This is a genomic window from Blastomonas sp. SL216 (assembly GCA_026625625.1).
Classification (GTDB): Bacteria; Pseudomonadota; Alphaproteobacteria; order Sphingomonadales; family Sphingomonadaceae; genus Blastomonas.
The window spans coordinates 1,713,819-1,771,027 of sequence record CP113055.1; the positions used below are offsets into that span (position 1 = coordinate 1,713,819).

The 57,209-nt window shown below is 60.9% G+C and carries 58 protein-coding genes and 1 pseudogene (2 of these 59 cut by a window edge); 16 read left to right on the plus strand and 43 right to left on the minus strand.

What is annotated here, in order from left to right; translation table 11 throughout:
- From OU999_08120 to OU999_08130, 3 genes are all read right to left on the minus strand, one after another.
- Nucleotides 1-153 carry the 5' portion of a filamentous hemagglutinin N-terminal domain-containing protein gene (locus OU999_08120; GenBank protein WAC25135.1) on the minus strand. 3,216 nt of this gene lie to the left of the window's left edge, so only the first 153 of its 3,369 coding nucleotides appear in the window; it begins with the start codon at nt 151-153; its stop codon lies beyond the left edge, outside the window.
- A gap of 553 nt (nt 154-706) precedes the next feature.
- On the minus strand, nt 707-1,843 hold the full coding sequence (locus OU999_08125; protein ID WAC25136.1) for a serine hydrolase: 1,137 nt from the start codon (nt 1,841-1,843) through the stop codon (nt 707-709).
- 113 nt (nt 1,844-1,956) lie between these two features.
- Nucleotides 1,957-2,742 (minus strand): LytTR family DNA-binding domain-containing protein, encoded by a 786-nt coding sequence (locus OU999_08130; GenBank protein WAC25137.1) that lies wholly within the window; start codon nt 2,740-2,742, stop codon nt 1,957-1,959.
- Nucleotides 2,743-2,852: 110 nt separating this feature from the next.
- Between OU999_08130 and OU999_08135 the strand changes: the two genes are divergently transcribed.
- Nucleotides 2,853-3,059 carry a hypothetical protein gene (locus OU999_08135; GenBank protein WAC25138.1) on the plus strand — a complete coding sequence of 69 codons (207 nt, stop codon included), beginning with the start codon at nt 2,853-2,855 and terminating at the stop codon, nt 3,057-3,059.
- 209 nt (nt 3,060-3,268) lie between these two features.
- Here the strand turns inward: OU999_08135 and OU999_08140 are convergent, their stop codons facing one another.
- From OU999_08140 to OU999_08170, 7 genes are all read right to left on the minus strand, one after another.
- Entirely contained in the window at nt 3,269-4,717 is a 1,449-nt protein-coding gene (locus tag OU999_08140) for a hypothetical protein (protein WAC25139.1), read from the minus strand.
- A 681-nt stretch (nt 4,718-5,398) separates the two neighbouring features.
- A complete protein-coding gene (locus OU999_08145; GenBank protein WAC25140.1) occupies nt 5,399-5,788 on the minus strand; it encodes a hypothetical protein in 390 nt (129 codons plus the stop codon).
- 1,376 nt (nt 5,789-7,164) lie between these two features.
- Entirely contained in the window at nt 7,165-8,583 is a 1,419-nt protein-coding gene (locus tag OU999_08150) for a dihydrolipoyl dehydrogenase (GenBank protein WAC25141.1), read from the minus strand.
- Nucleotides 8,580-9,956: an NAD-dependent succinate-semialdehyde dehydrogenase gene (locus tag OU999_08155; protein WAC25142.1), complete on the minus strand. Its 1,377-nt coding sequence runs from the start codon at nt 9,954-9,956 to the stop codon at nt 8,580-8,582. The genes OU999_08150 and OU999_08155 overlap by 4 nt, the downstream gene beginning before the upstream one ends.
- A gap of 49 nt (nt 9,957-10,005) precedes the next feature.
- Nucleotides 10,006-10,689 (minus strand): hypothetical protein, encoded by a 684-nt coding sequence (locus OU999_08160; GenBank protein ID WAC25143.1) that lies wholly within the window; start codon nt 10,687-10,689, stop codon nt 10,006-10,008.
- A 522-nt stretch (nt 10,690-11,211) separates the two neighbouring features.
- Nucleotides 11,212-11,619, minus strand: coding sequence for a hypothetical protein (locus tag OU999_08165; GenBank protein ID WAC25144.1), 408 nt, complete (start codon nt 11,617-11,619; stop codon nt 11,212-11,214).
- Between the two features lie 176 nt (nt 11,620-11,795).
- Nucleotides 11,796-12,392 (minus strand): hypothetical protein, encoded by a 597-nt coding sequence (locus OU999_08170; protein ID WAC25145.1) that lies wholly within the window; start codon nt 12,390-12,392, stop codon nt 11,796-11,798.
- 126 nt (nt 12,393-12,518) lie between these two features.
- On the opposite strand from OU999_08170, the gene OU999_08175 reads away from it, so the two are divergent.
- On the plus strand, nt 12,519-13,553 hold the full coding sequence (locus tag OU999_08175; GenBank protein WAC25146.1) for an IS110 family transposase: 1,035 nt from the start codon (nt 12,519-12,521) through the stop codon (nt 13,551-13,553).
- 324 nt (nt 13,554-13,877) lie between these two features.
- Here the strand turns inward: OU999_08175 and OU999_08180 are convergent, their stop codons facing one another.
- Entirely contained in the window at nt 13,878-17,489 is a 3,612-nt protein-coding gene (locus tag OU999_08180) for a hypothetical protein (protein WAC25147.1), read from the minus strand.
- A gap of 569 nt (nt 17,490-18,058) precedes the next feature.
- Between OU999_08180 and OU999_08185 the strand changes: the two genes are divergently transcribed.
- Genes OU999_08185 through OU999_08200 form a run of 4 tightly spaced genes read left to right on the plus strand, consistent with a single transcriptional unit; the run spans nt 18,059 to nt 19,920 of the window.
- A complete protein-coding gene (locus tag OU999_08185; protein ID WAC25385.1) occupies nt 18,059-18,574 on the plus strand; it encodes a helix-turn-helix transcriptional regulator in 516 nt (171 codons plus the stop codon).
- Between the two features lie 46 nt (nt 18,575-18,620).
- Nucleotides 18,621-19,001, plus strand: a complete 381-nt coding sequence (locus OU999_08190) for a hypothetical protein (protein ID WAC25148.1) — start codon at nt 18,621-18,623, stop codon at nt 18,999-19,001.
- Between the two features lie 20 nt (nt 19,002-19,021).
- A complete protein-coding gene (locus OU999_08195) occupies nt 19,022-19,468 on the plus strand; it encodes a hypothetical protein (GenBank protein WAC25149.1) in 447 nt (148 codons plus the stop codon).
- Entirely contained in the window at nt 19,465-19,920 is a 456-nt protein-coding gene (locus OU999_08200) for a hypothetical protein (GenBank protein ID WAC25150.1), read from the plus strand. The genes OU999_08195 and OU999_08200 overlap by 4 nt, the downstream gene beginning before the upstream one ends.
- Before the next feature lie 89 nt (nt 19,921-20,009).
- Here the strand turns inward: OU999_08200 and OU999_08205 are convergent, their stop codons facing one another.
- The 10 genes from OU999_08205 to trbB all read right to left on the minus strand — a co-directional run bounded on the left by OU999_08205 (nt 20,010) and on the right by trbB (nt 29,428).
- Entirely contained in the window at nt 20,010-20,237 is a 228-nt protein-coding gene (locus tag OU999_08205; protein ID WAC25151.1) for a DUF2274 domain-containing protein, read from the minus strand.
- Complete coding sequence (locus tag OU999_08210; protein ID WAC25152.1) at nt 20,234-21,505, minus strand: conjugal transfer protein TraI; 1,272 nt, start codon at nt 21,503-21,505, stop codon at nt 20,234-20,236. Before OU999_08210 ends, OU999_08205 begins: the two co-directional genes overlap by 4 nt.
- Nucleotides 21,502-22,413, minus strand: a complete 912-nt coding sequence (gene trbG, locus OU999_08215; GenBank protein ID WAC25153.1) for a P-type conjugative transfer protein TrbG — start codon at nt 22,411-22,413, stop codon at nt 21,502-21,504. The genes OU999_08210 and trbG overlap by 4 nt, the downstream gene beginning before the upstream one ends.
- Nucleotides 22,410-23,093 (minus strand): conjugal transfer protein TrbF, encoded by a 684-nt coding sequence (gene trbF, locus OU999_08220; GenBank protein WAC25154.1) that lies wholly within the window; start codon nt 23,091-23,093, stop codon nt 22,410-22,412. The genes trbG and trbF overlap by 4 nt, the downstream gene beginning before the upstream one ends.
- Before the next feature lie 21 nt (nt 23,094-23,114).
- On the minus strand, nt 23,115-24,395 hold the full coding sequence (gene trbL / locus OU999_08225; GenBank protein ID WAC25155.1) for a P-type conjugative transfer protein TrbL: 1,281 nt from the start codon (nt 24,393-24,395) through the stop codon (nt 23,115-23,117).
- 252 nt (nt 24,396-24,647) lie between these two features.
- Entirely contained in the window at nt 24,648-25,367 is a 720-nt protein-coding gene (gene trbJ / locus OU999_08230; GenBank protein ID WAC25156.1) for a P-type conjugative transfer protein TrbJ, read from the minus strand.
- Nucleotides 25,364-27,817: a conjugal transfer protein TrbE gene (gene trbE / locus OU999_08235; GenBank protein WAC25157.1), complete on the minus strand. Its 2,454-nt coding sequence runs from the start codon at nt 27,815-27,817 to the stop codon at nt 25,364-25,366. The genes trbJ and trbE overlap by 4 nt, the downstream gene beginning before the upstream one ends.
- Nucleotides 27,814-28,098, minus strand: coding sequence for a VirB3 family type IV secretion system protein (locus OU999_08240; GenBank protein ID WAC25158.1), 285 nt, complete (start codon nt 28,096-28,098; stop codon nt 27,814-27,816). The genes trbE and OU999_08240 overlap by 4 nt, the downstream gene beginning before the upstream one ends.
- Complete coding sequence (locus OU999_08245; protein WAC25159.1) at nt 28,098-28,445, minus strand: TrbC/VirB2 family protein; 348 nt, start codon at nt 28,443-28,445, stop codon at nt 28,098-28,100. Before OU999_08245 ends, OU999_08240 begins: the two co-directional genes overlap by 1 nt.
- Nucleotides 28,442-29,428 carry a P-type conjugative transfer ATPase TrbB gene (trbB, locus tag OU999_08250; protein ID WAC25160.1) on the minus strand — a complete coding sequence of 329 codons (987 nt, stop codon included), beginning with the start codon at nt 29,426-29,428 and terminating at the stop codon, nt 28,442-28,444. The genes OU999_08245 and trbB overlap by 4 nt, the downstream gene beginning before the upstream one ends.
- Before the next feature lie 218 nt (nt 29,429-29,646).
- Between trbB and OU999_08255 the strand changes: the two genes are divergently transcribed.
- From OU999_08255 to OU999_08265, 3 genes are all read left to right on the plus strand, one after another.
- The gene (locus OU999_08255) at nt 29,647-30,150 is read left to right on the plus strand and encodes a helix-turn-helix transcriptional regulator (GenBank protein ID WAC25161.1); all 504 of its coding nucleotides are present in this window, start codon (nt 29,647-29,649) and stop codon (nt 30,148-30,150) included.
- 63 nt (nt 30,151-30,213) lie between these two features.
- On the plus strand, nt 30,214-30,543 hold the full coding sequence (locus tag OU999_08260) for a hypothetical protein (protein WAC25162.1): 330 nt from the start codon (nt 30,214-30,216) through the stop codon (nt 30,541-30,543).
- A gap of 41 nt (nt 30,544-30,584) precedes the next feature.
- Nucleotides 30,585-31,031, plus strand: a complete 447-nt coding sequence (locus tag OU999_08265; GenBank protein WAC25163.1) for a hypothetical protein — start codon at nt 30,585-30,587, stop codon at nt 31,029-31,031.
- Between the two features lie 124 nt (nt 31,032-31,155).
- Here OU999_08265 and OU999_08270 read toward each other — a convergent pair whose 3' ends face one another.
- The gene (locus OU999_08270; protein WAC25164.1) at nt 31,156-31,497 is read right to left on the minus strand and encodes a hypothetical protein; all 342 of its coding nucleotides are present in this window, start codon (nt 31,495-31,497) and stop codon (nt 31,156-31,158) included.
- Between the two features lie 3 nt (nt 31,498-31,500).
- Here OU999_08270 and OU999_08275 point away from each other — a divergent pair, with 3 nt between their 5' ends.
- A complete protein-coding gene (locus OU999_08275; GenBank protein WAC25165.1) occupies nt 31,501-31,935 on the plus strand; it encodes a MarR family transcriptional regulator in 435 nt (144 codons plus the stop codon).
- Between the two features lie 120 nt (nt 31,936-32,055).
- On the opposite strand, the gene OU999_08280 is transcribed toward OU999_08275, so the two are convergent.
- The 15 genes and pseudogenes from OU999_08280 to OU999_08350 all read right to left on the minus strand — a co-directional run bounded on the left by OU999_08280 (nt 32,056) and on the right by OU999_08350 (nt 48,093).
- Nucleotides 32,056-34,836 carry a relaxase domain-containing protein gene (locus OU999_08280; protein ID WAC25166.1) on the minus strand — a complete coding sequence of 927 codons (2,781 nt, stop codon included), beginning with the start codon at nt 34,834-34,836 and terminating at the stop codon, nt 32,056-32,058.
- Entirely contained in the window at nt 34,836-36,734 is a 1,899-nt protein-coding gene (locus OU999_08285; GenBank protein WAC25167.1) for a type IV secretion system DNA-binding domain-containing protein, read from the minus strand. Before OU999_08285 ends, OU999_08280 begins: the two co-directional genes overlap by 1 nt.
- Nucleotides 36,731-37,099, minus strand: a complete 369-nt coding sequence (locus tag OU999_08290; protein ID WAC25168.1) for a hypothetical protein — start codon at nt 37,097-37,099, stop codon at nt 36,731-36,733. Before OU999_08290 ends, OU999_08285 begins: the two co-directional genes overlap by 4 nt.
- A 466-nt stretch (nt 37,100-37,565) precedes the next feature.
- Nucleotides 37,566-38,342: a lytic transglycosylase domain-containing protein gene (locus OU999_08295; protein ID WAC25169.1), complete on the minus strand. Its 777-nt coding sequence runs from the start codon at nt 38,340-38,342 to the stop codon at nt 37,566-37,568.
- Nucleotides 38,343-38,345: 3 nt separating this feature from the next.
- Nucleotides 38,346-38,678 (minus strand): DUF736 domain-containing protein, encoded by a 333-nt coding sequence (locus tag OU999_08300; protein WAC25170.1) that lies wholly within the window; start codon nt 38,676-38,678, stop codon nt 38,346-38,348.
- A complete protein-coding gene (locus OU999_08305; GenBank protein ID WAC25171.1) occupies nt 38,675-39,265 on the minus strand; it encodes a S26 family signal peptidase in 591 nt (196 codons plus the stop codon). Before OU999_08305 ends, OU999_08300 begins: the two co-directional genes overlap by 4 nt.
- The gene (locus OU999_08310) at nt 39,262-39,765 is read right to left on the minus strand and encodes a DUF2840 domain-containing protein (GenBank protein ID WAC25172.1); all 504 of its coding nucleotides are present in this window, start codon (nt 39,763-39,765) and stop codon (nt 39,262-39,264) included. Before OU999_08310 ends, OU999_08305 begins: the two co-directional genes overlap by 4 nt.
- A 115-nt stretch (nt 39,766-39,880) precedes the next feature.
- The gene (locus OU999_08315) at nt 39,881-40,123 is read right to left on the minus strand and encodes a helix-turn-helix domain-containing protein (protein ID WAC25173.1); all 243 of its coding nucleotides are present in this window, start codon (nt 40,121-40,123) and stop codon (nt 39,881-39,883) included.
- Between the two features lie 94 nt (nt 40,124-40,217).
- On the minus strand, nt 40,218-40,772 hold the full coding sequence (locus tag OU999_08320; GenBank protein WAC25174.1) for a DUF2285 domain-containing protein: 555 nt from the start codon (nt 40,770-40,772) through the stop codon (nt 40,218-40,220).
- Between the two features lie 52 nt (nt 40,773-40,824).
- The gene (locus tag OU999_08325) at nt 40,825-41,010 is read right to left on the minus strand and encodes a DUF6499 domain-containing protein (GenBank protein ID WAC25175.1); all 186 of its coding nucleotides are present in this window, start codon (nt 41,008-41,010) and stop codon (nt 40,825-40,827) included.
- 125 nt (nt 41,011-41,135) lie between these two features.
- A complete protein-coding gene (locus tag OU999_08330; GenBank protein ID WAC25176.1) occupies nt 41,136-41,453 on the minus strand; it encodes a DUF736 domain-containing protein in 318 nt (105 codons plus the stop codon).
- Nucleotides 41,454-42,090: 637 nt separating this feature from the next.
- The gene (locus OU999_08335; protein WAC25177.1) at nt 42,091-42,477 is read right to left on the minus strand and encodes a cytochrome c family protein; all 387 of its coding nucleotides are present in this window, start codon (nt 42,475-42,477) and stop codon (nt 42,091-42,093) included.
- A 346-nt stretch (nt 42,478-42,823) separates the two neighbouring features.
- Nucleotides 42,824-44,047: a serine hydrolase gene (locus tag OU999_08340; GenBank protein WAC25178.1), complete on the minus strand. Its 1,224-nt coding sequence runs from the start codon at nt 44,045-44,047 to the stop codon at nt 42,824-42,826.
- A 52-nt stretch (nt 44,048-44,099) separates the two neighbouring features.
- Nucleotides 44,100-46,463, minus strand: a pseudogene (locus OU999_08345) (TonB-dependent receptor).
- A gap of 106 nt (nt 46,464-46,569) precedes the next feature.
- A complete protein-coding gene (locus OU999_08350) occupies nt 46,570-48,093 on the minus strand; it encodes an NAD(P)/FAD-dependent oxidoreductase (protein WAC25179.1) in 1,524 nt (507 codons plus the stop codon).
- A 331-nt stretch (nt 48,094-48,424) separates the two neighbouring features.
- Between OU999_08350 and OU999_08355 the strand changes: the two genes are divergently transcribed.
- The gene (locus tag OU999_08355) at nt 48,425-49,195 is read left to right on the plus strand and encodes a LytTR family DNA-binding domain-containing protein (GenBank protein WAC25180.1); all 771 of its coding nucleotides are present in this window, start codon (nt 48,425-48,427) and stop codon (nt 49,193-49,195) included.
- Between the two features lie 464 nt (nt 49,196-49,659).
- Here the strand turns inward: OU999_08355 and OU999_08360 are convergent, their stop codons facing one another.
- Nucleotides 49,660-50,346, minus strand: a complete 687-nt coding sequence (locus OU999_08360) for a nitroreductase (protein ID WAC25181.1) — start codon at nt 50,344-50,346, stop codon at nt 49,660-49,662.
- Between the two features lie 184 nt (nt 50,347-50,530).
- Here OU999_08360 and OU999_08365 point away from each other — a divergent pair, with 184 nt between their 5' ends.
- Complete coding sequence (locus OU999_08365; GenBank protein WAC25182.1) at nt 50,531-51,205, plus strand: diacylglycerol kinase family protein; 675 nt, start codon at nt 50,531-50,533, stop codon at nt 51,203-51,205.
- 544 nt (nt 51,206-51,749) lie between these two features.
- Here the strand turns inward: OU999_08365 and OU999_08370 are convergent.
- From OU999_08370 to OU999_08385, 4 genes are all read right to left on the minus strand, one after another.
- Complete coding sequence (locus OU999_08370; GenBank protein ID WAC25183.1) at nt 51,750-52,070, minus strand: DUF736 family protein; 321 nt, start codon at nt 52,068-52,070, stop codon at nt 51,750-51,752.
- 203 nt (nt 52,071-52,273) lie between these two features.
- Nucleotides 52,274-52,492 carry a hypothetical protein gene (locus OU999_08375; protein ID WAC25184.1) on the minus strand — a complete coding sequence of 73 codons (219 nt, stop codon included), beginning with the start codon at nt 52,490-52,492 and terminating at the stop codon, nt 52,274-52,276.
- A 77-nt stretch (nt 52,493-52,569) separates the two neighbouring features.
- Nucleotides 52,570-52,875: an excalibur calcium-binding domain-containing protein gene (locus OU999_08380; GenBank protein ID WAC25185.1), complete on the minus strand. Its 306-nt coding sequence runs from the start codon at nt 52,873-52,875 to the stop codon at nt 52,570-52,572.
- Between the two features lie 48 nt (nt 52,876-52,923).
- A complete protein-coding gene (locus OU999_08385) occupies nt 52,924-53,358 on the minus strand; it encodes a hypothetical protein (protein WAC25186.1) in 435 nt (144 codons plus the stop codon).
- A gap of 172 nt (nt 53,359-53,530) precedes the next feature.
- On the opposite strand from OU999_08385, the gene OU999_08390 reads away from it, so the two are divergent.
- The 4 genes from OU999_08390 to OU999_08405 all read left to right on the plus strand — a co-directional run bounded on the left by OU999_08390 (nt 53,531) and on the right by OU999_08405 (nt 56,496).
- A complete protein-coding gene (locus OU999_08390) occupies nt 53,531-53,725 on the plus strand; it encodes a hypothetical protein (GenBank protein ID WAC25187.1) in 195 nt (64 codons plus the stop codon).
- Between the two features lies 1 nt (nt 53,726).
- Nucleotides 53,727-54,056, plus strand: a complete 330-nt coding sequence (locus OU999_08395; GenBank protein ID WAC25188.1) for a hypothetical protein — start codon at nt 53,727-53,729, stop codon at nt 54,054-54,056.
- A 170-nt stretch (nt 54,057-54,226) separates the two neighbouring features.
- On the plus strand, nt 54,227-54,886 hold the full coding sequence (locus OU999_08400; protein WAC25189.1) for an SOS response-associated peptidase family protein: 660 nt from the start codon (nt 54,227-54,229) through the stop codon (nt 54,884-54,886).
- A 308-nt stretch (nt 54,887-55,194) separates the two neighbouring features.
- Complete coding sequence (locus OU999_08405; GenBank protein WAC25190.1) at nt 55,195-56,496, plus strand: Hsp70 family protein; 1,302 nt, start codon at nt 55,195-55,197, stop codon at nt 56,494-56,496.
- A 180-nt stretch (nt 56,497-56,676) separates the two neighbouring features.
- Here the strand turns inward: OU999_08405 and OU999_08410 are convergent, their stop codons facing one another.
- Nucleotides 56,677-57,209, minus strand: the end of a protein-coding gene (locus tag OU999_08410; GenBank protein ID WAC25191.1) for a hypothetical protein. 1,303 nt of this gene lie beyond the right edge of the window; 533 of the gene's 1,836 nt are visible here — the last part of the coding sequence; the start codon falls outside the window, past its right edge; the stop codon is at nt 56,677-56,679.

A 57,209-nucleotide genomic window follows, 5' to 3' on the forward strand; every position in this document is an offset into this window, starting at 1 on the left:
AATGTCCTCGGGCGCCAGGCGCGACTGGAACCGCACCTCTTCGGGCAGGCGCATCTCGGGAAGCCCCTGAAGCAGGGCCCGCCCGCCTGCCCCCTCTGGCGTGCCGACAGGCGCAGCGACGGTCTGCGCCGCCGCATGACCGGCAAAGCCCATTCCGAATAGCGCCGTCGCTGAAAGAAAAATCGCCTTGCGCCGGGAGTTTGCAGCCGATGCGTAACCCCTAACCTTCAACGACTGCATGCATTACCCCCAAATTTGGGGGTCAACTGTCGCAGTCTGTGACAAATTGCAATCGGTTGTATGCAAGCCTGCGCATTTTATAACTCTTGCAGGTAACGCGCATCGGTGGATGGTCAGGCAAAAAGTCCGATATCATCGACATTTTATGCCACTCTGTGCATCGCACCGATTTTCCGTTGCGATACAGGCCGTTGGCACGGTTGCCCCAAATCGGATCAATGTTCAATCCGCATTTACCATCGCGACTCGGTCGGGTTGACGGAGGAATTGAGGACCAGAGCAGGGGAATGCTGCAACCACGGCGCGCGCGGACGATTGCCTTTCCGTTTTTCACAGGTCTTGCCAGTTGCCATGTCGCAACAGAACCGATGCCAATGGTCTGAGCCTGATGATACGAGCGGGGTCGAACCTGACCTTAGAGCACTTTTCGACCAATTTGGGCCACCGTGATTGGTCGAAAAGTGCTCTAGCTCGCCTCGCTGGCCCACTTCTCGAAGCGCGAGGCATAAGGGGATGTCGGGTCGAGCAGGCGGACAAGATCACGCATTGGAGTTACGCCTTGAAGCATGGGAACATTCAGGAAAATCACGATGCCGTCACGCGACGGCAGGTGTGTGTAGGCCAGAGTGAGTTGGGACCAGTCGCCGCCTTCGTGCCCAATGGTGCGGCGTTGCCCCTGGTCGACAACCACGAACCCGAGCCCATAGCCTTCCGCCTCGGGGCAAATGGTGGGGTACAGGCTGCAATCGACCACCGCTTCATCGCCGCGATCGGTCACGATCCGGTCACGCTCCATGGCGAGTTGCGTACCATAGCCCGTGTGGTCGCCGATCGCAGACATTATCCTCGAATAGTCCCGTAGCGTGATCAGCATTCCGCCCGCGGCCGACCATTCACCGTCTTTCCAGCAGAAGCCCGGTCGGCAACCTGGGTCATAGCGCTTCCCCGTTTCGTCTATTCCGAGCGCCACATTCTGCTGATCGGCGTGATCGACTGTCAGTCTTGCATTCCTGATCCCCAGCGGTTTGAAAAGATATCGGTCGACCAGCGCCGGAAAGCTGGCACCCTGTTTGCGCTCGATGGCCCTCCAGAGATAATTGAAGCCTTCGCCCGAATAGCCATAGCCGCTGCCTGGATCGCGTTCGAACGCCAGCTTGCCGCCCGGACGCAGAAAACGCCAGTTGGGAAATCCGCTGCGATGCGTGAGGATCAAGCGCGGCGTCAGCAACCGATGTCGGGCGTCACCCGCGATGTCGGGGTCCACCCAGTATCGATACAACGGCTCGTCAAGATCGACCTTGCCGTCGGCCACCATCCGCAAAAGGGTCTCGGCAGCGACAGTCTTGGTGATGGAGGCAACATCAAAGCGGGTTTCCGCATTAGCTGGCACACCCCCGGCGTCGCCATGATAGTGCTCGAAAACCAGCTTTCCGTCCCTCAGGACGCCAATGGCGGCGGTGTGAACACGGTGCTCGGTCAAAACCGTATCGATCTGCCGACGCAATAGTGCGTCGCTCGCCTGGGAAGCGGCGTAAACGGGCCGTCGCTCGATCGAGGGGGCACAAGCGGATAGAATTGCCAAGCCGAAGACGGCGACGAGCATCTGGCGTATCATTGGAAACCTCAGGAATGGAGCAACTCGCTCATCCCTGGACACGGCATCGAACCTGATCCGAAAAATCCGGCGAACCGACACAGGTTGGCCGCCAACTTACATCAGCCGGAAAGACCCCGAATAATCCGGGCGCCATCGCGGCTGGTGATCACCGACTTTCCGTTGCACATGTGCAACGTCAGTCGGCCGTTTCCAGCGGGTTCTGCCCGAACGATCGCGCCACGCCTGACGATGTGAGAGCGATGCACGCGCAGGAACTCGCCGGGCAGCGCATGCGTCAGGCTCGACAGCGTCCGGCTCGAGAGAAATGTCCGCTGCATCGTCACGATCTCGACATAGCCGTCGGCGCCCGACAGCTGGACTATCTCATCCAGCGCTACCGAGATGATCTGATCGCCATCCCTCAAAAGGAGCGGCACCGAGGGATCGCCCGGCTCGGGCGATGCCTCCGATGTCGAAGCTGCTGGCGGACTCTGCACCAAAGGATGACGGTCAAGCCAAAGCACGAGTATCGCGTACAGCGTGACGCCCTGGAATATCTGCCAGACCATTGCATTCTCGCTGAATGCGCGCGTCGCCAGCCCGTTTCGTATCCAGCTTCCGGTCAGCGCGAACCCCGCCAGTACCAAAAGATACCAGAAAAAGGTGAATACGAGTGATCCCAGCACATGCGCGCCAAGGCGCACGGTGTTGTCTGGGCGCATTCCACCGGCGAGGTGAAGCATCCCGGAAGCCGCAAACCCAGCCACCCCGAGCGCCATGACATTGATAACTGCCGAGCTGAAAGCATCGAACAGAGCGGAACCCGACAGAAGGAAAGCGAGACAGTAAGCGCAAAACAGCGCTATCAGCGCTCTCATGGCCGTTGCCCTCTGCATGGTTTTCATGTGCAGCATCTCCGTCGTGGCGGCAAGGTCGGGAACAGACCGATGGTTGGCTCGCCATTCTCTTGCATCATCGTCTTGCGACCGCACTGTTCCTTGGCGATGCTATTCAGATGTTCCGCGAGCGCGGATGGCGGATCATCGATGCGGATTTGGCATTCCGGTCAGCCGAGTTCGAACTCGTGCCGCAAGCGCTACCTGCCGGGCAAAGCCTGTTATGGGCACTGGCGAAAACCAACCCGGCACTGGCGGCAGACCTTCGCTATCCCGGTGAGGACGGGAAATACGAAGCTCCAAAAATGGATGCCCTCGGCATTTGAAGTCGGTTGAACTGATCAGCGATCGGCTTGTTCTCCCGAAGACCGGACATTCAAGAAACCACCCTTATTGGCCATACAGCAGCGGCCTTCCGCTTCCTGGAACCTGACAGGCAGTTATCCGAGCATCTCCGAAAAAACTTGCAGGCACAAAGCGACCCACAATCGGTCGGGCGAAGGCCATTTGGGCTGCATCAAGGCCTGATGGTGGTTCAGGTGGTGACCGCCGATCCGGTTTTGCGCGCCAGTCTAATACCAATAGCGATTGCCAGCCAAGCCACTACGCATATCCACCCGAATACGTCGCCAATCAGAACGTAGAGTGGAGGGGAATTCAAAGCCGCGGGCAATTGACCGACAAGTTCGCCAACTTGCGCGCCGCTTCGGCGCTTGTCAATTATGCGCCCATAGGGGTCAGATAACGCGGCCATGCCATCGCGAGCCGTTCGCGCGACGGCGAAGCCGCCTTCAATACCGCGAATAGCCGCCACTCTCATCATCATGTCAGCATCTACGTCAAAGTCATAGGCGGGCACCAGCATTGCTTTCGCCCCTTCGAAAGCATAGCGCCGAGCAAGTGTCGGAAAGTGCATGTCCTTGCAGATGGCAATGCCCGTGCCTGGCGCAGGCGAACCGATCAAAAGATCTCGGCTTCCGGGGGTAAGCTCCGCTTCCAGGCCTGGAACCAGGTGCTGCTTCACATAATTGGAGGCTGTGCCGTCCGGCAGCAGTGCCAAAGCATTATTCGTGATTATTCGTCCGTCATCGACCTCAACACCTATCACGATCGTTGCGGAGCGTTCGCCGGCGAGCGCGGACAAGGCTCTACGCGCTTGTCTCATTCCCGTCTCGTCCACTCGAAGAATTTTCTCTGGTAGAACCACGGTAGCACCGGGTCTGGCTGCGCGGTCGAGTGCAGCACCGTAAGTCTCGATGAAATCTCGCCAATCTCGTCGCGCTGGGCTGTTCCCGTCCGCTGCGATCATGACCACGACATGGCCGGTCGGAAGCGGATCGGTGTTCAGGCGGACGAGCCCGAACATGATTGCGGCGATGCTCGTCACAACGGCCAGAGTGTTGGCTTGCGGCACCAAGCGGATGGATTTCTCGCCCGACAAATACGCGAGGGCTAGACCAGCGGCAGAGCCAGGCAGCAAAATGACAAAGGTGATCAGCGGCACCCCTCCCAAACTGGCAAGCTGCTGGACGGCAAGTATCCGGCCCTGCGAATAGGCAAGGCTTCCTATGCTGCCGTGCGGTGAAAATTGAATAAGCAACGTATCGATGGCGGCCCATGACACAGGTAAGATGAGCGCAGCCATAACCGCGTTCATGCGCACCGCCACCGTCGCTGCCAGTTTGAGCGTGCTGCTCCATGCTATTGCATAAGCAATGGCAATGAAGACGGCTGCTGAAACAGAGCCGGTTTCGATTCGATAGCTCAGCGAAAGAGCCCCCGCGAAAAGTCCGATAACTAGCCCGACCACAGTGCGCGTTCGCTGCGGCGAGATCAGAACCGCTGCCAAAGCTGGTGCGGGCGCGAGCCATGTTGTCCACCAGATGGGATGGTTGGAATATCCTATTGCGAGAAGGGCCCCGGCAAGCAGCGCTAGCGTGACGACACCGAAGGAAAGTGGAAATTTGGACCTTGAGAAACGCATCCTGCAAATGGTGCACGACGTTCGCGTTCACGTCCAGCGGGTGGGCAGACCAGTCGTGCAACGGCAGCTTGGGTGATCCGCTCCGCAAGAGCCACCATTCGCCTATCCACCCGGTTTCGGCCATACAGCAGCCGTTTGGCGCTTCCTGCAACCTGACGGGCAGCTATCCGAGCACCTCTGAAAAAAGCTGCCTTTCGGCAAACGACCCCATAGCAGTCATCACTTCATGTGATATGCTCGGCACACATCGGAGGCTTTGTTGTCGTTAGTCTATATCATCTTTACCGTAATCGCGGGATTGGCCCTAGACTGGGGACTAATCGAGCGATTGAAGGTTATTGTTGGCGCTTTCGGCGACAATGACGAGATCAGGTATCGTGACCTCCCCCGATGGCGTTTGTTTCTGATCGTTGTCGCATCATTCGTTGTAGGATGGAGCGTTGGCTACGATGAGCCATTTCCACTTTGGGCTGGAGGCCTTTTCGCATTAGCCAACGTGTATGGCGTTTGCACTGCCATACGGCACAGATCGTGATCAGGAAGGAAAGTCGAAGGGCAGCTTTCCACCCAATTTCAGCCGTGGGGCAAGCTCGCACCGTTTCTCGAAACCCGACGGGCAGCTATCCAAGCATTGCTGAAAAAAGCTGCCGTTCGGCAAACGACCCCATTGCGGACAAATTCTTAGGCTGGCTCAACGAACTCCCAAGCAACTGATGCAGCTACTACGTGGCAGCGCGAGGTGATAATTTCCTCAAGCGAGTTTGGCGCATCATGGAAATCGCCGAATTCCAGCCCGAACAACCCATCACAATAAACGATATAAAGGCCTGACGATAAAACTTCGTAGTCGATCTTGGTATTTTTTACAAACGCCACGCTCCTACAGTCAGCCATCATCAGTTTGATTTTCCTCCACTCAGAAACTTTGGACATGAGGTCGCATGCCTCCAATTCGATCGCCACGTTTGTATTTTCGTTTGAGGATATTATTGCCCACCTTCTTGCTACAGCATCGTTGAAGCTGTTGAACCGGTTTAGGAAATCATCAATTTCATCGTGCAGTAGATTCATAAAACTTGTCTAAGCATTCCGCTGAGTTAAATGTCTTCAGTGCTCCGTCAATGAGTTGATAAATTGCCGCATGTCTGATTTCCACCCAATTTCAGCCATGAGATACCCTGTGGCCGCTGCCTGACAGCCGACATGCGGCTTCAGCCCTTTCGTGGCCAGGACCTGCCATTCAACAACCGGTCCAATAGCGGACCGACTGTTTGCCGATAGCCGCCGGCCAGCAAAGCGCCCCAGTATCGGTCATTTCGGCTTTCCTGCTGGATGCCAGAAAGCGGACATGGATGCCGACCATGCTGGATAGCGGGTTTGGGAAATGCCGGTTGTTCGAAGTTCGTCGCCCGGATGGCGGGGTGCGGCGGAAGCAGACAATCCAACACTGCGAGGGTGCTATCGTCGATCGCCTAACGGTGGACCGGTTCAGTTCCCGCTGAGAGACACTTCTGGCCATGTTCCTAGCGACAGAGTGTTTTCGGATCCGTGGATCATCTACTTCAAAAACCAGTGCTTCGAACCGTTGGGCCGAATCTCAAGATAGAGGCGTTTGTCGTCGGATTTGCGGTAAAGGGCATCAATCGGCTGAAACCCTCTGATTTCTGCGGCTTTGAGAGACCTTTGGCGGCACCACGCTTTTTCCTGTCGCTGTGCCCCCAATTGTGCCGCCAAATTAACGAAATCTGGGGGCGCAATCTGGAACAAAACGAGACTCCCGTCGCGGGCAGGATAGCCGGAAACCCGCAGAAATTCAACGTTTTGAGACGCTGTGGGAAGGGGTGGTGGTGCCGCTTACGGGACCCTCATAACTCGGTTAACCAATTGAATTAAAACACTCAATTGATCTGCGTCTCAAATTTTGCCCCCAATTGTGCCCCCAAAATTTCTCTAAGCATCTGACTTAGAACGTGTTTGAGTCCGAAATTGTGACTGATTTCGCTGGCCGAAAGACAGATGCCGAGTGGCGATTGGCAAGAAACGGCTGCCTGATCTAGCGGTCTGCAACGGCAGCTAGCGACCCACAACCGGTTGTTCGGTTGAGCGCCAATGTACGTCCTGTACTGACCGAAGCTGCCGATCGGATAGCCGTCTGCCGTGTCGATCAGGGAGCGTGGAGCATCTGCCATAGCGCGCGTGCCGCCCCAAGCGGTGCGATGCCGGCGCATAGATTGCCGCAATTGAGTGCTGAGCAGCAGGTCATATCGAGTATCCCATGCGTCAGATGCATCGCGCCCTTGCCCGGCTACTGGCCCATTTAAGAATCTAACATGGACTAATTTCGAGACCGGATTTGATTGCGGGGCTGCGGATGCAAGATGAAAATTGGCTCAATTCCAACCCGCATCCAATCCAAATCGACTTGAGACGCCCAGGATCTGTCCTGCTCATGCGCCGGCAGGCGAGCCGGTGTCCTGGTTGTCGGGGATGGGGATGGGTGTCGCCGCACATACCATGCGCAGGGCATCTTTCAGCCCTTCTTCGATCGTCGGGTGATAGAAGGGCAACTGCAGCACCTGCGTCGCCGTCATCTTCTGCTGGATCACCCATGCGAGCAGATGGCCTAGATGCTCGCCCGCCGGGGCCACAAGATCCGCGCCGATCAGCACGCCGTCGGGCGCAGCGGCATATAGCGTGAGCGCGCCCTCGTTGCGTGCCTCGACCCGCGCGCGTCCCTGATCCGCGAAATCGGTCGTGCCGCTGACGGCGCCGTCCGCTTCGGACTGACCGATGCGCACAACCTGCGGATCGGTGAAGATGATACTGAACGGGACCTGGCGCTCGACGCCGATCGGGGTAGGCCAGGCTGCAGCGTTGCGGCCCGCGATGGCGCCGTCATGCGACGCTTCGTGCAGCAACGGTTGGTCCGCCGCGACATCGCCAGCCAGAAACACATTGCTGTCGCCGCAGCGCATGGTGTCGCGGGAATGGCAGGGCACGCCATGGTCGTCGAGCGCGAGCCCGGCCTCGGCAATGTCCAGACCGTCCAGCACAGGCGGGCGGCCGACCGCAACCAGAACCTTGTCGAACATTGCTTCGCCCTGGCTCGCACCGGACCAGCGGAGCGACACGCCGTTGTCACGCAGCTCGGGCCTTGCCTCCACTCCCAGATGCAGATTGACATCCCGGGCTATGATCGTTTCCAGCGCCTTGTGCACGCGCGGGCATCGCAGTCCGGCCATGGTCTGGGCGTTGTCGAACATGGCGACCTTCACCCCCAGCCGGGCGAAGGCCTGCGCCAGCTCCAGCCCGAGCGCGCCCGAGCCGATGACGGCAAGCCGCTGGGGCAGCCTCTTCAGCTCGAACACGGTCTCGTTGGTCAGGGCGCGGTCGCCGAGTGCTGCAAAAGCATCGGGTATGGTGGGGCGCGACCCAGTCGCGATCACGATCGCGCGTGGCTCCACCCTCCGCCCATCATCCAGTCGCAACAGGCCGGGCTTTTCAAATCTTGCCCGTCCGGTGATGCGAACATTTTCAGGTATATCATCGATCGATTCCTTCGTCAGGGTGACGAAGCGGTCACGCTCTGTCCGGATGCGGTCCAGGACTGCATCTTCATCGACAGCGACTTCTCCCACTCGGATGCCGAAGAGTTCGGCGTGCGAGACCTCATGCCGCGCTTTTGCCGCTGCAATCAGCAGTTTGGAAGGCATGCACCCCACCGTGGCGCAGGTGGTGCCGCCGAATTCGGGATCGATCAGCAGCGTTGTTGCGCCATTGCCCCGCGCAGCCCTTTCGGCGGCGAGGCCGGCCGTGCCGGCCCCGATGACCGCGACATCGCAGCGCAACGCCCCCGCATCGCTCATGCGACGAGAATGGCCTTGGCGTTGACGAACTCCTTGAAGCCCTCATCGCCATGTTCGCGGCCATAACCCGAATCCTTGACCCCGCCGAACGGCATGTCGGGCGATGCGACATTGAAATTGTTGATGAAGACCATTCCGGTATCGAAATGCCTGGCCGCAAGGTCCTTCGCCCGCTCGACGTCGCGTGAGAAGATGCCGCCGCCAAGCCCGTAGCGGCTGTCATTGGCGATGCGCATGGCGTCCTCGTCGTCCTTGGCGCGGATGATCGAAGCGGCAGGGCCGAACAGCTCGTCATCATAGGCTGGCTGGCCGGATGCGACATCGACGAGAACCGTTGCGGGATAGAACCAGCCCTTGCGGTCCGGAATTTCTCCGCCGGTCAGCACGCGAGCACCCTTGGCCACGCTCTTCTCGACCTGATCGTGCAGCGCATCGCGCTGTCGCTTCGAGACCAGCGGGCCGAGCTGGGTGTCCTCGGCCGAAGGATCGCCCATCTGCAGCGCTTCGAACTTTTCGACATAGCCTTTCACAAAGGCATCGTAGTTCGCATCGGTCACGATGAAGCGCTTGGCATTCACGCAGGTCTGGCCGTTATTGTAGATGCGCCCCTGCACGCAAGTCTCGATCGCCAGATCGAGATCGGCATCGCCGAGCACCATATAGGCGTCGTTGGAACCCAGCTCGAGCACGGTCTTCTTGGCAAGAGAGGCGGCCTTGGCACCGACCGTTCGGCCTGCCTTGTCGCTGCCGGTCAGCGTCACGCCGCGCACCAGCCGGTTCTCGATCACGCGATCGGACTGGTCGTGATCGATCACCAGGACGCCGAAAAGTCCCTCGGGCAGTCCGGCACGCTCATAAACCTCGCGCAGGAGGAGTCCGCTACCGGTGCAGCTTTCCGCATGCTTGAGCAGCACGCCGTTGCCCGCCATGAGGCTGGAGATCGAATAGCGCACGGCCTGATAGGCGGGGAAATTCCAGGGCTGGATGCCATAGATGACGCCCAGGGGGGCGTGCGTCACGTAACCCTTCCCGTTCTGCGTCTGCCGCTGCTGATCGGCCAGAGCCTTGGGTCCGTTCTTGGCGCTATAGTCACAGATCGCGGCGACCAGATCGATTTCCTGGCGGCTGTCTCGCAGCAGCTTGCCGACCTCCTGCGTCATGAGCGTCGCAAATTCGTCCTTGGCAGCGCGCAGTTCCTCGCCGATCCGGCCGATAACCTCTGCCCGCTCATCCAGGCTGCGCATCCGCCAGTCCAGAAACGCCTGGTGAGAGGCGTCAACCACCGCATCGGCCTGCTCGTAGGTCATGTAATTATAGGTCTCGATTACCTCCTCGGTCAGAGGATTGACGGTGTCAAAGCTGCGGTTGGTCATGATGCAATCTCCGTGAAAGGTGGTTTCGATCTGCGGGCGCGAGGCTGGATCAGCCGTGGGCCGCGCGGTGCTTGGCCAGCGTGCTCTCGACGTCGTCGAGTGCAGCCAGGATTTCGCTCTGCCAGCCGCCCGGCGGCAGCTCGCGGACGGCGGAATGCGCGGCGCAGACGATCGGGCTGTCGGCCCAGTCGCTCGCCAGAACTTGTGCCCATCGCGCATAGTCGTCCGCCGCGCCTCTCCGCTGCTCCAGTGCCTTGGAAAGCATCGGATGAAAACGCAGCTTCTGCTCGGGCAGGATCGCGGACAGGAGCGCAGGAGGCGCAAGTACGTTGATGGTATCGTCGACATGGACGATGCCGCTCGCGCGATGGCGGACCAGCACCGAGGCGACATGCACCTTGTCGTCGTCGCTCACGAAATCGACGCCCGCCGGTATCGAGAAGGCAAGTTCGTCGGCAAATTCCTCTTGGATCGCGGCATCCTCGATCACGCCCTGATCCCAAGGCAGACCGGGCAACTGGTTCAGATGCCTATGGGTGCCAATGAGGCGAACGCCGGGGAGAATGTCGACCAGTGCCGGGCAGTGCAGCGTGTGAAACGGGTGGACGTTGATGATCGCGTCGACCAGCCGTCCGTTGTCCGTCAGCGTCATCAGCGCGGATCGATCGTCGCCATCGAGTTCGTAGCTGTCGAGCACCAGAAACCGCCCGTTGGCGCGTCGCACAAGCGACATCTGGGTTCCTATGTCCAGTATCTTGGCAATCTTGAACGAGCCTCGAAAATTCCAGAATTCTGGGTGCAACTGTTTCACGAAAGCTCGATCCTCGCCGTCAGACAATGGGCTGAAGGATTACGGAAACCGACGCTGAAGGTTCCTGTCTTTCCGATGGTGCCGGGTTTTGGGTAGGCGCATTCAAATGGTGTCGGATGATACAGCAACTGAACGTCATGGGCGCGCGCGGGTTCTAGTTTTGGTTCAGCGGTATTCAGGATATTCCGTCTAATGCGTTGTGGGCCGATAGTGCATATAGCCGCCGCCATGCGCGACACCTCAATGCGAATGGCGGCTCTAGCGGCAACCAACGGACCGATATCGACCAGATCCAGTCGTTCCTGTTCAGAGCAGAGAACGTCTGCTCCCGCTGAAAGCCGCCGTGCCGCTTTCGGGACTGCGCACCGGCCCGGCGCATGGCATCAACTGGGTGGAAAGCGGGCATTCGCCATCACCCTTGGTTCACGCTTGTTTATGGCGAATTTAGCGGTCAGCCTTGCTCGATTTTTGATTGCGACATTTCCAATCGGCGATATTTTTTCCATCAATCGCTGGGCACACGAATTCGTATCGGTCGTATTCGTCGTCCTCTATCGCGATGTCGAAATTGTCCAACGCACCATTATCCATGAAAACGGCCCCCGTCGCGTCGCAAGCAGCTTCGGGTTGGTCGGGAATGATACAGCCGACCGGATAGTGGTCGACTTGCGAGTAGCCGGTATTTTCGAGGTCTTTGACGGTCGGCGCATCAACTTCTGCGACGACGGCATACGGGGCCAGATCAATGTAAGGCGGATCGCCAACTGACCGTCCATCCTTGGCTGCGTCACTGGTTTGATCACAAGCGGAGGTAGCGATTGCCCCGACGAACATTACAATCCATTTCAGCACTACCAATCCCCGAGCAAGCTCTTGATGATGGCGAGATGGACGGGTTGGCGCAACGTCCGCAATGGGGTCGGGACAAGAATTTCCGGTCCTGGAAACTGGGAGGCCATAGTCGCCCGGCAGATTTCGGGATCGCGCACTGCCCCGGCGCATGACTGCTCATGGGTGGAAAGCTGACTTCACCGAATCCGCTCTTTGAGCATAATGGCTCCTCCGTAGCAGCGTTCCTTTCTCGTCGCCGGAACAACAAAGGGATCGTGCTCAACCACCAAGTTTGTTTCCTGCCACTCGACGTCTATCTGGGGATCGGAGGCGAAGTCTAAAGCACGACATCCCAGGATCGCATCCAAAGGCCAAATCGGTGGAACATAGCGGGGCAAAACCCAAACCCCGCCGGAGTAGTCCGACATTGCTCCCGGATTGACCAATATTACCTTGGCTGTGAGCATGCCAGAGCTTGCCGCATCACGCTGCTCTGAAAACACAAGGCTGCAGGTATTCATCAAGAGAATTACAGGGACTAGCACGAATAGCGTGAAAAGGCGCAATAGTCGCATCGCGACACCGCGCCTACCCCCTTCTTCGTATTCTGCCTCGCGAGCCATTAACATTTCATCGCATCTGGTGCGAATGTCCGCAACGGGGTCGCTTGCTGAACGGCAGGAATTTTTCGCAAATGGAGCAAAGCCTTCATCCGGATTCCGATCTGAGCCGAGACGGCTCCCGACCAGCTCAAGACACTCTGCGTCGTTGATGCGAACGTCGGCTGTTGCCATAACCGGCCAATCCGGTCGCCATACAGGCTGGCTCTTCACGAGCGTGAAACCTGATGGGGTGGACGCCCCCCGACGGCATCTATGTGCCAAAGTGGAGGTGTTGATTCACCACTGAGGGAGGCGTCCGTGTCGCAAGTTAGCACAATAGGTCTGGATATCGCCAAGAACGTTTTTCATGCGCACGGTGCCGATGAACGCGGTGCGATGGTTTTCAGTCGCAAGCTTACCAGGAACAAACTGCTCGACTTCTTTGCAAGTCAGCCGGGGTGCACTGTTGCACTTGAAGCGTGCGGGGGCGCGCATCATTGGGCGCGGCAGCTGAAGGCGATGGGGCACGATGTGCGGCTCATTCCGCCCGCCTACGTGAAGCCGTTCGTGAAGCGAAACAAGAACGATGCGATCGATGCGGAGGCAATCTGCGAGGCGGCACAGCGCCCGGGCATGCGCTACGTGACGGTGAAGAGCGAGGAACAGCAGGCCGCAGGTCTTGTGTTCCGAACGCGCGACCTTGTGGTACGTCAACGCACCCAGTTGATCAACGCGATCCGAGGCCACTTGGCGGAATATGGCTGGGTCGCGCCACGCGGCACCGCGCACATGACGTTGCTGACCGAACTCCTGGAAGAAGGTGAGATGACCTCCACTTTACCAGCGGCGGCACAGTCGATGTTCAAGCTCATGATCGACATGCTAGCCGAGCTCGACAAGCAGGTTGCTGTGCTCGACCGCGAGATCGCGCGGCGCGCCAAGGAAGACGAAGCAGCCCGGCGGCTGATGACCATCCCAGGGATCGGTCCTATCGTGGCGACCGCCATCATCGCGCTGGCCCCGCCGATCGAGACCTTCCGCAAAGGCCGCGATTTTGCGGCCTGGCTCGGGCTTGCACCCCGACAGCACTCAACCGGAGGCAAGCAACGGCTTGGCGGTATAACCAAGATGGGCGAGCGGACGATCAGGCGGCTGCTCATCATCGGCGCAAGCTCGGTGGTGCTGCAGGCCAACAGGCGCGGTGCACCGCGTGGCTCATGGCTGGAAAGCATGCTGGCGCGCAAACCGCGCATGCTCGTCTCGGTCGCGCTCGCCAATAAGATGGCGCGCATGGTGTGGGCGCTGCTCACCAGGAAGGAAGACTACAAAGCTCCGGCAGTGGTCGTGGTGTAAGCCAAGGCAGCAGTCAGAGGCGTCGGGGACGTAGGCGGTCGAAGGAGGGTATGGCACAACAGTCGGCGAGACGGGGCTGGAAGAACCAGGGAATGGCAGGGCGCTAGCCAAGCGCGTAAACCTGTAATGGATCCGGTCCGCGAACTCCCATACTGGCCCGCAGCTATGGCGCTGCTCATCGAGGCCGGACAGATGACAGCATCCGACTACGTGCCAAAATACCCCAATTTAATGCTTGCATCCAAAGGGGCGTCCACAGATGCCTTTCAGCCATCTCGCCAAAGTGCGGGAAAGAACAACCTTAGCGAATGAGACGAACGCAGCTCACTTCCTGAACATGTTCATACGAATGTCGTCGTCGAAGAAGCCGCCTTTCCTCCAAGAGGAGATAAAGCCCCGATCCTTCAACCACGCCACGAACTTGAGGTTCACCTCGCTAGATTCGATCCTCGGCGTCGCAAAACCCGGTCTGATATCAGAGAGTGGCTTCGGCAGGGAGCGCAGCATGTCCTTCACCTGCTCATCGTCGAACATGTCGTGGAGCATATTGAACAACGAAATCTGCGTTGCGAGAGGCTTGGAGTTCAGGATGATCGCACGCGCAGTTTCGACGCTCATCTCTTCTATCTTGATGCCGGTTCGCGCGACTATCCTGCCGACGGTTGCCGCACGCGCCGGAGAGTCGGCCAGCTGGTTAAGGTCCATCTTTCGTATGGTCCTGAGCCGGCTTTCATCGCTGATGTTTGCCTCCAGCAGCCTCTGCCGGAAATTGTCGTCCACATTGCACTGTTCCTCGGCTTCGAAGAACTCCGCAATGTTCTTCTCAACAAAAGCAACGCCTAACGATGGATCCTCGCTGAGATGCGCCAGGTTGCCCGCGGAGAAATGGATCGCGTTGAGGTCCACCAGTATCTTGGTCTTCTCTGCGCTGAGGTTCTTTGGGAAAGCCGTGAACCTTCTCGGAAGCGCTCCAACATAGGCAGCATATGCTTCATCGCTCAACGCGTCGTTCTCGATAATGAACTTGCGCAAAGGTGCCGCCTGGTCGCCGCCCGAAACCTTTTGGCCGGCGAGCGCACGCAAGGCTTCGGCGCTGTTCAAGAACTGTACAAGCGTCTCCGCATCGTAATTTTCGCCGCCAAGAAAATTCAGGCAGTTCTCCCAAGTCGCCTCGATCTTGTGGATTTGAAACAGCGTGGCGTGAAGCGTGCCCGGAACTTGGTCCAAGGTCGGGAGCGCTGCGGCCTGCTTCTCAAGAAACTCCACCATCAATTCGAGTTCCACGTCGCTCCGCCCAATAACTCGTTGGATGGTCGAAACGCTCTCTTTGCGATTGTCAGGCAAACGAAGCAGGACGTTGCGCAGATACTCGTCGAAACAAACATCGATCTTCGACAGAAGCGGTTCGCTCCCGGATTCAAGCGCCACCGTGTAATTTTGTTCGCGCGCCCGATCGTAATCGTCGATGCCGAGAACGGCCCGCAGGATGAATTCCAGATTGTCGATGGAAAGTTGATAAAGACCTTCGTCGAACAAGACCCGCATAACCGCAGGGTGAGCGGCCACAGCGGCTAGATCGGTCGCTTCGACATCGAGTGATCGCAGGCGTTCCGCCGGAAAATCGACCCCTTGTGTCAGAATGTCGGCCAATCTGTTCGAGATGAAGTCGGTCAGGGCAGGGCGCCTGGAGGCGAAGTCCTTCAGGCGCGCGTCCGAGAGGTGGCTAATGATGCGTGCCACATGCATAAGACTACCGGCGCTGGTGACCGCCGCTGCGGCGAACCCAGGCCATGTCGTGGCCAACATGGAGATTAGCACTGTAATGGCTTTTCCTCGGGCATAGTAGCTCGACAAGAACTTCTCACAGGCGTCGAAATCGGACGCGATGAAGTCCAACAGACGTCGCGTCTGCGTTTCATACACCGAGGGATCGGCAAGCAGGCAGTCGACGATCGTCACGTTGAGAACGTAGTCTCGGCTGAAATCCTCGGCGCGCATCGCGGCGATGACCTCCTTCGGATTGTCGATCTGAAAATCGGGATCCGGAGTCCTGAAACCGCGTATTTGAATCAGAAACTTATTGTCGCTGGGGGAGAGGCGTCCTGAATGGAAAAGCGATGTGTACTGGTAGTAGGTATCATCGAGGTGACCCTCCAGCACGAGGAAGCGCGCCAGATCGGCACCCTCCCCAAATTTATCGAACAGGGCGTCTGTTTTGTCCGCATTGTCTCGGATGACCTCGTTGAACTTGGCCATCCGCAATGTGCTCAATTTGGCCCGTAGTTCGCGAATTTGCTTGAGTGACAATTCTCTGAACGCAGCAGACTTCTTCTCGACCTCCTCTTTGCGCTGCTGAAACGTTCTGTGGGGATCGACCTTCGCCTGCAGATCGTTCAGCTGAAGTTGCTGCTGATGGCCGTGACTCGTCGAAATTAGCAGGTGGCGCGACTCCAAGATTGTTTCGAACCGCTCGTCGTTTGCGAGGTTGTTTAGCGGAATCATGCTGCTGCGGTCGGGGCTGAAGCGACAGAAGCCGTCGGGCATCATTTCCACGATTGCCATCGCATAGATGCGACGAAGTTCTGCGAGAGAGTTCGGCAGTTGCCTTTCCCCGTCGTCTACGAGCTTCTCGAGGCGGGAGATCTCCTGCGTGTAACGAGATTCGCTCGCCGCGATGTATTGATCGTGACTGTGAAGAACCTGAGCGAGATTGCCTTTCCCGCGATGGAGGCTCTCAAAGTCGCTTGGGAACACATTCTTGTAGATCAAGACCGCCAGTAGCTTGTTCACGTCAAGATTGTTTTCATTATCGGTTTCGATATTGGCGACGTAGATGGCGTATTCATTGAAGATGTTCTGTATGAGCCTGAGGTCGTTCAGATATCGAGAAACCTCCCGCAGAAATTGATGATCGAGCCTATCATCGAGGGAAAGGCGCTTGCCCTGCTCCAGTACCTTGTCGATCGAATTAGAGGTGTTGATGATGGGGATAACGGGAATGATGAATTCGAAGAATTTAGTCCGATCAGTGTTCACAAACATATCGTCGCGAAGCGCGTAAAGAAACCGGATGTGCCGCTTGCCGCGCAGGTTTGCGTTCACGAGGCTGTTGATCTCGCGCAGCGTGACGAAGATGTCGGAATTGTTGAACCTGTCCAAGTCTTCGATCACGACAAGGTCATATTGCGTTGATTGAAAGAAATAAATGATCTCGTCTAGGTGACGATTCAGTATTGATTCCTCGGTCGCCGCTTTGGGCGTGATCTCGATATCCTTCAGGGATATGCTCTTCAGCGATATACCGAAACTCGCGATATAAAGATGATGGATGACCGTCCAAATGAATCCGCCGCCGATCGCGAAGGCGAGCAGATTTAACCAGTTCGCTACGGCCAACGGACGAAAATAGGTACCCGCCATGATCGCGTCTCGCTGTTGGAACAGATGCCAGCAGGAGATGACGCCGAAGATTATGAACAGAGAGGCCAGCATCGACCAACGGCCAGGTGACTGTATCCGCTTGAACCTCGAAAGCGGAAGCCGTCTGGCATCGGCACCGTAGAGCATCTGCTGAAGGATGCTGCGCTCGATTTCCTGCCGCCCTACCTTGCCGCTGGTTGAACCCGTTTCGGGCAGAGCCTCAGGCAGGAACGCCGCCAAGGAGATCTGCAGAACCGGTCGCTTATACCCCTTCAGGAAGGATTTGATGATGCTGCTCTTACCTGATCCATAGGGTCCGGTGAGGGCGATGTTCATCACGCGGGGATTCTCGGTCGCCTTTGTCAGGACAGTCGAATAGACACCCGCCGGGTCGGCTTGGTCCGTTGGGGCAAGGTCGACGTATCGGGATCCAGCGCCTGCTTCCTCGGGTTTCCGAGTGAGCCGATTTGCAGCCGTCGTAAGCCAGCCCGCCAGTTTCGTTCGATGGTCGAACAAGTTCGAAGCCCCTAGATAAAGTCTAACCAAAATTCGCGTACCACGGCTTCATTAGCGACCAAAGACGGATCTAAAGTCTCGGCAGACCAAGCTGCTGGCGGATAAGTGATGAGGAGGAGCTGCGCCGCGCGAGCAAGCGCTGAACGTCAGCTTCTGGCAAGAGCTGACGTTCAGGCTGTGCCATGGGAAAGACGGGTTTGTCCCATTGCTGGACGTTCCACAGACCAGGCACCGCATAGCTCGATCGTGATCCTATTGGGAGCGGCAGACTGGCTGCTAACTGCCTTGGCCCAAGCGGTCCGGCAGTGTGCCGAACTCGCGTTGCCATGACACGCATCTGCCCATTTACGAATTTCAAAGTTAATCAAGTATTTATAGCTCATAGCATCGCAAATCGATGCAAACTCTTGCAACAGCGAAAGCCACCGGCCCACCATTCGCCAGTGCCAATTCAAAATTAAACCCAGTCAGTCGGGATTTCTTCCGGAATGGATTCCTGTTACCTGATTCGCAGTTCTTTCAGCCCAAAATCGGGGGTGTCCGGCTGGGGAGTTGCTTCATTGTCGAATGTGCTTTCGAAACTCGACGAGAATCAAAAGCTGTGCCTTCGGCTGGTGCATCAGGGATACACTTCAAAACAGATTGCGCAGCAGACTCATCTGTCTGCCGGGACAGTCGACCAATACATCTTTCGGGCAAACGCCATATTAGGCGTTACCGACAGACGGGAAGCCGCACGACTGCTGGCGACTGCTGAGCATAAGAACCAGTTAAAGCAGTTTCAATTAAGATCTGAACACCTTGCTGGCGAGACAAAAACTGCTTTGATCGCCGAGCAAGGCGACACCTTGCCGACCAATTCTGCTCGAAGCATCGATGAGCTGACTACGAGAGCTTCATCACAAAGAAGCGACCGAGGCTTGGCCATCGTAATCAAGCGGACATTGGCCGTCGTTGGAGGAAAACCGCACGAGCTGAACTTCAGGCAAAAACTGCTGGCAACATCCTGGGTCGCTCTTGCCTCCGGGGGCACGCTCTCGGCACTGGTCGCCATCGGGTACTGGCTTAACCACCTGATGTCCTAGCTCATACGGTCCCTTCGTAATCGAAAGCCAAACGGAGAAAGCGACCATGACCAATCAGCGCCGCGCCGAGCGGGCCAGCCGTAGCGCCCTCTACCTGTCCGAAGAGCAGTTTCAGGCTCTGACAGGGCAAGTCCAGACGTCCTATGAAAAGCTCGACGAGCTTCTCGCGCACATGCTGCGGATGAACGCAGACATGATCGACACGGCCCGAACTGCCGGTCTCGAGCCCGAAAAGGGCCAGAAGCTGTTCCGCAAGCTCAACACCTGCGTGAGCGACCTCGTCATCAGCCGGGAGGATCTCGTCGGCGCTCACCTGGAAGCCACCAGGATCCGCATGCGGACCAATCAGGCCGAGCGCGCAGATGGCTGCTACTCGCCGCGCCCGCTGATCGAAGGGCACCAGAATGGCATCCGACTGGTCGGCTGACGGCCGGTCGGATTTGTTGGATGGGCGTTGTCCTTGCCTACGCGATTGCCCTTCTGTGCACGACAATATTTGTTGCGCAGAAAGGCGATCGCGTTGCGAAGCTGAGCATCGCAGGCATCTGGGCCGGCTTCTGTTCGGCTGAGCTGGCATCCAGGCTGATCGTAAGCGACCAGGTTTTTCTGCTGACCATCACGTCGATAGAGACCATTTCGTTCATCTATAAAATCGGAATGGTTTATTTGAGCAACCGACGCTGGCCCATCATTGTAGCCGGGCTGCATTTCAATATCGTGTGCAGCCATATTTCCTTCATCATCTCCCCGAGCTTTCTGACAAAGGCACTGTATGCGGCATCGACGATCTGGGCCGTGCCTGTCCTTCTGATCATAACCCTCGGGATTTGCATGGATAACAAATGGGACAACTCCACATCGAAAGGGCAAGTGGGAGCGCAAGGCGTGCCGTGATCTTTCGGGCCGGTGATACCTCTCCCTCCGCGCGGCTGGAACGCCTTTCGAGCGAGCTGGCGCTATTGGCTTGCGAGCTCGAAGACGCGGGATCAGACGAACCCTGGCCCCGTCATCCACATACCATCCCGGACTGGCCTTACGCCGTAAGCCGGTATCTCAAGATGCGAAGGGAGCGCGAAAAGCTGTATCCGAGACTCTTTCGTGACCCCGCCTGGGATATGCTCCTGCTGCTCTATGTTTATCGAGCAGCAAATGTTCCGCTTCAGGTGAGCGCTATCGCTGGTCTGGCAAACGTGCCCGGAACCACGTCCTTGCGTTATCTCGATCTCATGATCGAGCATCAGCTGATCACCCGCAATCCCGATCCGAAGGACTCGAGGCGCGTCTGGCTCAACCTGACGCCGAAAGCGGATGACCTGCTCGAAAAATGGTCATCGCTCCTGGAGTAGCAGCGCGGTAGTCGAGCCCGCTTGACGTTGCCAATGGTGCCGCTACTCCATCGCCGCGCGATCCCGATGCGGCATTCAGGATAGTCACGCTACCCAGAACCGCCGGATCTGCGATATCGTGCATACTCGCGATCGGTCGCAATGAAGCGGCCAAGCATGGCGGTCATGACAAGTTCGATCGTTGGTGCGCCCTCTGGGTTGCCGCCGTTCACCGCCCTTGCATATTCCCCAAGGTCCCGATGCAGCTGGGCCGGAATCTCGAGGGTTACGCGAACCGGCTTCTCGCTGGCGAGATCGGACAGTTTCAGGCGGGTCATCGAACTGCTCCTCGATCAAACGGCTCCAGCATCAGATCGCGGGTCACGATGATCCGGAACGAATAGCCGGGGCGCACGGTCAAAGTCGGCGGCACGTTCAGCTGTCGCTGGACGACCTGACGTCCGGTCTGGTTTATCGTGTCCTGGCTTCCGAACCGCAGCGCCCGGGCAAGGTCGCTGTCATTGCCGGTCACGAGCTCGCTGCTCACTCCCAGAAGCGTCGAGACCAGAGCGGCTTTGAGCATATTGCCCCAGTGATAATCGGTTTGGTCTTCCAGACCTGCCATGCCGGAAGCATCTGCGCCTGGAAGGCGCTGAAGTGAAACGGATTGTCCACCCGGCAGTATGAGACGATCCCAGGCCAGCAGAACCCTGCTCTGCCCGGCCGCGACATCGCTGTCATATTCACCGATCAGCCGCGAGCCCTGCGGTATCAGCAGGATGCGTCCGGTCGGGCTGTCATAGACATTCTGCGTCACCTGCGCCGTGATCTGACCGGGCAGATCCGAGCGGATGCCGGTAATCAGCGCAGCCGGGATGATGCTACCAGCCTGAAGAATGCCTTGCGCAGAGTCGCGAACGACAGGCCCACCTTCGCGGTCCTTGCGCTGCTCAAGAAAACCCCTTCGCCGATCGGCTTGGCCTGGCCGTGCCGACTGAACCGGATCAGCCTCGCTACCCGCAGTTGCCCCACGAGCAGCAGCAGCGGGCACTGCCACATTATCTCTGACGCCCGTATTGCCGGCGAGGAACAGCTGGCTTGTCCTGGCGCTGTCACGCTCCTGTGCCGCGCGTGCTCGTGCCTGTTCGGCTGCATTAGCGCTGGGGTCAGTCGCCGACGCTCTCGAAAGCGACGGCTCGACCGGCGGCAGAGGGACCTCGCTTCCGGTATCCGCGCCAGGCGTACCAGCTTGTCGAAGCTCGTCCGGCGGCGGCAATCCACGTTTGCCTAGATCGGCATAGCTTGCCGGAGCATCGGCAAGCTGCTCCGTGCGGTTGCCGTCGCCAGGATCGTAGAGATTTCTGGCCGGAACAGGATCCTCGGGCCGAAGGGCGTAGATCAGCGAGCCTCCAATGGCGATGCTGCCAACGAGGCCAATCGTTGCCACGGCCTTACGCGAGAGACGCGTAACCTTCGGAAGTTCAGCGCGAAAGCGAAACCGGTTCGATCCCGTCGGCACAGGGGGCTGCTCGTCGACCGGTGCGTCTTCGATGCCGGATTTATCCGCGCCAGGTTCGGGCGCATGATCTTCTGACCGCGCGGTCATGATTTCCTCCTGCTGCGCTGCGGCTGTCGCACGATGGTGACGTGCTTCGCACTGCGACCTGAGCCCAGGCGAAGCTCTGCCTTGTCGAACAACCGATCGACGATCAGGTATCGCCCCTGGACGCGGAAGTTGACGAGCTCGGCGGCGTCGGTTTCACCCAGAACGAACAGCGGAGGCAGATCGCCTGTGGCGATAGAGGGGGGAAACTCGACAAAGACCTGCCGCCCATCGTCGAAAACGCGCACCGGTCGCCATGGCGGGCGGTCGCCCGATATCGAATAATCGAAACTGAGCGTGGCAAGGTCGATTTCTGAAGCCACCGGTGCCTTGCGCTCCGCCTCGATCTGCGCTGCCTGAAGCGCGATCAGCGCGTCCTGCGGGTATGTCCAGGAAACGGCTGCCATATAGGTCGAGGAAGTTGCGCTCAGCTCGAGATGATAGGTCCGCCTGTTCGTGTTGATGACAAGATTGGTGCGGATATCGGCCCGGGTCGGCTTGATCAGGATATGGACCCGGCGCGCTGGCCCGCCCCCGCTCACCGTGTCGCCGATGATCCAGCGGACCGTGTCGCCCGAGGCGACGGGCCCCGGCCCCACGAGCTCCTCGCCCGGTTGAAGCATGATGTTGGTGACATGCCCAGGCGACGTGTAGATCTGGAACAATGCGCCTTCTGCATAGGGATATTGCTGGATCGCATTGAAATAGCTTGTTCGCTCAGGCTCCACGCGCGCTGCCGCATTGGCACGTCCGATCCGCGATTGCGGATCAGCAGGCTCGTTCTGCTCTGACCCGGACTGCTCGCCTGGCCTTGAATGTTTGCCAGCAGCCAGACCAGGATTCGAGAAGGCCAAGCCTGTCGCTGCAAGCAGCAACGCAGCAGAGCGGGTCGTTGAAATTCGGGGTTTCATTGGCTAAGCTCCTTGGACCAGTTGATGGCATCGACGAACAGGCCGAGAGGGTTCCTGCGAAGCGCCTCGGCGCTGCGGGGCGGCTGCACCACGGTCGTCAGGATCGCCGACCATCGTGAGGTTTCGACCAGCGCGGAATCCTGGTAGCGCCGCTCGGTCCAGGCGACGCGAAAGCTGTCGTCCGATGCCCGGATGACGCTCGAAACGTCGACGGCAATCTGAACCTTTCCGACGCTAGCGAAAGGATCGTTGCCGCGCGCATAACCGCTCAGCATCCGGCCGCCGCGTTCGGTGGTGAAATCATAGGCTCTGAGCCAGTCCTGCCGGAGCACAACGGGATCGGCGGGGATGGAACGGACCTGCTCGATGAACCGCGCGAGATGGAAAGCGATCTGCGGATCCGTCGGGCGAAACCCGGCATCGGCCGGAGCGATCGCCTGGGCCTGGCCGAGCCGGTCGACTTCGACCACCCAGGGTGTGATCGTGCCGCGGGCCGATTGCCACACAAGGCCGCCGGCAAGACCGCCAGACAGCGCAAGGCAGCCGAAGAATGCAAGCCGCCAGTTTCGGGCCTGGACGCGAGCAGACCCGATACGATCGTCCCAGACCTGTGCTGCGCGTTGATAGGGTGTAACGGGCTCGGGGCTGGTCCCGTAACGAATGGATGGGCGTCGAAACATGCGTTGGGCCTTTTCTGCTGGTCAGCTTCTGTCGGAGATGTCGGGCCCCTGGCTGCCGGATTGGCTGTCGCCGCCCTTGAGCGTATGGGCGGTCAAGGACGCTGCCTGGCCGATGGCCTGCCTGCGCCGGAGGGCCCTGGCCCAGCCAGGGGCAGCATCACCGGCAGATTCGGTGCGAGGGTCGTCGGAACCGCCGGTCTTGCCGGCTGCATAATTCGCGCTGAGCGTGGCTGCCGCACGGCGAAGCGGAGATGCTGCGGCAGAAGCGGCAGACCTGGCGATGTTACCCAGCCCTGCTGCGGCTGCCTGCCTGCCGGATTTGCCTGCTACACCCGAAGCATAGGCACCCGCAGCGCTCCCGGCCGCCCGCGCGCCTCCGGTGGCGGCAGCAGCCATGGCCGATCCGGCAGTTCCGGCGGCGAGCGTTGCTCCGGCGGCCGCGCCTCCAAAAGTTGCGCCGGCTGCGATGGCAGTTCCTGCGGCGGCTCCTGCCCCCAGCTGCGGACCCCCTGCAACGATGCCATTGGCAATGCCGGGTCCGAATATCCCGAGGCCAAGCAGTGTCAGCGCAGCGAGCGCGATGGCCATGACCTGCCCGATATCGGGCTCGGCTCCGAGGCCTGCACCGGTAAACTCGGCAAAAAGCGTTGTTCCGATACCGGTAATGACAGCGAGCACCAGAACCTTGATGCCCGAAGAGATGATATGGCCGAGGACCTTCTCGGCCATGAAGGCGGTACGTCCGAAAAACGCGAATGGCAGAAGCACGAACCCCGCCAGCGTCACCAGTTTGAATTCGATGATGGTGACGAACACCTGGATCGCCAGAACGAAGAAGGCGATGACGACAATCAGCCAGGCGGCAAGCAGGATCATGATCTGGACGAAATTGGTGAAGAAGCCGACCGGGCCGACAAGATTTGCCGTCGCATCGAGCAGCGGCTGGCCGGCATCGAGGCCGGTGGAGGCGACCAGACCCGGACGCATGAAATCGCCCATCGCCATGCCGCTGCCGCTTGCCTTGAGGCCGAGCCCTGCAAAGCTCTCGAGCAGGATGGCGGCAAGGCCTGAGAAATTGCCGATGATGAAGGCAAAGACGCCGATATAGAGCGTCTTCCTGACAAGCCGCTGAAGCACGTCCTCATCGGTCCCCCAGGCCCAGAACAGTGCCGCGATCGTCACATCGATCACGATCAGCGTCGATGACAGGAAGCCGACTTCACCGCCGAGCAGTCCGAAGCCGCTGTCGATATAGCGCGAGAAAACCTCGAGGAACCGGTCGATCACGCCCGTGTCGTTCATGGCTGGTGCCTATCTTGCCGGAAGAAGCGACGGTGCCTTTCTTCCCAGAACGCGGCGCAGGTCTCATCGGTGCTGGACAGTGTCCGGCATCGTCCGGGGTCTGCCGTGACAGTGGTGGGCGCAGACGTTTCGTCCGCTTCGGGGCTGCTCGCAACGGGTTTTGGGCTCTGCCGGACGCCGGACATCATCGTGACCGCTGCAAACAGACCAGCCATTGAAGCTGCGGCCGCAAGCCTTGCTGTCCTCGCCATGTCAGTTGCGCCGCCGGAAACGGCGGAAGCGTTCGCGGCCCTCGGCCTCTGTCGCCGCGCTTCGCGCCGCTTCGATTGACTGGGCCCGTCCCTGCGCCGCAATCGCGGCCGTCAGATCGGCCAGCTGCTGCGTCTGGAGGGCCAGCAGCTGATTGCCAGCCTGGGCAGCCTGGAGTGCGCCTGCGGCTGACTGGCTCGCCCCGATCAGAGCCGTGACGGAACTGCGCGTGGCACCGAGATTGCCGACTATCCCGGCCTGCACCTTCATAGCATCCTCGAAGGCACCGACGCTGTCTTCCCAGCGGGCATTGGCATTGGCGACCATCTGCCCCTGTGCTGCGGAAAGCGCAGCCCCCTTGTAGCGCGCGGCGAACGTCTGGCGGACATCGGTCACGTCATAGGCAATGCGCTGTGCCTCGCTCAGGAGCTGCCTCGTCTGGTCAACCTGGCTCTGCAGCGTCTGGATCGTTGAGAGCGGAAGACTGGCCAGATTGCGCGCCTCGTTGATCAGGCTCGTCGCCTGATTTTGCAGCTGCTGGATCTGGTTGTTGATCTGTTCGAGCGAGCGCGCTGCGGTCATCACGTTCTGGGCATAGTTGGAAGGGTCGTAGACGATCCCGCCGAACTGGGCACGAGCCGGGCCCGGAATGGTGACGCTGCAAGCCGCCATGACGAGGATGCCGACAGCCAGTCTTGCACGCAGTGTGACAGATGTTTTCATTGCTCGGGCTCCTTTTCACGAGCTGGAGAGAATGAGGGCGAGAGCAGATCTGCGGCCCATCCGAGATTGCGGTGCCTGAGCCACTCTGCGGCAAAACCCTGGCGGCCGGAGGCTGCGGCAATTTCGGCGATGCGAGTCTGATCCGATTTCGAGGATGCCGCTGTGAACGCGAGGGCTATTTCGCCAAGGCCAAGTTCGAACAGGCGGTTGCCGCGCCGCGACTGGCAATAGTAATCGCGCTTGGGCGTGGCACGGCTGAGTATTTCGATCTGGCGGGCGTTGAGACCGAACCGATGATAGATGCGGGCGATCTGCGGTTCCATCGCCCGCTCGTTGGGCAGGAATATGCGCGTCGGACAGCTTTCGATGATCGCAGGCGCTATGGCCGAGGCCTCGATATCGGCTAAGCTCTGGGTCGCAAAGACCACGCTCGCATTCTTCTTGCGCAGCGTCTTGAGCCACTCGCGCAGCTGCCCTGCGAACAAGGGGCTGTCGAGCACCAGCCATCCCTCGTCGATGATGATCATGGCAGCCGATCCATCGAGGCTGCGCTCGATCCGGTGGAAGAGACAGGCCAGCACAGCGCTGGCACAGGAGGCTCCGATCAGGCCCTCGGTTTCGAATATTCGGACGCGGGCATCGAGATCGGCCTCCTTTTCTGCATCGAGCAGCCGGCCCCAGGGTCCGCCGACCAGATAGGGCGACAGCGCCTGTTTGAGCTCGTGCGACTGCAGCAGCACGGCAAGCCCCGTCAGCGTCCGCTCAGCGACAGGAGCCGAAGCGAGCGAACTCAGTGCCGACCAGAGATGCTCCTTTGCGGCGGGATCGATCCGGGCGCCTTCGCCTGCGAGGATGGCCGCGAGCCATTCGGCGGCCCAGGCGCGCTCGTTCGGGTCATCGATACGGGCAAGCGGCTGCAGGCAGAAAGCGTCCTGACCCTCGGCGGCGCCGAGCGCACCGCCCAGATCCTGCCACTCCCCGCCCATCGCAAGCGCTGCCGCACGGACCGATCCGCCAAAATCGAAGGCGAAAATCCGGGCATCGCGGTAGCGCCGGAACTGGAGCGCCATGAGCGCGAGCAGAACCGACTTGCCGGCTCCTGTGGGGCCCACGACCAGCATATGCCCGACATCGCCAACATGGAGGGAAAGACGGAACGGGGTCGAGCCTTCGGTCTTGCCGTAGAGCAAGGGGGCATCACCGAAATGCTCGTCCCGTTCCGCTCCCGCCCAGACTGCTGACAGGGGGATCAGATGGGCGAGATTGAGTGTAGAGATAGGCGGCTGGCGGACATTGGCATAGACATGGCCCGGGAGCGATCCGAGCCATGCCTCGATCGCATTCATGCCCTCGATCGTGCAGGTGAAATCGCGGCTCTGGATGACCTTTTCGACCAGTCTGATCTTTGCGGCGGCCAGCGCAGGATCGCGGTCCCAGACCGTGACCGTTGCCGTGACATAGGCGATACCAGCATGATCGGCGCCCAGTTCCTGCAGAGCCATATCGGCATCGGCGGCCTTGTTCGAAGCATCGGAATCGATGAGCACCGACTGCTCGTTGGTCATCACTTCCTTGAGTATGGCAGCAACCGACTTGCGCTTGGCAAACCACTGCCTGCGGATCCTGGTCAGCAGTTTTGTCGCATCGGTCTTGTCGAGCATGATGGCGCGTGTCGACCAGCGATAGGCAAAGGCCTGGGCATTGAGCTCGTCGAGCAGGCCGGGAAAAGTCACCGTCGGAAATCCGGTCACGGTGAGCGTTCGCAGATGCGCAGGCCCGAGCCTGGGTTCGAGACCGCCGGTCAGCGGTTCGTCGGCGAGCAGAGCATCGAGATAGACCGGTGTCTCGGGCACGCCGACCCGCTGACGCCTGGTCGATATGGTGCTGTGCAGATAGGTCAGCGTCGCGGCATCATCGAGCCAGCCGGTTTCCGGCATGAAACCCTCGACGAGGTGGAGGAGACGGTCGGTCCGGTCGACAAAGGACCTCACAAGCTCGGCAGGATCGACACCCGTGGCGGCCTTTCCTTCATAGAGCCAGCTTTCGGCGCGCGCGCCTTCCTCGGGCGGCGGCAACCACAGAAGGGTGAGATAATAGCTGCTCTCGAAATGAGTCCCCTCCTCCCGGAACTGTTCGCGCCGTTCCATGTCGACCAGAGCCGAAACCGGGTCGGGAAAGGCGCTCTCGGGATAGGCCTGTGCCGGGCTTCGCTGCGCTTCTACAAAGACGGCCCAGCCCGAACCGAGCCTGCGAAGCGCATTGTTCAGGCGTGCGGTCACGGCGACCAGTTCGGCAGGCGTGGCGCTCTCAAGATCGGGGCCGCGAAAGCGTGCCGTACGCTGGAACGAACCATCCTTGTTGAGTACGACGCCAGGTGCCGCCAGCGCTGCCCAGGGCAGAAAGTCTGCCAGCCGGTCTGACTTGCTGCGATATTCGCGGAGCGACATCATGGCTGCATCCAGACCGGGTATCTGAGGTGGCGGCGGGCCACATCGACGAATTGCGGATCGCGGCGGGCGGCCCAGACCGACAGCGCGTGCCCCATCGCCCAGATCGCAAGGCCTGCAAGCCACAGCCTGAGGCCAAGACCAATGGCCCCCGCGAGCGTGCCGTTGACGATGGCGAGCGCTCTTGGCGCGCCGCCGAGCAGGATTGGCTCGGCCAGTGCACGGTGGACCGGAGCGTAGAAGCCGGCAACCTCGTCCGGAGCTGAGGCGAAACTGTCGCCCATCAGATCACCGCTCCGCCGCCAAAGCTGAAAAAGCTGAGGAAGAAACTGGAAGCGGCAAAGGCTATCGACAGGCCGAAGACGATCTGAACCAGCCGGCGAAAGCCTCCCGAGGTGTCGCCGAACGCAAGGCTGAGGCCTGTCACGATGATGACGATGACGGCGATGACCTTGGCGACAGGACCTTCGATGCTCTCGAGGATCGACTGGAGCGGTGCCTCCCAGGGCATCGAAGAACCGCCAGCCTCGACGGGCATGGCATGAAGCAGTGCTGCTGCAAGCACGGCTCCACAGGCAAGTTTCCTCAAGAGCGGGCGGCGGGAAGGCTTGAAGCCGGGCTGGCTGATCATGGTTTTTCTCCAGTCTGCAGAGCGGGATGGTTGAGCAGGCGATATTCGCCGGTGACAGGATCGAGACCTTCGACCGTGGCGATCTCGGAAAGACGGCGCCCCGCCCCTTCGCGCACTAGTACGACCACTAGGTCGATGGTCTGCGCGAGAAGAGCACGGGGTACGGTCACGACGGCTTCCTGGATGAGCTGCTCCATCCGGAGGAGCGCGCCGCTCGCGCTGCTCGCATGGATGGTTCCGATGCCGCCGGGATGGCCCGTGCCCCAGGCTTTGAGCAGATCGAGCGCCTCGCTCCCGCGCACCTCGCCTATCGGTATCCGATCGGGCCTGAGGCGCAGCGAGGAGCGCACCAGGTCTGCGAGCGAGACGATCCCGTCGCAGGTACGCATCGCGACGCAATTGGGAGCGGTGCACTGCAGCTCGCGGGTATCTTCGATAAGGACGATCCGGTCGCCCGTACCAGCCATTTCGGCCAGCAGGGCATTTGCAAGCGTGGTCTTGCCCGTGCCCGTCCCGCCTGCAATCAGGATGTTGCGCCGGTCGGCAACCGCGCGGGCGAGCATGGCGGCCTCGGCGGCCGACATGATCCCGGATGCAGCATAGTCGGCGAGCGAAAACACCGCTGTGGCCGGTTTGCGGATGGCGAAGGACGGCGCTGCCACGATCGGTGGCAGCAGGCCTTCGAACCTTCCTGCGCCGCCGGGAAGTTCTGCCGAGACCCGCGGCGAACGCCCATGCACTTCGGCTCCGACATGATGGGCAACCAGCCTGATGATGCGCTCGCCATCGGCAGCGTTCATCCGGCACGAGCTTGCGCAGATACCGACCCCGAGCCGGTCGACCCAGAGCAGGCCGTCCGGGTTGAGCATGATCTCGATGACCTGAGGATCATCAAGCCATTCGCCGATCGCACTTCCAAAGGCCGTGCGCAGCATGCTGGCACTGCGGCGATGGGCTTCTTGCCTTACCGGTTCTGCACTCATGATTGTCGCCCGTTGCCGCGCCGGACATGAGTGTCCCGAGCGCCGGGCCGATTAAGAGACGCATGAAAGCGCGCGGTTCAACAGGCTTTTGAGGACAGCGTAGTGTGGCGAAGAAAGACAGGCGTTGGCGTAGCCCCACTCGTCTGCATGCCGCGCCGGACACACAAATAATCCGCAAATAATTTGGCCAGCAGGCAGTTTGTGACAAGATTGTGACCATGGGTGATTCGGTGTCGCAACCCTTATCGGACGAGGCCCGCTGGGCTCGTCTCACAGACAGGCAGCGTGCCTGTCTCGATCTGTTGCTCGAGCGGCAGACCTCAAAGCAGATCGCCCGTGCCCTGAACATTTCCAAGCCGACGGTGGACCAGCGCCTGACCGCAGCCCGGGCCGTCCTGGGCGCAGCCAACAGGGATGAGGCCGCCCTGATCTACGCTCGTCTCAAGCTGACATATGACCGAATACTATATGATCCGGTGCAGGTTCCGCCCGGCAGCGCGAAGATGGCAGTCACGGCGCAGGACGACATGCCAGCCGATGCCGTGGTGCTGAGCGACAGCGCCGTGGCATCTGAAGGCAGCCCGTTCCGGATGATCTGGAGGCATGACCATGGTCTGAAGACACGGATGCTGATCATGACCGTCATGCTTCTTGTGGCGATCATCCTCATCCTTGCAGGCCTTGGCATTGCAGAAGCGCTGACCCGCCTCGTCTCCGGCTGATCCATCACCTTGTCACAAACTCTCGCATTCGCAGAGCAAGCATCTGCGAAGAAAGGAAAAGCCATGCCCAAATCGATAAACGACACCGCCACCCGGCTCGGTCGCGACGTTCCGCTTGCGGAGCTCTCGATCGATGATGCCCTGATCGCCGTATCCGTCCTGATGACGAGCATCGTCACGGCGCGGCGCGATGTCGGGGACATTCCCGCGGCCCGGGGCCAGGCAGCGATCCGGAGGCTCGCAAAGGCGCAGGCAGCGCTCATCAATGCGAGCGGCGATGTGCTGCGTGTCCATGGCGACCTTCGCAGCATCGGGCGCGAACTTGCCGGCTATGACCTGCACGAGTGCCCGAAACTGGCAGGCGAGGTCACCCATCTGCAAGCCGTTGCCTGACCCCGATTGACCGCGAGCGGGCACGGTGAAAAGCTGCATTCATGCGGATAATGCTGTTCCTTGCCCTGCTCTCGGTCGCACTCGCCTATGCGCTTTGGCGCGGCGGCGGCCCCGAACGCGTCATGGCCGTGATTGCAGCGTTGATGGTGGCTCTGGACGGACTGCTCCATCTTGCTATCCCGGCCAAATTCGCATCGCTCGATACCGGACATCTGGCCATCGATCTGTTCGGCGCAGTCTCCACCACCATGCTCGCGCTGGCGGCACACCGCTTCTGGCCCATGGCCATGGCAGTCCTGCATATCCTGCCGCTGCTGGCGCACACCAGCAGAGTGCTCGACTTCGGCATGCACCCTGCTGCCTATCTCGCGATGCAGGTATCGCCATCCTGGCTGGTGCCACCGGTTCTGATGGGCGCGACATGGTATCATTGCAGGCGCAAGGCTATGACCGGAGCAGATCCATCCTGGCATCGGGTGCCAGCCTGATTTCGCAGAAAAGGTCAGGGCCAGGCATTGCGTCCGCGCGAAGCGCAGGGATCAGGCAATGACAGGAGAGACACCGAACGAAGCTCGGATTTCCGGGCTGGATGCGCTGACTGGCAGCAGAATTTCACCCGGCAGCAAGGATCTTCGCGAGCATCTGCAGGCGACGCTCGGCATTCTTGCCCATGAGGCGCTCGAGGTCCTGTTTCTGGACCAGGGCCATGCACTGATTGCACATGAACGGCTTCTTCAGGGTTCGGCGCAGCGCCTGTTGCTCGAGCCGGGCTTCATCTTCCGGCGCGCCCTTGCGCTCGGGGCGAGCGCTGTCATTCTGGCGCACAACCATCCGAGCGGCGATCCCAGACCAAGCCCTGAAGATCTGGAGGCTACCCAATGGCTGGTGCGCCTGGGACGAATGCTCGGCATAGAGATTGCCGACCATCTCATCGTGGTCCGGCGCGGCTGCCATGCGATGCTGCGATCCCCTGGAATTGCCAGACCGACCGCGCTGGCTGCGTTCTTCGACCTGAAGGACAGCGCCCCAGGCTGCATCCACGACAAGGGCAGCGTCTGCCCGACCGCTGCAGCCAATGCCCGCCTTGCTGCCTGGCACCGCAACCGTCGCCGCGAGCTGATCGGACATCCCTCGCTGCTGGCAAACCCGGCATGGGACATGCTGATCGACCTGTTTCTGCATGCCGAGAGCGGCAGGCAGGTTTCGACCAGCGCGCTGTGCATCGGGTCGGGAGTACCGATGAGCACCGCGCTCCGGCTCATCGCCAAGCTTTGCGAGAGCCGGATCGTTGCGCGCAACCCGGACCCCATGGACGGAAGGCGCAAGTTCATCACACTGCCTGCACAGACCCTCGAAGGTCTGAACGAGTATTTCTGTGGCATGACCCGCTGAACGGACCCGGCGATTTGGTCCCCGGGGCGGAGGGCAGCCGAAGACAAGGCAAGGTTTCACCCAGTCGATCCCGGCATGAAAAGACCGGGTGCATCCGTGGGGGCCAACCTGGCATCGGGTTCAAAGCCCGGCCCCTCGGGGACCCAGGGACTTGATTGGTCCTGCTGCTTCAGGTCGCAATCCGGCCGGTTGGAGCGATGCAGCCGGCCTGATGGCTGTCTGGACGGCTCCTGCCCGTTCACGGATCGCGGCGACAAGCCTTGCGCGATCATTGGTCACGATGGTGGCGGATCGCCTGGCGCGCGATATTCCGACATAGAAGCTCTTCTGATCGACGAGGTTGGTCGCGCGGCTGTCCGCATGGACGATGACATGATCTGCCGTTCGCCCCTGCGCGGCAAAGGCAGTATCGACATAGCCATGGGCTATATGCCGGTCGCGCGCGGTACCGAGATCGAGGGTCCGTAACTGGCCCTTCGGGCTTCGGATCGTGGCTGTCTGGGCGTCAGCATCCACCTTCAGCACCTGCGCGCGTTCGCCGTTGACGCGTCCCGCGTCACGATCGTTGCGCGTGAACCGGATGGTGTCTCCGGCGCGCAGCTCCAACCGCTGGCTTTCAAACACCTGAACCTCGCCTGTACCCCATTGGCGCAGCCGCCAGTCGACGGCCTTGCCGTCCTCACCCTTCAGCGCGATTGCGCCTCTTCCCGGATCGATACTTTCGATCCGAAGCGCCTCGCCTCGCTTCACGCCCTTGTCCGCATAGTCGCGGGAGAAGCGGATTATATCGCCGGTGTCGTAGCTCAGCGGATCGCGTGCCTCGGCGCGGGTGAGTCCCTTGTTGACCAGACCGTAGGCGGTCAGCGACGGACCTTTCAGGCTGCCCGAACGGGCAAGCGCCAAACGGATTTCAGCGGTCAGCGCATCGCGGCCTTCGCGCGATGGCTCTATGACGATGGTGCGTTCCCGCCGGTGAGAATCAAGGTCGGCATAGCGCGCAGCAATTGCGGCGAAACGCGCGTTTCGGTCGGCATGTTCGATGATATCGCCGCCACCGCGGTCGATCGCCGCCAGCGCCTTTCTCGCATCGCCCTTGATCGAGGCGAGTACCGCATCCTTCACCGCGCGGTTGCTCTGGCGGACGATCTTTTCAAGCTTTGCCGTCTCCATTCCGGCAGCCTGCAGCTGGGCAAAGGCAGCGCCTGCCTCGACCGAACCCAGCTGCTTGACATCGCCCACCAGCACCAGCCGGGCATGGTGTTTTTCGGCTTTCTCGAACAGCCTTGCCGTATCGCGCGCCGAGAGCAGCGAGGCCTCGTCCACGATCCAGAGCTGGCACCCGCTATCGGCGACCCTGTCGGGCTGCAGCAGCTGGCGCGCCACGGTATCGCCGCGTGTCCCGAGAGCCTGACCGAGTACCATGGCAGCCGAGGCTGTCGGCGCGAGCGCTGCCACCTTGACGCCCCTGGACCGGGCCTCGTGGGCAAAGGTCGCAAGAACCGTCGTTGTCTTGGCGGTACCGGCATAGCCCTGCACGGCCGTGACCCGGTTACGGCTCGTCAGCAGTTGGCGTGTGGCTGTCAGCTGATCGTCATTCCATGGCAGGCCGGCATCTGCAGCGCGACGCGAAGCCATCGCTACCGCCCTTGCTGCCGCAAGTGGCGAGGCGATCGGAGCGAACGCGCCGCGACCATCGGCCTCGATCTGCAAAAACCTGGTTTCCGCTTCGATATTGCGGCGTGTCGTAAATCCCGCAAACTGCGCGCCGCGCCGGTCGACGAAGGTCCTGGGCTCGATGTCCCCTTTTCCAGCCGCTGCTGCGATAGCTGCTGAGATATCCGAATAGCCTATCCGGCCAATCCCTGCGCGCCCTGCTTCTTCGAGCAGGGCAGCTGCTGCAAAAACCGACTGGCGTTCGCCAAGCCTGTCGGCTGCATGAGCGACGGCGCGCGATGCCGCTATTGCTTTCTCGTCACCCTGAATAGCAGAGCCGGCTCGCATGCGGGCTTCCCTGACCATGGCATGGCGCTGAGCAGCATCGAAGCCGGCCCGGTCGGCCGTCTCGCGCCAATCAGCCACGAGCGAGGCCTGGTCGACCACCTTCTTGGCTTGCCGGGTATCGAGGGCGGCCACCTGCTTTTCAGCGGCGCTGGCATCCGAGCGGCTCGATCCGCGATTCGCCAGCGCAGCCTCGATCTCGGCACTTCGCTTGCTGAAGGCGGTCATCACATCGGCAGAAACACCCCTGATCTCGAACATCGACTCCTTGCCGATATCGATCTCATAGCCGAGCTCGCGCACTTGGAGCGCCAGCTCCTGTCTATAGATCGCACCGATCTGCTTCTGGAGCTGATAGATCGCACGAGGCTCGAAGCTCCGCCAGGCACCGTCCTCGGTCTGCGTGGCGTTCATGATCACATTATGCGTGTGAAGCTGGGGATCCTGGGCGCGGCTGGTGCCATGCTGGAAGCTTGCGATGATGAGATTGGCTGTAGCCTTGCGGGTGACAGCCCCATCGGCGCGGACACGTGTTGCCGCCATATGGCCCTCGACATGGGCGAGAGCAGCCCTGACCGCAGCGTCATGGGCCCCGACCAGCCGACGGTCGCCTGCAACTTCGGCCATGATCGATACCGACTTCGGCGCACTCAGGGTCACATCCCATCCCGGCCGGTGCTCGAGCTCGCCCTGCCTGTATGTCCCGAGCTGCTGACCATCGATTTGACCTTCGAGCATCCGGCGGAACACATCCCGGTCGACATCGCCCGAAAGTGCAATCTTCTCGGAACCCTTGCCGTTCCAGGCTGACGGAGACTTGCCCCCGTCTGCGTAATAGTCATCGGCTTCGTAATAGCTGCTTGCCTGGGCCGGACTGGTCAGTGCGGATACCGATGCAACCATCAGACGGGCCCATCGTCGGCAGAGGCATGCGAGGAAGCAGGCGGCGGCTCATGCACTTCATCTGCGACATCAGTAACCTGGACCTGTTCCTGTGAGGGCTGAGGTTCGGCGGACGCTTGGGCCTTTCCCGAATGATGCCACAAGGTGGTGCCGGGGTCTGCCGGTACGAACGGCGGCTGTCGGGCTTTGCCCCGCCTGACAATATGATCGGCTCCGAGCGATATGAGGGCAACGGGAAGACCGTCGGGAAACAGCAGATAGCCCTGGTGGCGCGGGAGGCGCAGTTCGCTCTCATGGATGGCGGGTCTGATGCTGCGCTGCTTGCCCAGTGTGATCCTGGGCGGTTCGGCCTTTTCGCTGAGCGCTCCCGTCATGGTGTGGATCTCGACTTCGCAGTTGCCGATCGTATCGCTGGCCCAGCGCCGCGATTCTGCATCGGTCAGCTGGAGGAAGAGCTTGGTATTGCAGCAGCCAAGCATGGCTTCGGAAATGTCCCTGCCATAACGGCTGCGCATCTGGCCGATGCCCTGGAAGGTCAGGAGGACCGCGGCCCCGAACTTTCGTCCTTCGGGTAGCAGCCTGGCAAGATTGTCGACGGCAGGGAGGTCTGCGAGCTCATCGAGCAGGAACCAAACGCGGCGCGAGGCCGAAGGTGACAGACCCAGCATCGCGCTGGCGGCGCATTCCAGCCAGCAGGCCAGCAGCGGCTTTGAAGCTTCGAAATAGTCTTCCTTGCGCGGCACGAAAATCCAGGGGCGAGGTCCCGATCTTTCATCGAGGCCTATGATGAAATCTCGGAACGAGAATGGCTTTTCGTCACCGAGGGGCATGCGCAGGAACTGGATGAGGTTTGCCGCCTTGGCGAGCATGAACAGCACGCTGCCGGTGGCGCGGTCAGCATCGTCGGCAAAGGTTCGTGCCGACGAGCTGTCGCCGAGCCAGGCCTTCAGCTCTGCGGCGGTCTGCACCTGCAACGCATGCAGGAGCCCGGGCAATGTTCCCCTGCCCTCGCGCCAGAGTGCGCGCAGCATGTTGGCCACCAGGATCCGGCTGGTCTCGAGCCAGACATCGCGGTCATGCTGTCCTGTTTCGCTGATCAGCTGCTGGGCGATCCGGTCGGCATCCGCCGGATGGGCAATTTCGGCAAAGGGCGACCAATAGGCGCAGCGCGCATCGAACGGATTGAGGATGATGTCGCCGCGCGCCGGATCGTAATAATGGGCGATGAACTCGCCGCTGGTATCATAGACCAGCGCCGCCTCGCCGCGCGCTTCTATGCCGTCGAGCATCTGGCGCAGCACCGTGGTCTTTCCGCTCCCGGTCGTTCCGATCATAGCCATATGGCGGGTCTCGAGCCTTACAGGCAAGGGGACCGCGCCGATCGTGAGCGAATGGCCTTTCGGACCGACCGCAACCATTTTTGCGAGAGCAGTCTCGCTGGTGACGATGGTCCCGCTCACGACACGGTCACGAAGCGCTGCTGCACGGCGTCGTTCAGCTGCGCGGCGGAGCACAGCGACACCGAGTGCCCAGCCTGCGAACCCCAGGATCGCCCCGCGATGTGCAAGCGTGCTGGCGGCCCCCGCAGCATCACGAAAGTAAGCATGCCTGGCCACGGCCTGGGCGGACACCATCTCGTCGCCATCCGGATAACGAAGGGTCATGTCCGGATCGCCGCCGCGGCCAGCAGAAAGCCAGCTAAGCAGCCTTGCGTGGACATAGGTCCCGCATGCCTGGATCTGGCGCGCATCGAGCATCAGCCAGGGTGATGCGAGCCCGCCGAGCGCAACCGAGCAAAGCATGACGAAGGCGTGGCGCTTCAGCCGCCGGGACCGGCTCAGGCGATCTTGGCGACGCAGGCTCTCGGCATGCAGTCGGCGGTCCTGCGGCTCGGTCATGAACGGCCCTGGGCCAGAGCCTTCTGGCGGTCATAGGCACGATGGATTTCAGCAGTGATTGTCTCATCGGTCTTGCCATCGCGCTTGGCAGCACTGCGCGCATAGCAATAGGCGGCGCATGCGGTGAACAGGATGCGGTCCTGCGTCCTTTCGGTTTCGGCGAGACGGCTGCCCAGCGTAGCCAGCTCGATCAGGATTTCCTGGAGCACCACTGCTGGGTCGGGGGCTTTTGCCTGCGCCGCGATTCCAGCTCTGACGCTGCGCTGGAGCATTGCATATGGCGTTACGCCCTGCTCCGCGGCGAGCTTTCGCAACGCTTTGTCGAGAGCTGCGGTTAGCCGAATATTGTGACGAGCCAGGGTCATCGGGCGTTATGAGCGCGCTGCCTGAGCGCTGCCTCGGATAAAGGCTGAAATCCGTCAATCTGCTTCCGTCGGGACCGGGCGCTGCCTGCGCGCTGCCTCGAAAAATGGCGGAAATGCTGCATGCACCCGTGCGTGAGGTGTGTATCCAATTTACGGGTCCGATGCGAAGCATCGCGGCCCAGCATCCTTGAGGAAAAATGCCCAGACCGGAGCATGGTCCCTTGCACGAAACAGGCACTAGTTGCGGTCTTGCCCCCGGTCGCCAGCGACAGCTCCCCGGCAATGTCACAGCCAGCTTCCAGGGAACGTTGGCCCGGAACTGGGCGAACGACCATGCAGCCATTTGGTGCCACTCGCCAACGAGCAGCTTCCCGCTCAAAACAAGCATCCGATGCAATGATCATGCATCCAGGGCGTAATGAAGTCGCCATCGAAATCTCCTGCAAACAGCCTTGGTGCCGCCTCTTCATCGGCGCTGCCGGGGCGATAACGGCACGAACAGAGAGTTGGTCTCCGCACCGGGCGGGCTGCCAAAGCTGCCCGATATGTCAGGTTGGACCTCATCCTGTTGCTGCCCCCGCGTGGGCCCAAGGCCGCTTTCGCTGGCACTGCGCGTGACGACGAAGACCGACGGGGGATGCAGACGACGTGCTTTTCCGATGTCAAATCGCGGTTCGGCAATTGCAGGCGCGCCGATCAGAAAAGGCGCGAGACGAGCAACATAGGAACGCGTCTCTGCAGGAAGGTGGCGAAGGCCGGCGCGGTATTCGTCCACCCGGCCTGGCCCTGCGTTATAGGCAGCCAGCATGAGCCTTGAATCACCATATCGGTCCCACATCAGGCGCAGATATGCAGCACCGCCATGGATGTTGGCGCGAACGTCGAACGGGTCCGATCCCAGACCGTAGCGCGCAGCAAGCATCCTCCAGGTCCGCGGCATGATCTGCATCAGGCCCATTGCACCTACAGGCGAAACGGCGCGCGACCTTCCACCGCTCTCGGTACGCATGACCGACCAGATCCAGCGCTCGGGAATGCCGAAGCGACGCGAAGCATCTGCCACATGCGGTGCATAGGGGTGCGGTTCAGCTGACGCCGATGCCGGCCCGGATCCCACAGCAGGCAGGGGCCAGCTCTGCGGTTCGGCTGCGTATGCCGGGCACCCGGCAAGCATCCCGATCTGCATTCCCACTGCCATCAAGGCCGTGATCCGCGCGCCAACATCATGCTTTCTGCTGGCCATGACCTATCTCGGATCACGGGTCTTCGAGCGCGACCAGAGCAGATGCCAGGCGTCGTCGCTGCTTCCTGCCTGAACGAGAATGGCCCGCAGGGGCTGAACGAAGCCGGGATCGTCGAGCTGCAAAGCAATATAGTTTCCAGCGCGCTTGCCGCTGCGGTTCCACCCTGCCCCGATCTCGGTGCCGGTGTCAGCGCTGCCGTTCAGCACCTTCCAATCGGGCGCATTCTCGCTGCTGTCGAGCTCGGATGGCACAATCGTGATCTGTGCATCGAGGCCGAGCGTGGACAGTCGCCCCGAATATCGGGATTGATCAAATCCGAACGTGCCGATGATCATGGCAAATGCTCCTCGTTTCTTGTGGTGGCATGGTTCAACTCGGGCTCCGGGAGCCAGCGCAGCGGTGCACCGGGGCGCGAGCGGGTGAGCAGGGGCCGGGCGATCCCGATGATGCTCGAAGACGCGACAGGCCCGAAATATCGTCCGTCAAGGCTGTCAGCTACCGGGTTCAGGAGAAACAGTTCGTCAGCGCCAATGCATCGACATCCCTGCCAGACTGGCATGCTACGCCCCATGCTGTCATGCGGCCGGGCGACAGACATGATCTTGCCATCGACCGACACCTCAGCGCCCCGTCTGCAAACCGAATGGCCGGGCAGTGCAGCGACATGCTTGAGCAGCGGCACGCCGGTTGGCAGATAGCCGCGCTCTTCGATCAGTCGCGCGATCGCCGCTTTGGGCGTCAGGACAACGAGATCCCCGCGACGCGGAAGGACAAAGTCATCGACCAGATAGAGCCCGACCGGAGCGCTTGGGCTGGCGTTCCACAAAAGGCGGGGACGCGGTTCGAGACAGGCGATCGCTGCAAAGGCGCTGCTGAACAGTCCTGCCAGCACGCAGGTTCTGCTGAGCCAGCGCGCGTTCATCGCCCGGTCCTGCTGCGCTGGAGCCATGCCGCGTGGCGTGCGCGGGTATAGGGCCTGATCTGGCGTCCATCATTCAGCCTGGCAGCGACATGGCGCCAATGGTTGGGCGATGCATCGCATGGATCGATGCCGTCGCCCTCCATCGCATCGACCATTTCAAGCACCTGCGAAACATGCGCCAGGTTCTCTACATGAAGCAGACGTTCGCCGCTTACGATCACAGAAGCGATGGGCGCACTGATCTGACCGGCTTTTGCCGCCTGCACGACCGAGAGGCTGCAGCAGGTCGGGCCGAAGTCACTGGAAATGCGCCGGACCAGTGCGAACACCGCGCCGGGACGGAAGGAAACGATGCGGCTGTGCTCGCCAACAATTCGCTCATGCGCGACCCGCCCGAAGCGCAGCATATGTTCGCAGCGGCCCACGATCCATGTCAGCCGCACTTCGGTAAGCGACGCGTCGGCACCGCTCTGGCAACCAAAGGCGAATTGCGGCTTCACAGTTTTTCCCCGACAGCGGCGAAGTCGCAGGACAGGTGTCTGCGAAGCCCGTCTGCCGCGCGCAAAGGGCAGTCTGAGGCGACGATCACTCGCAGCGTTTCATCAAGGCGGCGCATCAGCGGCGCACCGGACGCGCAGGATGGATGGTGCCCTTGCCCGGATCGGAGGTGGAGGATCGCCTGCCGATTTCGGCCCACGCATCGAGATCCTCGATGGCGTAGACGATCCTGCCGCCGAGCTTGCGATATTCGGGGCCGGTGCCGTAGCAGCGGTGCTTTTCGAGGGTCCTGGCAGAGAGCCCGAGCCGAAGCGCGGCATCGGGGGTCTTCAGATAGCAGGGGCCGGAATAGGCGTTCACTTGGGCATTCCTTCCAGTAACCGGAGCGGACCAGCGCGATCTGCGGCGGCTGGAGCATCATGGCGGACATTTTTCGGTTCACCGGAGCGGCAGATTATCGGGATTGCTTTTGTCGCCCCTCCCCGCCCGCCAGCAGAGCGCGGTATCCGCTGTTCATCATGGCCCTGGCCTCGCCGATCAGGCGCTGCGTCCGGCGTCGGTGGGAGGAAGACTTCCATTCCGCGCCCCGGCCGATCGTCATGCCGGGATAAATCCGCTGGCACGCAAGTTCGTGACTGGTCAGTCGATCGCCGTCCGGGATCACCGCAAGATCGAGGATATCGCGGAGCAACTCGAGACGCTGCCGCTGAAACTCTGTCGGAGCCGAAAGGCCAGCAGGTTCGCCGGAGGCGAAGTTAACTGGCGGGCGGTCCAATGCCGCAGACGCAGAAAGGCGAATTGATGCCAGCTGATCGCAAGGAATGACAAAGGCGAGCCGCCGCCCATGCGGACCCGTCAGCAGGCAGAGCCGATGCAGCATCTGGCCATCGCTGAGCACCATATGATGACCCGTCCGCAGCTTCTGCTCTGCGATAACGCGCAGCGACGCGACGAGGCTGGCCGCGGACCTGCCCCTTAAGCGATCAGGGGCGGCATCGAGGATGATCACGAAACCGCACGCATCAGCGGCCCAGAACGCCGGTGCCTCTTGCGCACTCAGGTCAGGCGGACAGGGAAAAGCTGAGGCCCCACCGCCGGGCCATTTCCTCCTCCCGTTCAAGGTCCCGGCTCCGCCCGGTTTTCACCAAGGCGCGATATTCGGCCCGGTATCGGGGATTGCGGCGCAGGAACTCCTGGGCGAAACCGGGAAAGTCGAGCGCGTGTCGTGAAAGTGCCTGTTCGGCCATCGCTGCCTCCTCGAAAACCTACGATGATGACCATCGGAAGCGTCGCGACCATTCCGGTCCTGAGGGGCGGCAATCCCTGAAACAGGGTACCCCGCCCGGCTTTGCGGCCGGGCGGGATCCGCGGATCAGTCCCCGCTCCTGCGGCTCGGGCGGTTCCAGACCAGGTCGTGCGTCCCATCTTCGGCCTCGAAGAGCTGGGCAAAGACCGGAGCAGCAAAACTGGGATCATCGAGCTTCACGGACAGGTAGGTGCGCTTGTCCTGAGAGGTCTTCGTCCAGGCTGCGCCGACTTCCGCCTCGCCGACAAACACGCGGTGGCTGGGCGCGTTGCTGCCGGGATTGTCTTCGGGTGCGATGCGCACCGACTTGGCCTGGAGGGAGAGCGTAACGATCTGGCCGCGATATTCGCCGGAGACCTTCTTGAACGAACCAATCTTTGCCATGTTGAATTCCTTTCCTCGAATGCTCGAGCCGCGCCTTTGCGGTCTCGATGTGCATCGCCCGCCAGCAAGGGCGGAGCGCCGCAGCCGAAAGGCCCGGAGCGGAAGCAGAGGACGGCAAGCCAGCGTCTTTCTTGCTCCGCGAGGAACGGCGGCACGCCGGGGGAAGAAAGTCGCGACGGCTCGCCGTTGCGGCAAGCGCAGCCAGCGCAAGCGACTTGCTGGCAGATCGCGCATCTTCGAGAGACCGGACTGGTGCGGTCAAAAAGCGAGGGAGGAGACCTGGCAAGTTTGGTCGATAAGGACCCCAGATATCGGCCCAGCTACACGCCATCGGCGCAGGTCAAGCCGCCCTGACTGAACAACCGCATACAGCCCAGACACGTCATATCTGGGTTTGGAGGCACCAGGCGATTGTCGGAATTTGGGACAAAGCGGCCCTGTTCTCAAAACGATCTTATCGACCGGTTTCGTCAGTTGCTGACATTAGGCATTTGCTTTTGCGGCGCATCGTTGCGACCGCAACATGGAGGTCTGATGCGTTTACAGATGATCTCAGAGCTTAAGCATTCTGTTTGAAAATGACGAGACACGCGTCGCACAGTGTACCGATGGATAGGACAAATCGAAGGGCATAAGCTCAAGGGCTCGGTATCTTGAGATATGCGATCAGTGCCTTGCGGTCCCCGAGTTTGGGTAGCCCGGCGAAGCCCATGGTTGTGCCAGGTACGACCGATTCTGGGCTCTGCAACCATCTGTCGAGCGCTGCCTGGTTCCAAACCAAGTTCGCTTGCCTCATCGCGGGCGAATAGCTGTATCGAGCTACGCTTCCGGCTTTGCGTCCAACTATTCCCTGCAGGTGCGGACCGACCTTGGCGGGGGCCTGGGACGACACAGCATGGCAGGCGGCGCAGCGCAGGAACAGACGCTTACCGAGCGAGACGTCGTCCTGAGCAGGGGCGGCCAGCGCAGAGGTGTTGGCGACGACAAGTGCCAGAGCGATCATTGAGTTAAGCAGCGTTTTCATGGAATATCTCATATCGAGAGCTGATGCAGCACAACGGTGGAGGCAGGTCGGGCCGCAAATTTCCCGTAACCGATTGATGGCGCTTGAGACGCGCCATGGTTTTGCAGGTTTGATGGACGCATGTCGGCGCCGAGGAGCATTCTGGTCGTGTGTCTTGGTTTGGTGAGGCCAGGCTTTTTCGCAAACGGACATCCTTCCCGCTCGCTGCAAATCGAAACTAAGCACGTCGGTCCGATAGCTGCGTTCGCGAACATTGTGGTGGCGTAGCGGAGGGGCTGGACCGAGCCGCCAAGAATGGACATTTGCCTTTCCACTGTCCCTCTCTCTTTGGGCCGCAACACATGTCTCATGGTTGGCAATCATACTCTTTTGTGCACAGCATGTTGGGAAGAGCCGAGTCGTCCCAATCCGGCATCGGCTTGCCGATCCGGACAATCACCAGCTTCTGGCTTGGGATGATATAGACCCGCTGCCCCCCCGATCCGTCGATATAATAGGTGTCGTTGCGCTTGAATGGGGCCTTGGCCTCCATGATGGCAGGGATATCGGCCCCATAGCTCCGCTTGGGATTATAGGGCGAGCCACGCCAGATATGGCGGCCGAAATTGGGATTGGCCAAAGAGGGAGCGAGCATGGCATCGATCCATGCAGCCGAGACGATCTTCTGTCCGCGCCACCGGCCGCGGTTGCGGATGAGTTCGCCGACCCTGACCCAATCGCGCGCTGTCGCCTGAAGACAGCACGATGCCCGCGGGCTGCCCCCTTCCCGATCCAGCCAGAGCCGGGCGTTGTCGGCGCCGATGTGTTGCCATAGCTGCCCCGACAGAAGATCAGCATAGCGCCGCCCCGAGGCGCGCTCTAGCACCCATGAGAGGAACTGGGTGTTGGCATTGGCATAATAGAATTGCCCGGCAAGCTGTCGGTCCACCGGCCATTGCGCCATCGCCCATTTAAGATCGTCGCCGAAATAGCTCTGCCAATAGGGGCTGGCGGCGCTGTTGCTCAACGGCGGTGTCCTGAATCCGCTCGACATTTCCAGCAGCTGACGGATCGTCATGTCACCGATGGCATGTCCCCGCCATTCCGGCAGATACTGGCCGACCGTATCGTCGATGTCGGCGATGGTCCCGCGATCGATCGCAATCCCCGTCAGAATGCCGACCACCGTCTTGTGCATCGACGCGGTATCGTAAAGCTTGGCTGGCCCTTGGCCCGGCTTGTACTTTTCGAACACGATCTTGCCGCCATGCGCGACAACCATGGCATAGCTGTTCGTGGCGGCAAAAAACCCGTCGAGTTGCCGCGCCAGAGCGGGTAGCATGGGCCGGCCGTTGCTGAACCGCTGATGGCCGCCCTGAACGAGTTGCAAGGGGTCGAACCAGTCGGTGTCCTCGACAAATGTTGCTGCCGGGAAATCAGTGCGACGCTGCTCCACCAGGTCAATCTGGCTCTGACTTGGTGGAGTCAGGAATGGCTGCCCCACCGCCAGGCAGCTCGCTGCCATCAACGCCCCTGCCACAGCGGCGATCGGTATTCTTCCGAAGTGGCGCATAATCTGGAAATCGTCCACACTAAAAAAGGCCCGGAGCGCGGGGAATTCTTCGCGCTCCGGACAAGGGAAATCAGAAATTGATGGAGAGTGTCGAACCAAAGGTTCGACGATCTCCCAACAGCACGCCATAGGTGACGCCCGACCCCGCACCCGAACCGGCGAAAGTCGTGAAGGAATAGGACACATATTCCTTGTCGAAGATGTTCTTGGCCCAGAACCGCAGGGACCAGCGATCGTTGGAAAGCCCGAGACTGGCATCGACCAGTTCGCGCCCGCCGACAAAGGCAGTGTTGCTGTTGTCGACCGCGGTGCGCCCGATATGCGAAATATCGATCCGCCCGATGAAATCGGTCTCATTTCCGAACAGGGAGCCTATCGCGCTCTGGTACTGAACGCCGGCATTGGCCTGCCATTTGGGCGCACGGGGGACATCGCGCCCCGCGATATTAGCGGAATAGATGCCGGTGGTGGGGCAGGTTGCCAAGGACGTGCACAGGGCCCGCGGGATTGTGTCGTCCACCGTTCCGGCAGCGAATTCCGCATCGGCAAAGGCCAACCCGAAATTGAACGTCAGCGCATCGGATGGTCTAGCCACGGCTGAGACTTCGAAACCGTTGATATTGGCGCCAGCCAGATTCTGGATGATCGCTGGCTGGCCCAGATTGACGGCCTGATTGCCCTGAAGATTAGTCCAGTCGGTGTGATAGAGCGCAGCTTCCAATGACAGCCTGCGGTCGAGCAGTTGCGCCTTGACCCCCAGTTCATAGGTCCAGTTGGATTCCGGCAGGAAAATCTGCTACGCGGCGGTCAACGGATTGGTGGCCGTGGGAACGTTGAAGCCACCGACCTTGGCACCCTTGGCCGCTGAAGCATAGATCAGCCAGTTATCCGAAGGCTTGTAATCGACCGTGAAGCGCGGGGTGAAGATCGAGAATTCCTCGCGAAACCGCGCCCCGATCAGCGCGCCGGTGGCGCTGACACCCTGTTGGGTGATGCGCTCCCAAGCCTGACGCGCTTCAGCCGAAACCGTCAACCCTTCGAGAGGACTGATCGAGACCAGAGCGAAAATGGCTCGGTTGCGCTCATCGCGCTGGGTCGCACCAAAGCCGCTCAAGGCCGTCGTGATGTTGTCGAGTACAGGTGTCGTGCTGTTCGGGGTCAAAAACGCGGTGCCGCCGAAACTGAAATCATCCACCGTTCCGGCGAGGCCGCCGATCAGGACTCTTACGGGGCCCTTGTTATACTCGGTCCGTAGTTCGTGGGTGAAGGATTCGATGTCGCCGTTGCCGCGGGAATCGAACAGCACCTGGCCGCGAAAGAAGGGAAAGGCCGATCCATTGATCGGATCGCCCGACAACGTTGCGACGTTCGTCGCGTCTGCCTTGGTATAGCCGAACTGGTAGGTCAGCGAGAGGCTGTCCGTGAGGTTGAAAGCAGCGGTGACGCCGGCCACATCGGACTTGCCCTCCTGACCATTGGACCGCCGGTCGATCAGGATGCCGGCAGGCCTCGCCTCGCCAGCAGCGATCAACGGACGAACCGGAAGCGATCCGCAGAACAGCGCATTGGCCCCATTGGCAGCGGTGCTGCGGGGGGCGGCAAAGGGCACGCAGTTCATCGTATTGCCCGCACGGATCGCCAGCGTACTCGACATCTGGTAGGTCGGCGGCGTTTCGATCGAAATCTTGCGATGGCTCCAGAAGGCATCGATCTGCAACGCGTCGAATGGCCGGACGGCAAGCTGCGCCAGAACCGAGCGGTTCTCGAACCCGTTCAGGCGGCCGGAGGTGAGCAGGGCTGGGCCCGAAAGCCCAGCGGCGGCGGCATTTTCATTGCGCCATGTGCCGTCGAAGTCCGAGACGGAGCCCGCCACGCTGAACGCTGCGATTCCGCCAATCGGTATCGAGACCGATCCCCGGATTTCGCGGCGCGCATGGTTGCCTATCGTGCCTTCGATCTTTCCACGGAAATCATCGAAATCGGGCTTGCGGCTGACGATGCTGATGGCACCGGAAAAGGCGTTCCGCCCGAACAGCGCCGATTGCGGTCCCTTGATGACTTCTACCCGATCGAGTTCGAGCAGATCGCTGTCCACCTGATAGGAGCGCTGCAGATAGATACCGTTGAAGAAGGTCGCGACATTCTGCACCGGATTGGTCACGCGGGTCTGCGCCTGGCCGCGCATGACCGGTTGGGCCAGGCTTCCATTGGTTCGTTCGAAGTTGAACCCTGGCGTGAACCGCGACACTTCATCGAGGCTGCGCGCACCGATCCGGTCGAGCTGTTCCGATGTCACCGCCGAGATCGCCAGTGGTACGTCATTGATCGATTCCCCCACCCGGCGCGCCGTCACCACGATTTCGGGGGCGTCGCCCTCGTCGCTGCTGTCGGTGCTGGCCTGTGCCAGCGCGCCGCCCGGAGAGAGGAACAGCATGGCGCTTGCACTCGATATCAGGACGGTTTTGAGACTTTTACCCTTCATGATTACCCCCTTTGTCTGGCCACGTTCTGCGGCTCTGCGCGACCGAAGATCTTCTCTTTCAGCCGCTGATAAATTCCATCACCTCGATGGCGGTCCGTTCCCCGCTCTCCAGCGCCGCCTCCATGCCAAACTCGACCCGGCGCGTATGTTCGCCTGCAAAATGCATCTGGCGAAACGGCTCGATCATCGCCTTGCCGAACCGGGTCACCTGACCCGGCGCGAACATGTGACGGCAGCCACCGATCAGCCCGACATTCTGCCAGCCGAACATTCCGCTGAAACGCAACTTGCCGCGCATTGACGGTCGGATCCGTTCGATCTCTCGCTGGATCATCGCCAGCGCATCGGCCTGCGAAAACTGGTCGATGCGGTTTGCGGCATTGCCGGTGAACACCACCATGAAACGGTTGTGCGTATCGCCCGGGCGCTGCTGCAGCGCCCAGAACATCTTGACCAGCCCGTCGGAATAGAAGGATGGGTCGATCCCATCGTCCCAATAGGGCTCGGTGATGGTTCCGAACGCTCGGGTCGTATGCGCATAGCCCAAGAAGGAAATCGCTTCGGCTTGCGCACCCTGTGGCAACGGGTCGAGCGTGATGCGCCTGAGGCTGGTGAATGGCACCGCGCACACGATCCGCTCCGCCTTGTAGCTGGTGCCGTCAAGGCAGCGCACTTCCGCCTTGCTTCCTGTCATGTCGATGGCACCAACGGTCTTGCCGGTGCGGATGACATCACCCAACTCTGCGCACATGGCTGCGGGCAACCGGCTGCATCCGCCCTCGATATTGTTGATCAGGGCAAGGCCATTGTTGGAGTCGCGAACATTGTCAAAGCCATAGGGACGCTGCTCCTTACCCAGTTCGATGTTGCCGAACCTCGCGTCTAGCTTCGCCCGGGTCTGTTCCTGCATCATTGAAAGGCAGGATGCCGAAAGCGCATCATTACCGGTCGCTGAAAGGTTGGCGAGGTGCAGTGCTTCGGGCGAGTGACCGTGTTTCTGGAGCAGGTCGAGCAACGAGATGTCGAGATCGGCAAAGGCCGGATCCAGCCAGTCCATGGGATCGGACAGCCGGTTGTAGCGCCCCATGAGCTGCGACCCGGCCAGTGCCGGCTGCACCTTGCGCTCGTCGCCGAGCATCAGATTGACGGACGAATCGGGCCAGTCCGATGCATTGACCCAATGGCCGCGGATATGGCTCGCCATGGCCAGCAGGTTGCGATCTTCCGGGATCAGCCTGAGGCCGAACTGCTGGCACAAGTCGATCACGCGGGCATAGGATCGTCCGATTTGGCTGGCACCGAACTCGGGCGCGTTTTCCAGCCAGTCTGCCGTATAGACGCGCCCACCTATCCGCGATGACCCCTCCAGCAAAACGACTTTGATCCCGGCACGCTTGAGCAGCAAGGCAGAGAAGAGCCCTGCCAGTCCTCCACCGATAACGACAACCTGGGTCGTTTCACTTGCCAGAGCCTGGGGCGGTGCAGCAATGCTATCCGCTGCACGGGCAAGTGCAGGATAGCCCAGAACCATGGGCAGGCTGGTAATGCCAGTGAGAATCTGACGGCGCGAGGACAACAGCACTTTGGCTCCCGATAGAACGAGTTGGCAATGGCTGGTCCCGGCGGGAACGGAACGGAACCCAACCAGTCAGCCATCGGAGCCAAGGTTTCAGCACCGCCGGTTGGCATCGCAAGCGGCCATGCATGAACGACATGGCAGCATGCACGAACAACCTGTTGGGCAATGGGATCACCATTCGTGCTCATGAACGGCATGGGCCAATGTTCGACTGTCAGATAGCGTTGCACATCCCTTGCAAGCCTCATCTGGAAAAGCGTAGTCTAGAATCATGGCTGGAATCGCGGTGTCAGATCATCGAGTCCAAAGCCGGTGGACGCCGGAGGTTAAGGCCGTGTCTGCACGCCTGATCGTCGCTCCCGCCTTTATCGGATTTGTCATCGGCTGGGTGAGCAGTCCGGATAGCTTGCGGATTGAGGCGGCGACGATCTGGGCCGCCTTGTCCTGCATATCCAGCCTCGCCAGCGACCTTTTCACGCGCCTTGTCGTCCCACCAATTCATCGGCGCGGTTGGCCGCTGGTCACCGCCCTGTCCCTGGGCTTCCTGTTAGCGGCTCCGTTGAATGTCGTACTCAATCTGGCTTTTGGCGATCTGTTCAGCTTCTGGGGTCTTGATCGCAATGGTCTGGATCATCTCGGGCAAGTGACGCCGGCGGCAGCTGCCGCCAGCGCGGTTATGCCTTTCGCCTTGTGGCTATCGATCAATCTGGTCTTTTTTCGCCTGGAAGGCGGACGTCTCTATGGGCGATCTTGGAGTGACGCCCATGAGTTAGCGGTCGCCTCAAACCCCGTACAGACCAGTCCTGTTGCGCTACCGCCGTTCCTGCTTAAGGCCAAGCCGTCTTGCCGCCATGGTTTGGTCGCGATCAGTGCGGAATTGCACTATCTTCGCATTTTTACACATCATGGCGAGGACCTGATCCTTTACCGCTTTTCGGACGCCGCCAACGAAATCGAGGCGTTGGGCGGCATAAGGGTCCACCGGTCATGGTGCATCGTGAAGAGCGAAGTGAAGGATCGCAACGGCAGATGCGTTACCTTAAAGAACGGAATGCAAGTTCCGATTGGCCGATCCTTCAAGCACGCGTGTGTCGATATCATTTGAGACGGCTCGTGACGACAGTTCGGGCCATGCGAACACGCGGTTCGAGCCGCTGGCCAGGATGATGCCAAAGTCGATCATCAAGCTATCGGGGATCTCCCCGGCCCAATTCGCACAAGGATCTAGGCTTGCACGTCGATGATCTCAATGTGCTTGGCGAACACCTCCAAGCGGCCATGGCAGCGAAAAGGACACGGTTTGCGGCCCAGAACCTTTTTCTGTCCAAACTTGCACCGCTGAAGCGGGACGTCGTAACACGCTAGCCTGGCTTCAAATCTGTGTGGCTTGCGGGCTGTGAGGTTGCTGCTGGCGTGGAGCGAACGTAGCAGACCATTCAGCCGTCTTGATCGCCGTAAGGAATGCCATACGGGACCGAATGGCCGGCGACTTCGCAATATGCCGCCGGCAATAAGGACCGCTTGATAGCGCTGGGTTTGTCTCGTTGCCGATAAAGCCACCAAGCAGCGCTATTGCGCCGATTCTTCAAAACCGACGAACACGGCCGCCTCGTCGACCGATTTTCGCGTGGAGACCACCGCGTTGGCCGCAAAGCTCTCATCCGGCCACCCCAGGGCGATGCTCTTCATGATCACCTGATCGTCCGCGATCCCTGCATATTCACGCACCACGGGCGACTGCATGATGCCCTGGCTATTGATCACCGTGCCGAGCCCGCGCGACCAGGCCGCGTTGACCAGGGCCGTGGCGATAGCGCCGCAATCGAACGGCGTGTCGTCGCTGCCGTCCAGGTCGCGATCATAGGTGATGATGATACACACCGGTGCATCGAACTGACGGAAACCGCGCAGAACCCAGTCCTGGCGGGCAACGGCGTCGTCACGCGCGATGCCCATTGCCGAAAACAGCTGCTTGGCGACCCCGATCTGCCGGTCGCGATGCGGTCCGGCAAAGGGCTTGCCGGTGCGGAATTCGCGCGACTGCGGCACGCCTGCGATCATACGCTCGGTATTGCCCTGCCGGATCCGGTCCAAGGGCCCGCCGGTGATCACGTAGAAATTCCACGGCTGGGTATTCATCGAAGACGGCGCACGCATCGCGATCTGCAGAATCTCCTCGATCAGGGCGCGCGGCACCGGATCGGGCTTGTATCCGCGAATGCTGCGGCGACCCAGAACTACCTCGTCGAAATGCATGCTGGCTCCTTTGAACGCAAAGCATGTTCATGAACGAACCGGGCCAGCGTGAAAAGCCCGGCTTCCCACCGCCGGACCAGGGGCCCCCTGATGATGGGGGCGCCTGCCGACACGCCCTCGAAACGGCATTGTGAGGCACCCGCAAAGTTTATGCAGAGCTTTGCCTGCGAACCGGTTATGGCTGGTGCCGTTCTCCTTCTGCGATAGGTCTGTTCGTGCAGCCGATACCGGTAAGCGTGTCCTGCTGCTGCACAATGCCAAATCGCGGCAGGGCGAGGCTGCGCTGGAACCGGTGCGCGCGCGGCTGGAAACGGCGGGCTTCGCGGTCATCGTCGAGCCCTTCGCCAACCTGCCCGAAATCGCGCGGGATATTTCCCGGTTGCTTCAATCGGCCGATATCATCGTGGTCTGTGGCGGCGACGGATCGATCTCGTCGGCAGCTCCGGCGGTGATAGAGAGCGGGCTGCCGCTCAGCATCATTCCGGCTGGAACCGCCAATGACCTTGCCCGGACCCTGTCCATCCCGCTCGATTTTGCTGCCGCAGCTGACGTCATCGTCGCCGGGCACACGCGGCAGATCGATGTCGGGATGGTCAACGGCTATGCCTTCTTTAACGTGACGAGCATCGGCCTCAGCAGCGATCTGGCTCAGAAGCTGGATCCTCCCATCAAGAAGCGCTTCGGGCGGCTGGGATATGCGGTCGCCGCGCTGCGAATCCTGGCGGGGGCACGGCGCCTTGGCGCCAGGATCATCGAGACAGGCAGCGGCACCAAGGGTCAAGACCTATCAGATCGCGATCGGCAACGGGCGTCTCTACGCGGGCGGCAATGTCGTCGAGCAGACCGCGGCAATCGATGACAGTGCGCGGGACCTGTACAGTCTGGAGATGCGCAACCTGTGGAAGCTTGCCCTAATGGTGCGGGCATTCCGGACCGGCACGCATGGTGCCTGGAAAGAGGTCAGGACTGCCCGCTGCGTGGAGTTCGATATTGAGACGCGGCGCCCCATGCCGATCACTACCCACGGGGAAATCGTGACCTCGACCCCAGCCCATTTCAAGGTCCTGCCCGACGCGATTACTGTCCTCGCTCCTGCGGCCGTAGCCAGGCAAGGCATGGCTGTACCCCTATTTCATCGCTGAACCACAAGCAGTGGATGTCTGATCGCCGGGGGATTGTACGCGCTCCGGCTACATTTCACCCCGTTTCAGTCAGCGGTAGGGTTCAGGCTTGATCCCCAAATCCACATGGCGGCTTTCGGCGGAGGCGGACATTCAGCTTGACCAAAGTGAATGACTGGGTTTGGTCGCCAGCTGCCATGTCGAACGCGCTGAACGCTAGCAAGTTCGGTATTTAATCTGACGGGAAGGCAGCCCCCGCCTGTGGCGGGGGCTGCTAGTGGTTCAGCTCGGCGGGTTCCAGATGATCACCTTCTTCATCGGATCGTCGCCGGGCGCATTGGCGATGTTGCCGTAGATGGTCCCGAATTCGGGGGCCGAGAGCGACACCGAGACATATTCCGCGCCAGTGGTCTGCGAGAAGCGCTTCCAGCCGGCGCCGAGCTCGAAGCCGTTCTTGCGGCTGACGATGCGATAATCGGGTTCGCTGTCCTTGGCCTTGCGGCCGTTGGGGATGATGGCGATCGGCGCGGTGACGTTGAGGGTAGCAAGCGTGCCTTCGAAGCTGTCGTCTGCCTTGACGGTGAGGTTTGCGATGGTAGCCATGTTAAGTCTCCTTCAGTTGCTCGGGGACCATCCCCGATGACGCTGGCAGGAGGGGCCGCGCGCCGCCGTCACCGAGCGGAACGCGAGGGCGAACCCCGAACGGGGTTGACGGCCAGGGCAAGCAGGTCGCTCAAAAGGCGGAAAGAGTGGCGTGGTCCCGGGCAAGAGGGAGACAGATGCTGCCATTGCCACAATATCGACGGTCAGTTTGCAGCAGGCCTGGCATGTCCGCCCTCACCCGGCAGGCCGCCCTGCCGCAGCCTGGCGAGCCGGGCAGCAATGGCCTGCCACATTGCGACCCCTTCGGCATCGCCGGCCAGGGCCAGTTCACCGATCCGCTCGGCCACATGGAGCGGCGCATGTTCACCGAAGCGCTTCTCGACCGCCAGCGCGCATGCCCAGAGGTGCTGCTCATCCGTCATGCGAGGCCATCATCGCCACAAGACAGCAATCTGCCGAATGGCAGTTGGGAGAATGTCATATACCAAGTCCGGGCATATCATTCGCAACCGATGCCGTCCCCGTCGCGATCGAGATGTCTTCCATAGCCCGGCGAACCCCGGCGTACCGGTGCTGCTCCGGCGGCGCGGGCTGCGGCGCAGTTGGGAAACCAGGCATCATCGGACAGCCGTTGCGGCGATGCGGCAGGCGGAGCATTCCGGACCGAGCCGCCATGACAATGCCGGCCACCGTTCTTGCGATCGTTATGGCATCCGTCGGCGGCGGTTCTTCCGGGATGGGCAAGGGCCAGCGAGGCCGTAACGGCCAGAGGAAACACAGCGGCTGGCAACAGGCGGTAAATCATCTGTCTCTCTCGAGCACAGGATGCCATGCATGGCCGCTCCCCGCCAGCTTAGTTGCAGCGATGCTTTCCCCAATATCGGTTCCAGCGCGCAGCGAAACCATCGCGCACCATCGCGCATGAGAGGTCGCCCGAGCGCGGCGATGTGCAGAAGGCGGCGGTACGGTTGCCCCCTGCCCCGCCTTTCGAGACGCAGCGCATCGCGGGCCCCTTGACCAGCACATGACCGGTGGAGTTCGTACCTGCGGGCGTGCCGACAAGCGATACCAGATGGTCGCGCGAGGCCTTAGCGTCCGCCTTCGGGCAAGGATGGCCCGGACTGCAGCTGCCATCGGTTTCGCGGGCAGCGATGCCGGACAGCCGTATGCGCGGACCTTCGGCGCACCAGATCGGACCGTCGCCATCCCAGATGGCGACGGGCGTGCAGACGAAGCTCTGGCCGGAAGGGACAGCGGACAGAAGGAACAGAAAAAGCGGCATGCCCATGGCTAGCCCGGCAGGGCTTCGCAGCGCAAGGCAGGCGGCACCCCCGTGAGACGGAATATGGCGTCTGAGCGAGTATCCGAAAAAGCTCACCCACAGAAGGAGCCACCTTCAAGGACCACACCACCCGGCAAGCACGCTTGCGAACCCGTTCCACTTTTGTTCTTATGTGCAGATGATCCGATTCGACATCGATGACATGGCCAGCGCAATTCTCGCTGCCCCGGGCTGGGCGCGGGTCGGCATCACGGCTCCTGCCCGGCACATTCGCGACGACGCAGCGCGCGAGCTGGCCCGCACGATTGCCGATGCGCTGATCCAGTCTCAGATCCAGCCCACAAGGGACGAAAGCCCCGAGCAGGATCGGTGACATGGGCGGCTGGACAAGAGACGGCATGCGCCGCGCGACATGCCTGTTCGAGGCGGCGGCGTGGAACTATGCGGTCAGGCCGGTCTGTGCCTGCGGGCATCAGGCGAGTTTCAATCCGCACGGCCTGTGGTGGCATTTTCACAAGCGAATGTGGGACGACCGGCTCGAGCCTGCCAGGGGCCGTTTCTGGTGCCGAGAATGCAGTCTGCACAAGCGCAGGCGCATTCGTCCGCTCCGCCTCGAGCTTGTCCAGCAAAGCCAGAACGATATCGAGCTCGCGTTCCCGCCCGAACGCGAATGGAAGCGTGCGGTCAGCAGGTTCCGGAGCTGAAGCGCGATCCGGCGTGCCCGTGCAGGTCAACTAAGGCCCCACATCGATCGCATATCGACGCCTCGGGCTGATCAATGGACATTCAGTATTTTATCGGCGAGTGTTGCAATCAGCTGGAAGGGGAATTCGGCCACGGCAGGCAGGCGGGACAGGCCTAGGGAGATTACCGGATGTGCAATCTTGTCACGCTCAAGGCATCGCTCGACGGTGTGGCCCAGGCCTTTTTTGCGCTGACCGACAGGAACACCAATGCCTCGCCCGGCGATGTCTATCCCGGCTATCAGGGTTTCGTCGTGCGCGAGGAACAAAGTCAGCGCAGGCTCGAAGCGATGACCTGGGGCTTTCCGAGGCATTCGGTGAACAGGAAGACGGGCCGGCCCAACAAACCCAATCCGGTCAACAATGCGCGCGACGACAAGCTGATGTCGGCCCATGGCATGTGGAAGAGATGGTTCACCGACACGGCCTATCGCTGCCTGATCCCGTTCACAGCCTTTGCCGAGGCCGAAGGCGAGCCGGGACGGATGACGAGGACCTGGATCAGCGTGGCCGACCAGCCGCTGGCCGCCTGGGCAGGCCTGTGGCGGCCAAGCGACGAATGGGGCGATTGTTATACGGGGGTCATGGTGGATGCGACGCAGGAGCTGTGGCATATCCATGACCGCATGCCGGTGATCCTGGAGCCAGGGGACCATGACCGCTGGCTGCATGCGCCAGCCGGAGAAGCGTTGGCGTTGCTGCGCCAGTATCCTGCGGAGCGGCTGAACGTCGAGCGGACGGAAGATCCCTGGTCGAGCCGACGCAAGTCCGACGCGCCCTTGCTGCTTTGACGCCGGAAGGAAAGCCTGAGCCTATGCCCCGCGACTGGCCCGACCCCGATGACAGACCCGTATCAAGGACGGAATTCTGGATCATTGCGATCCTGACACTTGCGGGCCCCGCAAGCGTGATCCTCTGTCTGCTGCGCTGACCGCCCGGTCACCGATGGGCCACCCAGCCCATCACAGCCCCTGCCCCGCGATCGCGCGCCGCAGCCGCGAACAGGCAAGCGCAGCTTGCCCCTTTCCGGAAAGCCGGGCACAGACGGCCACCCTGCATCAGGCCGTTCATCGACAGCCGCACATTCGAGGGCCAGACGATGACCAGCCAATCCGCGACGCCTGCCCTCGGCCTCGATTTCGGCACCACAAACACGGTCGCAGCGCTTGGCCGTGCCGATGGCAGCACCGAATTGGTCCGGTTCGGAGACGTGCACCAAAGCACTGCCGTGTTCAGGTCGGCGCTCTGCTTCTGGGAGGAAGAGCGGGCATGGCAGGGCATTGCGCATGAAGCGGGACCCTGGGCGATCGAGGAATATCTGCAGTCACCGCTCGACTGCCGGTTCATCCAGTCATTCAAGAGCGTGGCAGCAAGCCCGCTGTTCGAACGAACCCTGATCTATAACAGGCCCTATGGGTTCGAGGATCTGGGCCGCACGTTTCTGAGGCATCTCGCAAGCCATGCAGGCGATGCCCTGGCGTCGCTGCCGGACCGGATCATCGTTGGGCGTCCGGTGGAATATGCAGGCGCCCGTGCCGATCATCAGCTGGCCCGCCAGCGCTACGATCTGATGTTCGAGGGTTTCGGCAAGGAGCTATATTATGTCTATGAGCCGCTGGGCGCAGCGCACAGCTATGCCAGCCGGCTCGACAGGCCGGCGACGATCCTGGTGGCGGACTTTGGCGGGGGCACCACCGACTTTTCTGTGGTCGGCATAGCCGAGCCCGGGACGGCGAGGCGCTGTACGCCTCTGGCCCATGCCGGAATCGGCATTGCAGGCGACCAGTTCGATTATCGCATCCTCGACAGGCTGGTGCTGCCGCTGCTCGGCAAGGGCGGCCAGTACAGATCATTCGGAAAACTGCTCGATATTCCTGGCGGTTATTTCACGGACTTCGGAAACTGGTCGAAGCTTGCGATGATGCGCAGCCGCAAGACCATCGACGAGCTGCGCAGGCTGCAGCGCGATGCGGTCGATCCGGAACGGATCGCCACCATGATCGCGCTGATCGAGAACGAACAGGGCTTCGCGCTGTACGATGCTGTCGGACAGCTCAAGCGCGCCCTGTCAGACAATGAGGCCGCCAGGTTCAAGTTCCATAGCGGCAGCATAGACATCGCCGCAGATGTCGAACGCTGCGAGTTCGAAAAATGGATAGCTCCCGATCTCATGCGCATCGAGGCCGCAATGGACAATGCGCTCGAAAAGGCAGCCATGTCCGAAACCCAGATCGACCGCGTCTTTCTCACCGGCGGATCCTCACTGATCCCCGCCATCGGCAGGCTGTTCGAACAAAGGTTCGGCGCAGAGCGCATCGCCACGGGCGACGAGCTGACGTCCATCGCTCATGGCCTTGCCCTGATCGGCATGGACCATGACCCAGCCCAGTGGGCGACGTGAACCACATTCGATCTGGCAGAAGCCATGAAGTGCTGCACCGGGACGCATAGCACTAAGGCTGACGGCTCCCGACCAACTTACGCCCTTCCTGTGCAATACCGCGAATGACTGCTGCGGACAGAAGCTGCCGATAGTTGCAGCGAGGCAAAATCAAACAGTCGTTTGGATAGAGCGCTGGAGTCAAGCTGCTGGCACATGAAGCAGCACTTGTGTCCCGCCCGCGCCGGTTTCGACCTTGAAAGCCGCGCCGATCGCCTTGGCACGCATCTCCATATTGGACAGGCCGCGCCCCCGTTTCCACAAGGCCGGTCCAGGCTGGCCGTCGTCACAGATCGCGATCTCGACACCTCCGAAGCCAGACGGGGCAATGGAAAGCGTCACAACCTTCCCACCTGAGTGACGCACGGCATTGTTTATTGCTTCCTGCATGATGCGATACACCGTCAGGATCGTGCCAGGCGGCAGCATGATGGAATGGCCGTCCAGGCTGTTCGACCAAATCAATTTCATCCCCGCTGCGCGCAATTTGGCTTCGGCACGCTCACGAAACTGGCCAAGCGCGATATCCATCGTGTCACCCACCGAATCCAGGCTGTCGATGAGCAGCCTGAGGTCATCGATCGCCTGTTCCACAGTGTGCGCGATAATCTGTCGGGGGCTGTTCTCGTCGCGCGAGAGCATCAGTACCGAGAGCAGTTGACCGCCCATGCCAT

Coding starts and splice junctions, on each gene's coding strand:
- OU999_08125 (WAC25136.1), bottom strand. CDS start 1,843: ATGCTCGTCGCCGTCTTCGGCTTGGCAATTCTATCCGCTTGTGCCCCC.
- OU999_08130 (WAC25137.1), bottom strand. CDS start 2,742: ATGAAAACCATGCAGAGGGCAACGGCCATGAGAGCGCTGATAGCGCTG.
- OU999_08135 (WAC25138.1), top strand. CDS start 2,853: ATGTTCCGCGAGCGCGGATGGCGGATCATCGATGCGGATTTGGCATTC.
- OU999_08140 (WAC25139.1), bottom strand. CDS start 4,717: ATGCGTTTCTCAAGGTCCAAATTTCCACTTTCCTTCGGTGTCGTCACG.
- OU999_08145 (WAC25140.1), bottom strand. CDS start 5,788: ATGAATCTACTGCACGATGAAATTGATGATTTCCTAAACCGGTTCAAC.
- OU999_08150 (WAC25141.1), bottom strand. CDS start 8,583: ATGAGCGATGCGGGGGCGTTGCGCTGCGATGTCGCGGTCATCGGGGCC.
- OU999_08155 (WAC25142.1), bottom strand. CDS start 9,956: ATGACCAACCGCAGCTTTGACACCGTCAATCCTCTGACCGAGGAGGTA.
- OU999_08160 (WAC25143.1), bottom strand. CDS start 10,689: ATGTCGCTTGTGCGACGCGCCAACGGGCGGTTTCTGGTGCTCGACAGC.
- OU999_08170 (WAC25145.1), bottom strand. CDS start 12,392: ATGGCAACAGCCGACGTTCGCATCAACGACGCAGAGTGTCTTGAGCTG.
- OU999_08190 (WAC25148.1), top strand. CDS start 18,621: ATGACCAATCAGCGCCGCGCCGAGCGGGCCAGCCGTAGCGCCCTCTAC.
- OU999_08195 (WAC25149.1), top strand. CDS start 19,022: ATGGGCGTTGTCCTTGCCTACGCGATTGCCCTTCTGTGCACGACAATA.
- OU999_08205 (WAC25151.1), bottom strand. CDS start 20,237: ATGACCCGCCTGAAACTGTCCGATCTCGCCAGCGAGAAGCCGGTTCGC.
- OU999_08210 (WAC25152.1), bottom strand. CDS start 21,505: ATGACCGCGCGGTCAGAAGATCATGCGCCCGAACCTGGCGCGGATAAA.
- trbG (WAC25153.1), bottom strand. CDS start 22,413: ATGAAACCCCGAATTTCAACGACCCGCTCTGCTGCGTTGCTGCTTGCA.
- trbF (WAC25154.1), bottom strand. CDS start 23,093: ATGTTTCGACGCCCATCCATTCGTTACGGGACCAGCCCCGAGCCCGTT.
- trbL (WAC25155.1), bottom strand. CDS start 24,395: ATGAACGACACGGGCGTGATCGACCGGTTCCTCGAGGTTTTCTCGCGC.
- trbJ (WAC25156.1), bottom strand. CDS start 25,367: ATGAAAACATCTGTCACACTGCGTGCAAGACTGGCTGTCGGCATCCTC.
- trbE (WAC25157.1), bottom strand. CDS start 27,817: ATGATGTCGCTCCGCGAATATCGCAGCAAGTCAGACCGGCTGGCAGAC.
- OU999_08240 (WAC25158.1), bottom strand. CDS start 28,098: ATGGGCGACAGTTTCGCCTCAGCTCCGGACGAGGTTGCCGGCTTCTAC.
- OU999_08245 (WAC25159.1), bottom strand. CDS start 28,445: ATGATCAGCCAGCCCGGCTTCAAGCCTTCCCGCCGCCCGCTCTTGAGG.
- trbB (WAC25160.1), bottom strand. CDS start 29,428: ATGAGTGCAGAACCGGTAAGGCAAGAAGCCCATCGCCGCAGTGCCAGC.
- OU999_08255 (WAC25161.1), top strand. CDS start 29,647: ATGGGTGATTCGGTGTCGCAACCCTTATCGGACGAGGCCCGCTGGGCT.
- OU999_08260 (WAC25162.1), top strand. CDS start 30,214: ATGCCCAAATCGATAAACGACACCGCCACCCGGCTCGGTCGCGACGTT.
- OU999_08265 (WAC25163.1), top strand. CDS start 30,585: ATGCGGATAATGCTGTTCCTTGCCCTGCTCTCGGTCGCACTCGCCTAT.
- OU999_08270 (WAC25164.1), bottom strand. CDS start 31,497: ATGGCAGCCGCGCCGGACCACGATGAGATGGTCGGCAATCTCTATGCC.
- OU999_08275 (WAC25165.1), top strand. CDS start 31,501: ATGCTGCGATCCCCTGGAATTGCCAGACCGACCGCGCTGGCTGCGTTC.
- OU999_08280 (WAC25166.1), bottom strand. CDS start 34,836: ATGGTTGCATCGGTATCCGCACTGACCAGTCCGGCCCAGGCAAGCAGC.
- OU999_08285 (WAC25167.1), bottom strand. CDS start 36,734: ATGACCGAGCCGCAGGACCGCCGACTGCATGCCGAGAGCCTGCGTCGC.
- OU999_08290 (WAC25168.1), bottom strand. CDS start 37,099: ATGACCCTGGCTCGTCACAATATTCGGCTAACCGCAGCTCTCGACAAA.
- OU999_08295 (WAC25169.1), bottom strand. CDS start 38,342: ATGGCCAGCAGAAAGCATGATGTTGGCGCGCGGATCACGGCCTTGATG.
- OU999_08300 (WAC25170.1), bottom strand. CDS start 38,678: ATGATCATCGGCACGTTCGGATTTGATCAATCCCGATATTCGGGGCGA.
- OU999_08305 (WAC25171.1), bottom strand. CDS start 39,265: ATGAACGCGCGCTGGCTCAGCAGAACCTGCGTGCTGGCAGGACTGTTC.
- OU999_08325 (WAC25175.1), bottom strand. CDS start 41,010: ATGGCCGAACAGGCACTTTCACGACACGCGCTCGACTTTCCCGGTTTC.
- OU999_08330 (WAC25176.1), bottom strand. CDS start 41,453: ATGGCAAAGATTGGTTCGTTCAAGAAGGTCTCCGGCGAATATCGCGGC.
- OU999_08335 (WAC25177.1), bottom strand. CDS start 42,477: ATGAAAACGCTGCTTAACTCAATGATCGCTCTGGCACTTGTCGTCGCC.
- OU999_08360 (WAC25181.1), bottom strand. CDS start 50,346: ATGCATTTCGACGAGGTAGTTCTGGGTCGCCGCAGCATTCGCGGATAC.
- OU999_08370 (WAC25183.1), bottom strand. CDS start 52,070: ATGGCTACCATCGCAAACCTCACCGTCAAGGCAGACGACAGCTTCGAA.
- OU999_08375 (WAC25184.1), bottom strand. CDS start 52,492: ATGACGGATGAGCAGCACCTCTGGGCATGCGCGCTGGCGGTCGAGAAG.
- OU999_08380 (WAC25185.1), bottom strand. CDS start 52,875: ATGATTTACCGCCTGTTGCCAGCCGCTGTGTTTCCTCTGGCCGTTACG.
- OU999_08385 (WAC25186.1), bottom strand. CDS start 53,358: ATGGGCATGCCGCTTTTTCTGTTCCTTCTGTCCGCTGTCCCTTCCGGC.
- OU999_08390 (WAC25187.1), top strand. CDS start 53,531: ATGATCCGATTCGACATCGATGACATGGCCAGCGCAATTCTCGCTGCC.
- OU999_08395 (WAC25188.1), top strand. CDS start 53,727: ATGGGCGGCTGGACAAGAGACGGCATGCGCCGCGCGACATGCCTGTTC.
- OU999_08400 (WAC25189.1), top strand. CDS start 54,227: ATGTGCAATCTTGTCACGCTCAAGGCATCGCTCGACGGTGTGGCCCAG.
- OU999_08405 (WAC25190.1), top strand. CDS start 55,195: ATGACCAGCCAATCCGCGACGCCTGCCCTCGGCCTCGATTTCGGCACC.